This is a genomic window from Roseateles sp. YR242 (assembly GCF_900109745.1).
In the GTDB taxonomy this organism is placed as follows: domain Bacteria; phylum Pseudomonadota; class Gammaproteobacteria; order Burkholderiales; family Burkholderiaceae_C; genus Roseateles.
Map to the genome: position 1 here is coordinate 1 of NZ_FOAV01000002.1, position 57,671 is coordinate 57,671.

Consider the following 57,671-nt stretch of genomic DNA (forward strand, 5'->3'; position numbering starts at 1 on the left):
CAGAGGGCCGGCGCCGGGCCGCTCCCAAGGCGGCCCTTCTGCCCCCTCGGGGGGCGGGCTGGACGCGCCCGAGGCGCGGCCAGCGGGGGCCAACATCCTGGTGGCCCCACCAGGAATCGAACCTGGATCTGCCCCTTAGGAGGGGGCTGTGCTATCCATTGAACCATAGGGCCACGCGGGCGCCATTGTGCCTCAAGCGGCGTGCTTCTCAGGCCGATCTGATCAAGTACCTAAACCGGCCTGCCCAAGGCTCCGGCTCAGGGCGTCGCACCCAGCGCACTACTCAAGCCGGATGACGCAATACGATGGTCAGCAGGGCGGAGGCATCCTGCACCCCTGTCACGGCATGCACGATGCCGCCTTCCAGGTAGCAGAGCTGCCCGGCGCCGAGCCGCTGGCGTTCTTCGCCGCCGTCCCGCTGGACGCTCAATTCGATCTCACCTTCCAGCACCTGTACGGTGATCTCGCCGTCCACCTTGTGGGGCGGCAGTGACTTGCCGGCCGGCAGCACCAGCCGCATCACCTCCAGCCCATTGGACTTGAACAAAGCCGACGACGGGGTCTGGGCCAGTGCGGCGCCCAGGGGCGACACGTCGATCGGTTGTGCAGGTGCAGCATGCGGCAAGGCCATGAAAAAGCTCCTGGAGTTTGTCTCCCGCCCATCATGGCACGCAACGGGCGCCCACCGGTCGCACCCTCGTTGGGGCTCCAGGGAACCTCTACATAACTCCCGCCAGCCAAGGTGACCCTGATTCGGGATGGGACGCAAGGCGCAAACCGCAGCCATAGCGGCCGCTATGGCGAGGATTTGCAACGCCGCGGACCGCCCGAAGCGGGGTCACATCGGCCGCGAGGAGTGATGCAGCGGTGCCCTAGTCCCGAACACGGCAGAACAAGTGGCGAACAACCGAGGGGCCAACCGTAAATAGGGGGTAAAACGGCCCTTGACGCCAGGCCGGGATTTTGCCCCGGGCCTATACTGGCACAAGGCTGAAGTCCGCCTGAGCGAGGATTCGTTGACGCAATCGTGAACCCATCCGCCCAGGCCGCCCGGATTGCGCTATACCACTCGCATGAGCGCCGGGCAGGACGCTTGAACAGCCGAAGCTGTACACACAAGGATTTTTCGCATCATGGGCGCCAAACTGAAAGTTGCGGGCTGGGTCGCTTTGGGAGCGATGGCCGGCGTATTGACCACGATGCAGCTGCAGGCCAATGCGCGCAGCACGGCCGCTCCGCTGCCACTGGAAGAGTTGCAGCAACTGGCCGCGGTGTTCGGCATCGTCAAGTCCGACTATGTCGAACCGGTCGACGAGAAAAAGCTGATCAACGACGCCATCTCCGGCATGGTCTCCGGGCTGGACCCGCATTCCCAGTTCTTCGACAAGAAGAGCTTCAAGGAATTCCGCGAAAGCACCTCCGGCCGCTTCGTGGGGGTGGGCATCGAGATCGGCATGGAAGACGGCATGGTCAAGATCGTCTCGCCCATCGAAGGCTCCCCCGCCTTCCGGGCCGGCCTCAAGAGCGGTGACCTGATCAGCAAGATCGATGACACAGCCGTCAAGGGGCTGACCCTGGACCAGGCCGTCAAGCGCATGCGCGGCGAGCCCAATACCAAGGTCTCCCTGACCATCTTCCGCAAGTCGGAAAGCCGCTCCTTCCCCATCACCATCACCCGCGAGGAAATCCGCGTGCAGAGCGTGCGGGCGAAGATGGTGGAGCCGGGCTACGCCTGGCTGCGTGTGAGCCAGTTCCAGGACCGCACGGTCGATGACTTCACCCAGAAGCTGGCCGACCTGTACAAGCAGGACCCCAAGATCAAGGGCGTTGTGCTGGACCTGCGCAATGACCCGGGCGGCCTGCTGGAGGGCGCCGTCGCCATCTCGGCAGCCTTCCTGCCCAAGGATGTGGAAGTGGTGTCCACCAACGGCCAGATGGCCGAATCCAAGTTCAGCTACAAGGCCAACCCGGAGTTCTATTCCCGCCGTGGCAGCGGAGACCCGCTACGCAAGCTGCCGGACGCGCTGAAAAACGTGCCCCTGGTGGTGCTGGTGAATGAAGGCTCGGCCTCGGCCAGCGAAATCGTCGCGGGGGCGCTGCAGGACCACAAGCGCGCCACCATCATGGGCGCCCAGACCTTCGGCAAGGGCTCGGTCCAGACAGTGCGCCAGCTGGGCCCCGACACAGCCGTGAAGCTCACCACCGCCCGCTACTACACCCCCAGCGGTCGCTCCATCCAGGCCATGGGCATCGTGCCGGACGTGCCGGTGGATGAAACGGCCGAGGGCAATGTCTTCGCCGAGCTTCGCATGCGCGAAGCCGACCTGGAAAAGCACCTGTCCGGCACTGACGAAAAGGCTGACGACGCCCGCGTGAAAGAGCTGGAAAAGCTGCGCGAAGAGCGCCGCCAGAAGCTGGAAGCGGAATATGCCAAGCGTGGTGAACCGCTGAAGCCGCTGCCCGAGTTCGGCAGCACGGAAGACTTCCCGTTGCTGCAGGCGCTGAACCAGCTCAAGGGCAAGCCGGTGGCCATCTCCAAGACGGCGGTGGAACGCAAGGCGGAAGCCAAGACGTCCAAGGAATAAGTTCTGCGGAACGACACAAGGCCCTTCGGGGCCTTTTTTTTCGTCCGTCTGGCGGCGCTATGCTTGCCGCATGAATGACGAGCAACTGCTGCGCTATTCGCGTCACATCCTGCTGGACGACATCGGCATCGATGGCCAGCAGCGATGGCTGGATGCCCATGCGCTGGTGATTGGTGCCGGTGGCCTGGGTTCGCCGGTGGCCCTGTACCTGGGCACGGCCGGCGTCGGCCGCATCACGCTGATCGACCATGACCGGGTGGACCTGACCAACCTGCAGCGCCAGATCGTCCATAGCCTGGACCGGCTGGACCAGCCCAAGGCCGTCTCAGCCGCCGCCGGCATCGCCGCCATCAACCCGGAGCCCCGGGTACGGCCGCTGATCGCCCGGGCCGATGCAGCCCTGCTGGACGAACTGGTGCCCCAGGCCGATGTGGTGCTTGACTGCAGCGACAACTTTCAGACCCGTCACCTGGTCAATGCGGCCTGCGTGCGCCATGGCAAGCCGCTGGTCTCGGGCGCGGCGTTGGGCTTTGATGCCCAGCTCAGCGTCTATGACAGCCGGGGCGGCCGCTTCCCCTGCTACGCCTGCGTGTTCCCGGCGGACCAGCCGCCGCCGGAGCAGCGCTGCGCCGTCATGGGGGTGCTGGCCCCCCTGGTGGGCATCATCGGCAGCATGCAGGCCGCCGAAGCACTCAAGCTGCTGGCCGGCATGGGCAGCGCCCTGCCAGGACGCCTGCTGATGCTGGACGGCCGGCGCATGGAATGGACCGATCTGCAGGTGATGCGCGATCCGCACTGCGCCTGCTGTGGCGCACCCGTGCCTCTGCCCCCTTCCACGCCTGCTCCCACGCCCGCCTCCACACCCCCATCCCCGTCCACCGCGCAATAAAAGAACGGCACCAGCACCCGCTCCGCCTCAGGACGAACAGAAATTAAGTGCAGACGCCCGTAAGCTCTCGGGCCACCGGATCATGATCAAAACCGACAAGCTCACCGCCCGCAACTTCCCCACCGCCCAGGAGGAAGCCCAACAGGCCAATGCCTTCGACGACAACCCGCCGGACGCCTTCCGGCTGGCCTTCGCCGACACGGACTTCCTGGTTCGCCCGGAACTGCGCCCGGTGCGCATGCAGCTGGAGTTGCTCAAACCGGAGCTGATCCAGCAGGAGCTGGACATCCAGTCCACCGTGGTGATCTTCGGCAGCGCCCGCATCCCGGACCGCGCGTCCGCCCAGGCGGCCGTGGACGCCGCCCGTGGTGCCAACGACAACGTGGCCCTGCAACGCGCCGAACGGCGCCTGCTGATGAGCGGCTTCTATGAAGAAGCGCGGCGCTTCGCCTACCTCATCACCGAACACACCCGCGACCACGCCCACCCGCTGTATGTGGTGACCGGCGGCGGCCCCGGCATCATGGAAGCCGGTAACCGTGGTGCCCACGAGGCCGGTGGCCGCAGCATCGGCTTGAACATCGTGCTGCCGCACGAGCAGCGACCCAACCAGTACGTCACGCCGGAACTGTGCTTCCGCTTCCACTACTTCGCGCTGCGCAAGATGCATTTCCTGATGCGTTCGGTGGCGCTGGCGGCGTTCCCCGGCGGCTTCGGCACCCTGGACGAGCTGTTCGAGACACTCACCCTCATTCAGACCGGCAAGTGCCGTCGCCGCCCCATTCTGCTGTTCGGCAAGGATTTCTGGTCGCGCCTGATTGACTTCGACCTGTTGCTGGACACCGGCATGATCAGCCCCGGCGACGAACAACTCTTCCATTACGTTGAAACCGCCGATGAGGCATGGGCCTTGCTGAAGAAGGAATACGACATCGGCCAGCCCGCCACCACCGGCTCCCTCCAGGAGTGATCACTATGAGCAGCACCCACCAAGTCAGCCTGATCGGCGCCCCCACCGACGTCGGCGCCGGTGCCCGCGGCGCCAGCATGGGCCCGGAGGCCCTGCGTGTGGCCGGCCTGGCGCAGGCCCTGCGCAGCCACGGCGTGGAGGTGCTGGACCGTGGCAACCTGCAGGGCCCGTCCAATCCCTGGACCGACCCGGTGGACGGTTACCGCCACCTGGAGGAAGTGACCGCCTGGAATGAGGCCGTGCATGACGCGGTTCACGGCGAGCTCGCCGCCGGCCGCATGCCCATCCTGCTGGGTGGCGACCATTGCCTGGGCCTGGGCTCCATCTCGGCCGTGGCGCGCCACTGCCGAACCGCCGGCAAGAAGCTCCGCGTGCTGTGGCTGGATGCGCATGCCGACTTCAACACCAGCCTGCTGACCCCCAGCGGCAACATCCACGGCATGCCGGTGGCCTGCCTGTGCGGCTACGGCCCGAAGGAGCTGGTCGAGATCGGCGGGCATGTGCCGGCCATCGACCCCAAGTGGATCCGCCAGATCGGCATCCGCAGCGTGGACCCCGGCGAAAAGCGCTTTGTGCACGAGGTGGGCCTGGAAGTTTTCGACATGCGCTACATCGACGAGATGGGCATGCGCCACACGATGGAACTGGCCCTGGCCACGATGGATGCCAACACCCATCTGCATGTGAGCTTCGACGTAGACTTCCTGGACCCGGACGTGGCCCCCGGCGTGGGCACCACCATCCCGGGCGGCCCCACCTACCGCGAGGCGCAGCTCTGCATGGAAATGATCGCGGACACGGGGCGGCTGGGCTCGCTGGACGTGATGGAACTGAACCCGGCGCTGGATGTGCGCAACAAGACGGCGCTGGTGGCGGTGGACCTGATCGAATCGCTGTTCGGCAAGTCCACGCTGATGCGCAAGACTGGCGGCAAATAACCGGCGCTCGTCAGGCCCGCCAGGCCCGTCCGGCCCGTCCGGCCCGTCAGACGGTCCAGGCGCTTCAGGCGCTTCAGCACGGGTCGTTCACACGCTGGCTGCGGGCGACTGCATCAGCCGCACCAGCGCATGCATGACGCGGTTGGCTGGTGTGGCCACCCCCAGCTGCTGCCCACGCCGCACCAGGTAGCCGTTGAGGTGGTCGATCTCGGTCGGTTTGCCGCGCTTGAGATCCTGCGCCGTGGAGGACACCTGCCCCGGCATGGTCTCCGCGATCTTGCGCACGGCGGCGCGGACATCCCCCGCCACCTCCACGCCGTCGGCACGAGCCACCGCCAGCCCTTCAGCCACCAGGTCGTCCAGCACCTCCCACACGCCCTCCCCTTGCACGAGTTGCCCGTAGGACTGCTGGGTGACGGCGGACATGGCGTTGTAGGCGCAGTTGATCAGCAGCTTGGCCCACAATGCGCCCCGCGCGTTCTCCGAGACATCGGTGGGCACACCGGCATGGATGAAGGCCTGCGCCGTGCGCTCCGCCCCCTGGGCGGGCTCGATCACCAGCTCACCACGGCCATAGTGCTTCACATGGCCCGGGCCCACCATGCCGGTGGCCACGTAGACCACGGCGGCGGAGACGGGCTGCACCAGCAGCTCGCGCAGGCGGTCGGCGTTGTCCACGCCGTTTTGCATCGACAGCAGCAAGGTGTCCGCCGCCAGGTAGGGCTGCAACTGGCGGGCGGCGTCGGCGGTATCGGTGGACTTGACGCAGAACAGCACCAGGTCCGCCCCCTGAGCGGCCGAGGCCTCCGTGGCGGCCTCCACGCGCACCTGTTCATCAAAGGTGGCCGTCTCCATGCGCAGGCCGTCGCGCTGGATGGCCGCGACATGCTGGGGCCGGCCGATCAGCACGACCTCATGCCCCGCACGGGCCATCACGCCGCCGAAATAGCAACCCACGGCGCCCGCACCCATGACGGCGATGCGCAGGCGGCTGGCGGTGGGTGTGGTCGGGACAGGCGTGGCGGGCTTGGGAGCAGCGGGCGTGACGGGCGAAGCAGGCGAGGCGGCCATGGGGAGGTCTCCTTGTAGGCAGGCGGTCAGGACATACGACCCGCATGTTAGGTCGTCCCAAGGACGCCCGCCGCGGCCGCAACACCTGTCCCTGCTCAGATATCCGCAGCGCAGCGCACAGCAGCGCACAGCAGCGCGGAGCACCGCGCAACGTCGTGCGGCAGCCCTGACCGCTCAGGCTCAAGCGGCGCTGACGATCCAGCCTTCCAGCGGGTCCGCATCCTTGGGCATGCCGTAGTCCGGCTGGGTCGAGGCCCAGGCCGCCTGCATCAGGCACAGCACGGCATCCAGCTTGTCTCCGCTGGCGTCATCGGCCAGTTCGTCCCGCTGAGCATGGCTGAGCTTGAGCCGCAGGCCCAGGCGGCTGCGGCCCTGTTCCAGCGCGTCGATCATGTCCTTGCGAGCGATCAGACGCTCGGGTGTCTGGCGCGCCTTGTCGTCACTCTTGTAGCTGCGGTTGCCGATCAGCTCGCGCGCCAGCAGGCCGGGATAGGCCTCCAACGCCACCCGCGCCGGATCCCCCGCGTGCAGGCCCGGCAGGCTCACACCCGCCGCCACCAGAGGTGGCACACCGGCATGCATCATGTAGGCGACAGGCGGGTTCACCCACTTCATGCTGGGCGATGCGCCTGCCGGCCCGTCACAGGCGCGGTGAGCAAACTTGCTTCCCACCGGGCGCGCGGCGCAGAAGGCCGCGAAGGTCTCCCGGATCTCCGCACGGGTCAGCGAGGCGTAGTGCGCCATCAGCGGTGCCCAGGCTGTGGGCCAGCCCAGCGTCTCTACCAGCTCGCGCGAAAGGCTGAACGGCAGATCAAAACCGCCGAGCCAACCGCCACCGGGCACTACAGGCTCGCGCAGCCATTCTTCATAGGCCGCCAAGGATTCCAGCCCGCGTTGCGTTTCCAGGCGGACCACGGCGCCTTGCCGTTGGCCGAAGGCCAGGCGGATGGGTTTTCGGCGGGTGGGCGCGCTGGAGAAATCCACGCCCACGAGGGTCTTGATGACAGATGGCGAACTCATGTTTCCTTGAAAATCGGTGCCAGCGGGAGGTCCATGGTCACCACCGTGCCATGGGGCCGTGCCGCTGCCAGGGCCACGGTGCCACCGTGCAAGAGCACGATCTCACGCACGATGGCCAGGCCCAGCCCGGAGCCTTTGGCATCGGGCTGGGCCCGGTAGAAGCGCTCAAAGGCGCGCTCCCGGTCCGCCTCGGACATGCCTGGCCCATTGTCTTCCACCTGGATGCGCACCCACCCTTGCAGGCGCTGCACACGCAAGGTCACGGTGGCGCCAGCGCCCGCGTACTGGAAGGCGTTGTCCAGCAGGTTGAGCACCGCCTCACGCAGCAGCACGGGCCGGCCGAGGACCACGCCTTTGCTCTCGTTGTCATCGCCGCCCTCGATACCCAGGTCGATGTGGGCCGCCAGGGCCCGGGGCACCAGCTCCAGCGCCAGCGCCTTGCACAAGGCCGCCACCTGGACCTGTTCGAGCGGCAGCGTCGAGGCGCCTTCCGGCCCCGAGCGCGCCAGCGTCAGCAACTGGCTGACCAGATGGGCACTGTGCAGGGCACTCTGGTGAACCTTCTGCAGCCGCGCCACCACCTCTGGATCCTGCACCGCCTGCAGGGCCAGTTCGGTCTGGCTGCGCAGACCGGCCAACGGGGTGCGCAACTGGTGCGCGGCGTCGTCAATGAAACGCCGCTGCGTGTCCATGCTCTTGCGCACCTTCAGCAGCAGCGCATTCACCGCTTCCGCCAGGCCACGAACCTCCACCGGCGCGATGTCCAGCTCAATGGCGGCCAGGTCCTCCGGATCACGGCCATCCACCTCCTTGCGCAGGGTCGTGAGCGGCGCCAGCCCGGCCTTGATGCCCACGCGAACCACCAGGGTCAGCAAGGCGGCAAGCAGCGACAGGGGCAACACGGTGTCCAGCAAGATGCCGCGCGCCAGTTCTCCGCTGCTGGCGCGCGAGCGGGCCACCTGCACCAGCAGGGCCTGCTCCGGCCCGTTCAACCCGCCCCCCATGCGCACGTAGAGGGCGGCCTGGCGCACGGGGATGCGCTTGTCCCCATCCCGCATCTCGCCGTCGTGGAACTCGGCCACGCCCCATTGATGCGTGGTGGTGGATGGGATGGGCGGGAGGTGCTGGTTGCCCAGGACGAATTTGCCGGGTGGGGAACTCACCATGTACATGAGACGGTCGCTCGCATCCGACTCGAGGATGTCCTGAGCGGCCCGCGGGAAGTCGATCAGCAGGCCGGATTCCAGCGGCTGGATGCGACGCGACAGCGCACGCGTGGCGGTCGATAACGAGGCATCGATTTCGCGGTTGGCGTAGGACTGGGCAAGCTTGAAGGTGAAGATGCCTGCGGCGGCCCACAGCACGATCTGCGGAACGATGAGCCACAGGAACAGCTGGCGCTGCAGGGACAAGCCCCGCCGTCCGTGCTGCGTCTGCCCTTCGGACGCTCCCTTCATCGTGCGCCGGGCTCGGACCGCTCGGCCGAGCGGTCGGTTTCAAGCAGGTAGCCGAGCCCACGCAGGGTCCGGATGTTGAGGCCACTCTGGTTCAGCTTCTTGCGCAGGCGGTGGATATAGACCTCGATGGAGCCACTGCCGTCCGATTTTCCATCGGACTTGCCATCGGACTTGGCGTCGGCCCCGCCCTCCCCGCCGCCGCCCCAGGCCGTCGTGATCTCTTCCTTGGTCACCACGTTGTCGCGGCGTGTGATGAGCAGCTCCAGCAGGCACCACTCCCGCTGTGTCAGGTCCAGCACCTCGCTGTTGAGCAACGCGCGGCGATTCGGTCGGTCCAGCACCAGCCCGGCCGATTCCGCGGGCTCCTGCGAGGCGGACTGCCCACGGCGCAGCAGCGCGTTCACCCGTGCCAGCAGCTCGGGAAAGTCGAATGGCTTGACCAGATAGTCGTCAGCACCCGCATTGAGCCCGTTCACCCGGTCATCCACGCGATCGCGCGCGGTCAGGATCAGCACCGGAATCCGGGCGCCCGCCTGGCGAGCCTGGCGCAGGACGTCCATGCCATCCACATAGGGCAGGCCCAGGTCCAGGATGGCGACATCGAACGGCTGCTTCGTCAGCAGGTATTGCGCCACCGGACCATTCGGCGCGTGCTCGACCTCAAACCCCACGCCCTGGAACTGCGAGACAAGGGCGTCGGTCAGCATGGGATCGTCTTCAGCGATCAGGAGTCTGGGCATGGTTCGGTGCGTTGGCCGTAGGCGGAAAGCCTCGAAGCGTAACTGATCGGTTCCTGGCGGCGGGCGGTGGCAGCCGGCCTCACCCGCTTGACCATCATCCGGTTTCACGGCCCGCAAGGGAACGCGAAGGGGTGCGTCATGCCCGCAAGGCCTTAAGAATCAGGTCGCTGCCGGTTCTTTACTTTTTAAGACAACGTTAATTCTTTAAGAGATTTTTAGCTAAATCAGAGGTCGCCCGCCGGGCAAGACCGACCTTGTGGCAGGGCTTTTAGTAGTAACCCTAGGTAATCTGCATTCAGATTGTTTTAAAGTTTCGTTCAAGTTGAGAGGGATCCAGTCCCCACCGAGGAGCCAAAACCGAGCATCGCCTGATGGCCCTGCCATGGCTCCGACGCGCCACTGTCCCTTTCAGGACGTTCCACGCCGCTCTCACGACAGGCCCTCGGACATGAATGCTTCAACTCATCCTTCCCAGCAGCCACGCTTCGGCATGCCCCTGCTCACGGCTCTCTTCTTCGGCTGGGGTCTCATCACCTCGCTGAACGATGTGCTGATTCCCCACCTCAAGGCCGTGTTCTCGCTGAACTACGTGCAGGCCATGCTGGTGCAGTTCTGCTTCTTCGGTGCGTATTTCCTGGTGTCGCTGCCTGCGGGTGCGGCCGTGCGCCGCTGGGGTTACCAGCGCGGCATGGTGATCGGCCTGGTGATTGCGGCCATCGGTTGCGCGCTGTTCTACCCGGCCGCCACCTTCCAGACCTATGGCTGGTTCCTGGGAGCGCTGTTTGTCCTGGCCAGCGGTGTCACGCTGCTGCAAGTGGCCGCCAACCCGTATGTGACCCTGCTGGGGCCGGAGGAGGAAGCGTCCCGCCGGCTCACCTGGACACAGGCCTTCAACTCCCTGGGCACCACCGTGGGCCCGTTGTTCGGCGCCGCGCTGATCCTGACGGCCGCCGAATCGGTGGCCGCGGACGCCCAGGCGGTGCGGGTCCCCTACCTCGGCCTGGCGGCCGCGCTGCTCGCCATCGCTGTGGTGCTGATGGTGGTTCGCCTGCCCAAGGTCGGCGAGACCCAGCGCGCCCAGACGGTTGACACCGCACCGCCGGCATGGCGTTACCGGCACCTGGTGCTGGGTGTGGTGGCCATCTTTGTCTACGTGGGTGCGGAAGTGTCCATCGGCAGCTTCCTGGTGAGCGTGATGAGCTCGCCCGATGTGGCGGGCCTGTCCGGCAGCGATGCCGGCCACATGCTGGCCTTGTACTGGGGCGGCGCCATGGTGGGGCGCTTCCTGGGCGCCTGGGCCATGAAGCGCATCTCCGCCGCACGCCTCATGACCGGTTGCGCTGTGGGTGCAGTGGTGCTGCTGACCGTGGCCATGCTGGCTGGGGGCCACGTGACGATGTGGGCGCTGCTGGCCATCGGCCTGTGTAACGCCATCATGTTCCCCACGATCTTCTCCCTGGCGCTGGAGCGCCTGGGCTCGCGGACCGAACAAGGTTCCGGGCTGCTGTGCATGGCCATCGTGGGCGGTGCGCTGGTGCCGCTGGTGCAAGGTGCCCTGGCGGACTCACATGGCCTGATGCCCTCCTTCGTGGTGCCGCTGGTCTGCTACATCTACATCACCTATTACGCAGCCCGTGGCCACCGCGTCGCGGTGATCGAGCCCGCCACCCGGGCAACGGCGGCGGTCCGCACCTGATGTTCTTCGGGCCGCCGGGAGGCGGCCCGCCAGCGACGCCTGGTCGTCGTCGGCATCGTCGGCATCGTCGGCATCGTCGGCATCGTCGGCATCGTCGGCATCGTCGGCGTCACCACGGTCTTCTTTCGTCCGCCTCCACGCCTGGCTGCTGCGGACGCAAGACAGGCCAACAAGATTTCTGCACGTGCTCCCCGGATCAGGGTACGCCTGGGGTCATTTCGAGACATTTGCCCCGGCCGGACCTGTCGCATCCCTGCGCCATGGGGCCGGCGAGCATTGACGGCCTACGCTTCTGGCCCAATGCTTGGGGCACCTCTGCATAACCCCCGTGGCAGGCATCGCCGCTGGACGGACGAGGGTTATGCAGAGGGCCCCCATCGGGCCGCGTTAGGAGCGCGCCTTGTTCGACCGCGAACTGGCACAAGCACATCACCTGAGCCGTCACGGCGCCTATGGCGCGGCCACCCAGGCGCTGGAGCGCGCGCTTGCTGCTGCCGTGAACGACCCGCAGCGGGTGGTGGCGCTGACCGCACTGGCGCACATCCTGCCGCGCCACGGTGATTTGCAAGCCGCCCTGCGCCGCGCCAGCGAAGCCGTGGCGCTGGCACGCCAGACCCCCGGCGAGGGCTTCGACGCGAGGCTGGCCGAGGCGCTCACCGAACTCTGCTTCATCTATTCGCAGTTCCTCATGGGCCGCGACGCCTTGCAGACCGGCTGGCAGGCCCTGGCCGCCGCCCGTCTCGCCAGCGACCCGGTGCGGGAAGCATGGGCCCTGAACCGGCTGGCCGTCGCGTATGCCGTTATGGACCAGACCGATCAGGCCTGCCAGGACACGATGCAGGCCCTGGAAATCGCCCAGGCCCGACCCGACGACGACCCCGAGCTGCTGCTCTCCTGCCTCAACAACCTGGCCCACTTCTGGCTGCAGGCCCATGCGGAGGCCATCCGCAATGGCGACCGCCATGCCGCCACGGAAGCCCTGTCGCAGGCCGGGCCGTATGCCGACCGGGCCGCCACGCTGGTGCGGGAGGAGCCCAACACCTTCATCATCGTGGTGACCTTGTCCAATCAGGTGGAGCAACTGCTGGGCAGCGGCGCCACTGAACGGGCCCTGGCGCTGGTCAATGAATACGATGCCCTGGCCCGGCAGCATGGTTATGCCGGCATGGAACTGCAGGCCCGGGCCCAACGTGCACTGCTGGGGCTGCGCGGGGGGCCCACGCAGGTGGAGGCGGCGGTGGCGGACATCCAGGCGCTGCTGTCCGACGACGGCCCATCCCCGCTGGCGGCCCGGCTGCGCCGGCAACTCTCGCTCGCGCTGTACAAGGCCTGCAAGGCGCGCGGTGATTACGCACGTGCGCTGGCGGCGCATGAACAGCTCTCGGATCTGGAGCGGCAGTCCGCTCGCAATGCCATGGCGCTGCAAACCGAGGCCATGCTGATCCGCCAGGAGTTTGAACACGCACAGGCGCGCGCCGAACATGCGCTGCAGGACGCCCGCCGTGAGCGCCAGCGCGCAGAGCAGGCCGAGCAGGAGCAGCACAAGCTCAAGCGCCAGGCCGCCGAACTGGGCCGCATGGCTCATGAGGACGCGCTGACCGCGCTGAACAATCGCCGCCACGCCGAGTTCGCCTTGCCACTGCTCCTGGAGCGGGCTCGGCAGGAGCGCAAGCCCATCGCGTTGGGACTGCTGGATGTGGACCATTTCAAGCGCGTCAACGACACGCTGGGGCACGGCGTGGGGGATTTGGTGCTGCAGCAGGTGGCCGTGTGCCTGCGCAAGCAGCTGCGCAGCGCCGACCTGCTGGCGCGGGTGGGCGGCGAGGAATTCATGCTGGTGTTCGTGGGCGTGAAGCCCGCCAAGGCGCAGGAGATCTGCGAGCGGTTGCGCAATGCCATTGCCACCCATACGTGGAAGGAGCTGGCGCCAGGGCTCGCGGTGACGGTGAGCATCGGCCTGAGCGCGGGGGAGCCGCCAGAGCGGCCGCATCAGTTGGTGGAGGCGGCGGACCAGGCGCTGTATGCCGCCAAGCACGCGGGCCGCAACCGGGTGCATCTCATGGGTTACTGAGCCGGCCTCACGTCAGGCGGAAGACCGCGACGGACTGCGACAGCGCGTCCGCCTGATGCTGCAGGCTCTGCGCCGCCGCTGCGGACTCTTCCACCAGCGCAGCGTTCTGCTGCGTCATCTGGTCCAGCTGGGAGATGGCGGAGCCGATCTGGTGGATGCCGTTGCTCTGTTCCGTGGTGGCGTGGCTGATCTCAGCCACGATGCGTGAGACACGGCCGATGGAATCGGAGATCTCCCTCATCGTCCCGCCCGCACGCTCCACCAGTGCCGAACCGCTGGATACCGCCTCGCCGCTACCCTGGATCAATTGCTTGATCTCCTTGGCCGCCTCCGCGCTGCGCTTGGCCAGCATGCGCACCTCGGCGGCCACGACGGCAAAGCCGCGCCCCTGCTCACCCGCGCGCGCCGCTTCCACTGCCGCGTTGAGGGCCAGGATATTGGTCTGGAAGGCGATGCCGTCAATGGTGCCGATGATGTCGGCGATGCGGTTGGAAGAATCGCTGATGCGGCCCATGGTCTGCACCACGTCGCCCACCACGGCCACCCCGCGCTCGGCCACGCGTGCTGCCTCGGAGGCCAGCGCATTGGCCTGGCGCGCCGAGTCGGCGTTCTGCTGCACGCTGACGGTGAGTTCCTCCATGGCGGAGGCGGTCTCCTCCAGATTGGAGGCGGTCTGTTCGGTGCGGTTGCTGAGGTCCTGCGCGCCTGCGGCCACTTCGCGAGAGGCGGTGGCAATGCTGTCGGTGGCGCTGCGCACGCCGGTCACCACCTCGCGAATGGAAGACTGCATGCCCTGCACGCCGCGCATCATCGCGGCGGTCTCATCATCGCCCTGCACCACCAGGTGCTCGCTGAGGTCCTGCTTGGCGATGCGTTCGGTGGTGTGCACGGCCTGGGACAGCGGCGAGAGGATGGAGCTGATGTTGAAGAAGGTGAAAGCGCCGATGCCCAAGGCGCCCAGCAGCATGACGGCCATCAGTGCCAGCCGCACGCGGCGCTCTTCGGTGTTGATGCGCTCCACCTCTGCTGCACCGCGCTGCAGGATCGCCTGCGTCATCTTGGAGAGTTGCTCATCCATCTCCCGCACGGGCCCCTTGATGGGCTCGGCGGCGCGATTGGCTTCTGCAGAATCGGTGAAGTCGTCGTTGAGGATGCGCGCGACGACGCCTTCCAGCCCCGACTTGTAGCGGGCCAGGCTGTCCTTCATGGCCGGTGGCATCGACTTGATGCGGGGATCGATGTCGAGCGCGGCAATCCCGTCCAGGCCCTTGACGGTGCGGTCATAGGCGGAGAGCCATTCCTGCTGGTAACGCTTCACCGCCTGCTGCTCACCCATGTTGATGAGCATGTCCTTCTCATAGCGCCGCAGGTTGCCCACGCCGGCGCGGACATCGGAGAGCTCTGCGAGGGATTCCACGTCCTGGCTGACGTAGCGCTGAAAGTCTTTCTTGGTGCTGGCCATGGCCCATAGACCGTCGCCGCCAATCAACAGGAGTGTCAGCACCGACAACAGACCCAACGCCATCAGGCGTACCCGGATGGTGTAGCTACGCAAGGACCACATGGCTTCCCCAACGACTCGTTGACCGCTGGGTCAGCCTAGCAAACAGAGCGCCTGCGCGGAACCCTGGGGAGAGAGGGGGGGAGGGAAAAGTGGCGCTGTGGTCGGAAGCGGACTGTGTGCTAACCAAATTTTATATTTATGACAATGACTGGTCCGGAGGGAAAGTGCGGGCGGGAGTCAGCAGCCACCCATTGAATTCCAGATAGTTCATCTGGACACGCAGGAGATAGGGCGTCTCACCTTTACGGAACAAGCACATGCCCAATAACTGTGTAGTCATTGAGCAAATACAGAACATCCCCTGGCTCCAGCCGCCCCTTAATTGAAACTTTCACCCGCCGGCGGCATTCGCATCCGGATGCAGATTTCCCTGGCTCGCGACCCAAAACCAGGGTAGCTTTTTGGTCGAGGGTGATCGTAAGAAATGGCCTCGGCCGCTCTAGCCCACACTCAAGATCAGCAACAGCGACCACGCTGTAGCCGTCATCCGCCTTCTTGATTGCCAGGGTTTCGGTCGCTTCTGTGTTAGTACATGCCTCAGACTCAGTAACTACTAGTCCGGTTTCCAATGTGCTAGCTGGCTGATCGGTGCTGGCTTTGGAACATGCCGTCACAAGAATCACTGCCCACAACAAGAATAAAGATAACCTCATACTCAATATCCCGGTTGAAAGTTTGGCTGGGGGTAATTAATTGGTCCTTTGGGACCAAACTCACGCCAAGAACCTGGACTAAACACATTCGGAACCCTATTCAAAACTGAACTTTGATCAGAACTAAGTGGAGGCATAGGAATGGGGTTAGACATCCCGCCTTCACTCGTCCAAGTTCTGTCGTCCGGGGCGCGAACAACTCCTCGGCGTAGTTTGGCCAATTGCTCGGCAATCGAATTTTCACCTTCGCCCGTACGGCATGCATCGAGTACAACAGGTTGCTTAGGAGTGCAGCCTTGACGTGCAAGCTCCTTGTTCAGTTTTTTTGCATCCATACCTCTTACAACATTCGGGTTACCATGCGAAATAACGAGACATATAGTCGGATCATCAGGGGTATTTTGTGCTGCAGGATAGTTGGGGTCATCGAGTGGTAGCAATATAATCTTTTTGAGGCCTGTAGGATCAATAAATGCAAGTGGAGCGCTCGAGACGTATGTATATGTCGAAAAACTCCCGGCACTCAAACCTATGGGATCGCTTTGGACATATCGTCCAGTCGTTGCGTCGTAATCCCTGAAATAGTTGTAGTTCAGGCCAGTCTCTTTGTCGAAGTACTGCCCTGGGAAACGCAGGTTGTACTCCAGCGCCGCCAGGCCCGACGGCGCAGGGTCCGCTGCCGTGGACCCAAACGGCTCCGAAATCCAGCGCCAGCGCTCGGCGCCTGTGGTGTCGACCAGGATGCGCGGGGCGCCGAGGTGGTCGGCATACACGTAGAGGATCTGCGGCGCCAGTGCGGCCCCGTCCAGCACCGCCACGGGAATGTCCCCCAGCCACACAAACTCCTGAACGGGGGTGCCGTTGGCGTCGTACTCGCCCAGAAGATGACCTGACTGGTCGTAGGCGTACAGCCGTGAAGCTGCCGCGCTGGCAGCGGTCTTCCTGACCCGCTGTCCACCCGCATCGTAGGCATAGGTGGTGGTCGCACCGGCCGTCGTGATGGCCGTCAGGCGGTTGTCCGTCGCATACGTGGCCGTGGCGTAGAGCGAAGAATCGGCCGTCGTGTTGCCCGCCGCGTCATAGCCGAAGCTGCGCACCGGGTTGGTGATCTGCTCCAGCCGGTTGCTCGTGGCCGACACCGCATAACCGCGGCTTGAGCCGTTCACCGTCACATTGGTCCGGTTGCCATTGGCGTCATAGCTGATGGACCAGCTTTGCGACGCCGTGCTGACGGTGGTCAGGCGACCCAGCTCGTCGTACCCGAAGCTCTGGCCCAGCGCTTGGGTGGCCGCCGTTGCCAGCCCCGTGGCAGCATCGAGGTGGGAATAGCTGGTGATGCGGTTGGCCGCGTCATACGTCAGGTCCCGCACCACGGAGTTCAACGGGTACCGCACCAGCCGGCCGTACTGGTCAAACACCCGCTCGTAGGCCTGGGGCCCGTTGGCCATTTCCATTTGCCAACTACGTGCCGGGCCAAAGGCCTGCCACTGGATGTTGCTCAGCAGCGGCGCCGTGATGGGCGTCGAGGCCTGTGTGAGCCCGATGTACGTCAGTTGGCCACCCTGCCAGGTGAAGTCCAGTTTGCGGCCGGATGGATAGGTGAGGCTGGTGACGTGCCCAGCCCCGTCGTAGGTGTAGAGCGTCGTCAGGGCCACCGTGCCGACGGTCTGGACACTGGTGATCACCCGCCCATGAGCGTCATACCCGGACTGCGTGTTACCGGCAGGGAACGTCGCGGTAGTCAGGCGGCCGACGCCATACCCAAACTCGCCACCGGACTGGTCATAGGTCCAGCCGTAGCCCACGGTGGCTTGGCCCGCCTGGGTATAGCTAACCGACGATGGCCGATTGAGAACGTCATAGGTGTAGGTGGCCAACACACCTCGACTGTCCGTCCGAGTGAGCAAGTTGCCGGCAGCATCGTAGGTGCTGTTCGCAATGCCCGTATCCGGGCTGTTGAGCTGGGTGACATCACCGAGCCCCGTGCGCTGGTACTGAGTGACCAGGCTGCGCGGGTCCGTGACCTGATTGAGGTTGTCCTGCCCGTCGTACCCCAGCGAGGTCACGCCGTTCTTGGCGTTGGTGGAAGTCTTGAGACGGTCCAGGGGGTCATAGGCGTTCTGGGTGGTCAGACCAAACCCAGTCACGCCCTTGCCCTTGATCACCTTGGTGAGATTGCCCTTGGCGTCATATTCGTAGTCCGTCACCGGCACCGGAGAGACCGGCGGCGGAGGCAATGTTGCCGCATGGGCTGCGCCCGCCAGCGCTGTGATGGCCAGCGCTGCCGCCTGCAGCACACGCTCCCGCCGACGCGCCAAGCGCGCTTGTTGTGCTCTCATGAACTTCACTCCCCACCCGTCGTTTGTTGTGTCCGGCTCAGCGAATCAAAGGCCCGGGCCATGCCGCGTTGCAGCGTACCGGCAGGGTCTTGCACGGATTCGTTGATGCGATTGCCGCGCTGATCGAGCGTGTACTGGATGCGGTTGCCCAGGTTGTCGGCCACGGCCACCAGGCGGTGGGCATCGTCGTAGTCGTAGGCCACGGCGGTGCCATCCGGCTGAGTCACCTGCTTGACGAACCCGGTGGGCCAATACGTGTAGCCAGTAACTTCACCACCCTGTGTCACTGAAGTCACCCGGGAACGGGCGTCATAGGTGTAGACCGTATTGATACCGTTCGGGTCCACCACTTCCAGCACCTGTCCAAACGCGTTGTAGCGCAGGTAGTTGGTGACATGCCCCGCAGCATTGGTGCTGCTCTTGAGGTCACCCAGCCAATGGTCAGCCGTGGTGTCGGTGTAGTACTCGTTGGTGGTGACCTTGCCCAGCGGGTCAGTCTCCGTCAGCACATGGCCTTGGGCGTCATAGGTCCAACTGGTCGTGCGGGCGGCCACGCCTGCCTGCGCGACCGCATTGAAGCCCAGAGCGCCAGTCGCATCCGTGGTGGCCTGCTCCACACTCTTGCACAACACAACAATCAAGGTGTTGTCCGGCAGCTTGGCCGTCGAAGGCGCGCAACTCGCCACCGCATTGCCATTGGTAGGATCCGGCTGGCCGTTGTAGACCAGGGTGGTGATGCGATTGGGCTCGGCAGTGCGGACCTGCTTGCGCCAGACCGGGTGCCACAAGGAACTGACCTTGCGAGCACCTGCCGGCATCACCGCATTGGCGGCGAGAACCGTGCTGCATGTAGCGCCACTGGCGAGTCCTTCGACTCGGGAAGACTCAGCCTTGCGGCCACTCACAAAGGCGTGGCAGGACTGCAGACCGTTGGCATCCACGCGGCGGGTGATGTTGCCTTCCCCATCCCGGTCGTATTGCCACGTGGCCGGCGAAGAACCGGAACCCGACGGCTGCACACGGCTTGCCATGAAGGTCGCACCTTCCAGCTGGGCGCTGCTCAAGGTCTCTTCATACCCGTCAGGTCCATGAAGCTGAGCGACCGTCGGCTGGGTATACGACAAAGCTCGATAGAAACCGCTGCTGGTAAGGGTGTCTACCGCCGTCACAGCGGGGGGCTGCGTCCACTCCACGGACCACTGCTCGCCGTTGCTTCCGGTCCTGGTCGAGATCGCTCGCCCAGCACTGTCGTAGCCATAGCGACCGTAGGTCGCCCCGGACTCATCAATCAAGGCGCTGATCAGCCAGGGCTTGCCATCCACCTCGTACTTGTACTGGCGCGAGGTTTGATCCGGATACCAGCGGTCAATCACCCCAGCATTCCGCCATCACACCCGCATAGCGCCGCAGCCGGGCGTCATCTCGCAACGCTCGTGGCTGCCCTGCCACGAAGACAGCTTGCCAGGGCAGGCCCTGGCTGGCGAAGACCAGGCCGTCCAGTAGTGTGGCCGCCGGCATACCGGCCAGGCCACAGGCGTCCGGATCCAGCACAAGGAAGTCGGCGCGCGCGCCCGGGGTCAAACCCCAGCTGGACAAGCCCGCTGCGCCCGCGCTGCCCTGCAGGCAAGCCTCGAACAGCCGTGCCGCCGTACTCGGCTGGCGGCCCGGTGCCGCCGCCACATTGCGGCGCTGCTGTCCCAAGCGCTGGCCATACTCCAGCCAGCGCAGTTCCTCCACCCAGCCACGCGAGACCTGGCTGTCCGAACCCACCGTCATCGGCACACCCGCCGCCAACCAGCCTTCCAGATCGGCCAGGCCGTCGCCCAGATTCGCCTCGGTTCCCGGGCAGATCACCACGCCCGCGCCGCTGGCGGCCACTCGGTCGATTTCGCCCCGGGTGCTGTGGGTCGCATGAACCAGTTGCCAGCGGGCATCCAATCCGTAATCCGCCGTGACCGCCAAGGGCCGGTGGCCGGTGGCGGCCACACAGTCCCTCACCTCCTGCTGCTGTTCCGCCACATGGATGTGAATCGGGACCGCCGTGGCGCCGACCAGGCGCTGCAGTTCCTGGATGTCTTCCGGATGCGCCGCCCGCAGGGAGTGCAGGGCCACGCCGGCCGAGACCAGCGGCAGCCCTGCGGCGTTGATGCGCTGACAAGCGCGCCAGACCCAGCCGGCATCGGTGCGGAAACGGCGCTGCGTCTCCCGCAGCCCGGTTTCGCCAAAACCGGCATGGGCATACAGCACCGGCAGCAAGGTCAGGCCGATGCCCGCCTCACGCGCGGCATCCGCCAGCGCCCAGCACATGGCCAGTTCGTCGTCGTAGGCCTGGCCGTCTTCCCGATGCTGCAGGTAGTGGAATTCGCACACCTGCGTGTAGCCCCCCGCCAGCAGCTCCGTGTAGAGCTGCGCCGCGATGGCGCGCAGTTGGTCGGGCGTGATGCGAAGGGCCACACCGTACATGCGCTCGCGCCAGGACCAGAAGTCGTCACTGTCCCGGGCTCGCTGCTCCGCCAGGCCGGCAAAGGCGCGCTGGAAGGCATGGCTGTGCGCGTTGACCAGGCTGGGCAGCACCGGCCCGGGCAGGCGCTGCGCTGCGTCTGGCGCGGGCAAGCCGGCGCGGACATCCAGCCAGTGGCCATCGGGGCCCACGTGCAGCAGCACATCGGGCTGCCACCGGCCGTCCAGCCAGGCCAGAGGTGCATGGAACAAAGACCCTGCGCTCATGCCTGCGCCGTACCCGTGGACCGCGACGGATTGGCCAGCAAATAGGCCTGCAGCAGCATCGTCAGCACCGGGCGCACACGGGCCATGCAGGCGTCGTCCAGCGAGTAGCCGGTGTAGCCCAGGTCTCCTTCCACCATGTAGCAGCGGTAGCACATCTCCATCTGCACCACCTGCTGCCCCAGCGCCGGCCGCCCATACTGGCGCGTGATGTAGCCCCCCTTGAAGCGACCATCCACCACCCAGCTGAAGTCCTGCTGCGCGTTCAGAACGATCTCCATCGCCTCCCGGGTGACCTGCTTGCAGGATTGGCCCTCCACTGTGCCCAGGTTCAGGTCGGGCAACTGCCCCTCGAACAGCCACGGCAGTTGCGAGCGGATGCTGTGAGCCTCGAACAGCAGCGCCTGGCCATGGGTCTGCCGCAGCCGCTGCAGTTCGCCCTGCAGCGCCTGGTGATAAGGTGCCCAGTAGGTCTGGATGCGCCGCTGCTTCTCGTCGGCATCCGGCGCGCGGCCTTCCTTGTAGAGCGGCTCGCCCGTGAAGAAACGCGTGGGGCACAGCTCGGTGTTGGACGCGCCCGGGTACATCGGTGTGTCCTCCGGCGGGCGGTTGAGGTCGATCAGGTAGCGCGAATAACGCGGGATCAGCAGCCCGGCCCCCAATTGCTTGGCAATCGGCGCGTACAGGCCTTCCAGATGCCAGTCCGTGTCTTCGCTGCCCAGGGCGCGGTCCACATAACGTTCATGCTGGTCGGCCGGGATCTCGCGCCCCACATGCGGCATGCTGATCAACAGCGGCGTGCGGCCTGGCCGCAGTTCAAAAACGTCGTGCTTCATGGTGTCTCCTCTCACAGCGGCCCTGCCCACGTGGGCTAGCCGCGCTCGCGGCCGCCGATCACGGTGGTCCGCCTGGGGTTGCGTCCGAAGTAGTAAGCGAGTTCACGCGGGTGGGCGGCGTCCCAGACGCAGAAGTCGGCGCGCTGACCGGCCACCAGTTGCCCCCTGTCCCGCAAGCCCAGCGCCTGAGCAGCGTTCACCGTCAGGCCTCGCAGTGCTTCTTCCGGCGTCATGCGGAAGAAGGTGCAGGCCATGTTGAGCATCAACAGCAGCGAGAGGCCCGGGGCGCTGCCCGGGTTGTGGTCCGAGGCCAGCGCAATGGGCACGCCTGCGGCACGCAGGCCCTCGATGGGGGGCAGACGGGTTTCTCGCAGGAAATAGAAGGCGCCTGGCAGCAACATGGCCACCGTACCCGCCCGCGCCATCGCCTGGATGCCGCTCTCGCTGAGGTATTCGAGGTGATCGCAGGAAAGCGCCTGGAATTCGGCCGCCAGCGCCGCGCCGCCCTGGTCGCTGAGTTGCTCCGCATGCAGCTTCACGGGCAGGCCGAGCGCGCGCGCGGCCTCGAAGATCCGGCGTGTCTGCGCCGGGCTGAAGGCAATGCGTTCGCAGAAGGCGTCCACCGCATCCACCAGGCCCTCGCGCTGCAGCTGAGGCATCCAGGCGCACACGGCGTCCACGTAGTCATCGGCACGGCCATCGAATTCCGGTGGCAAGGCATGAGCGCCGAGGAAGGTGGTGCGCACCGTCAGTCCCAGATCGGACAGGCGGCGGGCCACGCGCAGGCATTTGGCCTCTTCGGCCAAAGCGAGCCCGTAGCCGGACTTGACCTCCAGCGTGGTGAGTCCTTCGGCCATCAAGGCACGCGCACGTGCCTCGGCGGCGCTGAGCAGATCGGCTTCGCTGGCCGCGCGCGTGGCCGCCACGGTGGAGCGGATACCACCGCCCGCCCGGGCGATGTCTTCGTAGCTGGCCCCCTGCAGGCGAAGTTCGAATTCCGCGGAACGCTCGCCGCCATACACCAGGTGGGTATGGGCATCGATGAGGCCTGGGGTGACCAGCGCGCCGCCCAGGTCATGTTCTTCGACCTGGCCATGGCGCAGGTCTGCCATCAGGTCCTCCGGCAGATCGGCCAGCGCGCCCACCCATAGCAGGGTCTCGCCGGCCGTGACCATGGCGCCGTCCGCCACCAGGCCCCACCCTTCACGGTCCTGGAATGTGACCAGCCGTCCACCCCGCCAAAGCCGGCGGGCCGCTGGACGGACCGTGAGCTCGGGTGCGCTCATTCCGCACTCCACAGCAGCCACCAGGCCGGCCCGTGGCTGTCGCCATCATCGAACACGCAGCTCTGGGCGGCGGGTGCCTCGCACCAGGCCAGCGTATGCGGGGCCACGGGCACGGCACGCGCCCCGTGAATCAGCAGGCCACCGCGCTCGGTGAACAGGCCGAGCCAATCCACCTCATGCGGAATGACGGGCCGTTCGGCGGGCTGGACGCGGAAGCGGCCAGCGCCGCGCCGGTGCATGGCGTTGAAATCCCGCGTCGGGCCCTTGATCAGCCGGCAATCCGGCGCGTCTTCACCCTTGAACCTCACCAGGCCGCCGCCGGGGCGGCGTTCCTCGCCCAGCAGGTGCACGCCAGCGCCGCTGAGCACACCAAACCAGCGGTCCACCGCCGGAAAGGCGGAGAACGGGCCGTCGCGATCGATGTCCGCCACGCTGACGCGGATTTTCCAGTCCGCCACATGCGGCCAGGCCAGCAACTCCCGGGTCTGGCCACCGCCATTGCGCCAGGGGGTCGGCGTCACGTCATCCGCGCAGATCCGCATCCAGCTCATGCCACCACTCCCGTCACGAGCATCGACTGCACGCCATTCATGCTTGAAAACTCCCTTGCAAAAACCAGCGGCTGCCTGGATGCACCAGCCGCACCGCCGTCACCACCTGCCCCACGCTCAGCGTGCAGCGCTTCACCACCAGGCAGGGTTCCCCGCGCGGCATGCCCAGCAGGCGGGCTTCCAGCAGGTTGGGCATCTCGGCTTCGATCGTATAGCGCGCCTCAGACAGCGGCGCCACTTCCAGCAGGTAATGCGTGGGTGTGACACGCTCGAAGTCCTGTGCCATGTACGCTGGCGCACAGGCCGGATTCACCAGCCGGTCCTCGCACTGGATGGCCACGCCATTCTCGCGGTGCACGATCACGCTGTGGAACAGACGCGCACCTGGTTTCAATTGAAACTGCAGCGCCTGCTCCGCCGTGGCCTTGACCGTCTCCAGCACATGCACCGAGGCTTCATGGCGGTGGCCCCGGGCGGCAATTTCGTCATGCACGTCCCGCACCGTCAGCGTGGAGGCGATCCGGTTCAGTTCCGCCACGAAGCTGCCCACCCCCTGCACCCGCACCACCATGCCCTCCTGGTGCAATTCCCGCAGGGCGCGGTTGACCGTCATGCGGCTGACGCCAAACGCCTGGGTCAGCTCGGATTCAGAGGGCAGCCGCTCGCCTGGCCGCCAACGCCCGCTGGCAATGCCTTCGCGCAGATGCGTCTTGACCTTGAGGTATTGCGGGGCGGGACCAGAGGGCGTAACCATGGGCGGGCATCCTACTGGAGCAAACTTGTATAGACAAGCTTGGACAGGCTCCACATAATCGCGCCCCAACAGCCCCCGAGGCCGCCTCAAAGCTGCCCGGGAGGCGCCCCGCCCCATGTTTCAGGAGACCCTCATGAGCGCCCAGCCCCGCACCGTTCGCGCCCCCACCGGCACGCAGCTGCACTGCAAGAACTGGTTGATCGAGGCGGCCTACCGCATGGTCCAGAACAACCTGGACCCGGCCGTGGCCGAGAACCCGGACCAACTGGTGGTGTACGGGGGCATTGGCAAGGCGGCGCGCAACTGGGACGCCTTCGAGGCCATCCTGCAGGCTCTGCGTGCGCTGAACGAGGACGAGACGCTGCTGATCCAGTCCGGCAAGCCGGTGGGCGTGTTCCGCACGCATGTGGACGCGCCGCGGGTCTTGCTGGCCAATTCCAACCTGGTGCCCGCCTGGGCCAACTGGAGCCACTTCAACGAGCTGGATCGCAAGGGGCTCATGATGTACGGCCAGATGACGGCTGGCTCCTGGATCTACATTGGCTCGCAGGGCATTGTGCAGGGCACCTACGAGACCTTCGCCGAGGCGGGCCGCCAGCATTTTGGCGGTGACCTGGTGGGCCGCTGGGTGCTGACGGCCGGCCTGGGCGGCATGGGCGGCGCGCAGCCGTTGGCGGCGACCTTCGCCGGGGCCAGTTCGCTGACGATTGAATGCCAGCAGTCCCGCATCGACTTCCGTCTCAAGACCCGCTATGTGGACGAGCAGGCCAGCGACCTGGACGACGCGCTGGCGCGCCTGGCGCGCTACACGGCCGAGAAGAAGGCCGTTTCCATCGCCTTGCTGGGCAACGCTGCCGAAGTGCTGCCGGTGCTGGCCGCGCGTGTGAAGGCAGGTACGGCACTGCGCCCGGACCTGGTGACCGACCAGACCTCGGCGCACGACCTGATCAATGGCTACCTGCCCCCGGGCTGGACCGTGCCAGAGTGGAAGGCGGCAGCGGCCGATCCCGCGCGCCACGATGAATTGCGTAACGCGGCGGCCCAGGGTTGTGCCGACCATGTCCAGGCCATGCTGGCCTTCCAGGCGCTGGGCATCCCCACGGTGGACTACGGCAACAACATTCGCCAGGTGGCGTTCGACCAGGGCGTCAAGAACGCCTTTGACTTCCCCGGTTTTGTGCCGGCCTATGTGCGGCCGCAGTTCTGCGAGGGGCGTGGCCCATTCCGCTGGGTGGCGCTCTCCGGCGACCCGGAGGACATCTACAAGACGGACGCCAAGATCAAGGAACTGTTCCCTCAGCACGCGGGTGTACACCGCTGGCTGGACATGGCGCGTGAGCGCATCAGCTTCCAGGGCCTGCCGGCCCGCATCTGCTGGCTGGGGCTGGGTGAGCGGCACCGGGCTGGCCTGGCGTTCAACGAGATGGTGCGCACGGGCGAGCTGAAGGCGCCCATCGTGATCGGGCGCGACCACCTGGATTCCGGCTCGGTCGCCAGCCCCAACCGCGAGACCGAACGCATGAAGGACGGCTCCGATGCCGTCTCCGACTGGCCGCTGCTCAATGCCCTGCTCAACACGGCGGGCGGCGCCACCTGGGTGTCGCTGCACCATGGGGGCGGCGTGGGAATGGGCTATTCGCAGCACAGCGGCGTGGTGATCGTGTGTGATGGCACGGATGCCGCCGCCAAGCGCATCGAGCGCGTGCTTTGGAACGACCCCGGCACGGGCGTGATGCGCCATGCCGATGCGGGCTACGAAAGCGCGCAGGATTGCGCCCGGGAGCGGGGCCTGAATCTGCCGATGCTTGACCGTTGACGGGCAAACCGTCACGCAGCCACAGACAAGCGCGCTCCCACCTGCGCGGCCCCCCCGAACATCCACAGAACGCCAACCACCACCGTCAACGGCTCACAGCCTCAGTGCCAAGGTGCAATAGCTGATCCCGGCTGTGGCCTGTTGATCTGCTGATTCACTGCCTCTCATCATGACCACCTCGCTCGAACTCATCCCCGGCCATCTCACGCTGGATCAGTTGCGCCAGATCCGCCAGGGCGGCGTGCGCCTGTCCCTGCATGCAGACGCCTCGGCCGCCATCCGCCGCAGTGCTGCCGTGGTGCAGGCCGCGGCTGCGGGCGACGCCCCCGTCTACGGCGTCAACACCGGCTTTGGCAAGCTGGCCTCCAAGCGCATCGGCAAGGACGAACTGGCGGCGCTGCAGCGCAACCTGATCCGTTCGCACTGCGTGGGCGTGGGCGCGCCGCTGGCGGCGCCGGTGGTGCGCCTGATGCTGGCCACCAAGGCGGCCTCGCTGGCGCGCGGCTACTCGGGTGTTCGGGAGTCGGTGGTGCAGGCGATCATTGACGCCTTCAATGCCGGCCTCGTCCCTTACGTGCCGGCGCAGGGGTCGGTGGGCGCCTCGGGCGATCTGGCGCCGCTCTCGCACATGACGCTGGCGCTGATGGGCGAGGGCGAGATGCTGGTGGACGGCCAGCGCCGCCCTGCCCTTGCGGAACTGGAACGTGCCGGGGTGAAGCCGCTGGTGCTGGAGGCCAAGGAAGGGCTGGCGCTGATCAACGGCACACAGACCTCCACCGCGCTGGCCTTGGAGGGCCTGCTGCGCTTCGAGACCGTGTTTGCCAGCGCCATCGTGACGGGCGCGCTCAGCCTGGACGCAGCACGCGGCAGCGATGGCCCGTTCGACCCACGCATCCATGAAGTGCGCGGCCAGCCGGGCCAGATCGAGGCGGCGGCGGCCTACCGGGCGTTGCTCAGTGGCAGCGCCATCCGCCAATCCCACCGGGATGGCGACGACCGGGTGCAGGACCCGTACTGCCTGCGCTGCCAGCCCCAGGTCATGGGTGCCTGCCTGGACCAGGCTCGCCATGTGCGGGACGTGCTGCTGCGCGAGGCCAATGCGGTGACGGACAACCCGCTGGTCTTTGCTGGCGACGCGGCTGATGGGAGCGCTGATGGTGGGGGGGCTGCGGAGGCGGCCATGATCAGCGGTGGCAACTTCCATGCGGAGCCAGTGGCGTTGGTCGCGGATGCACTGGCCTGTGCCATTGCGGAGGTGGGTGCCATCGCCGAGCGCCGGATTGCCATGCTGATCGACACGGGTGTGTCGCGCCTGCCGCCCTTCCTCACGGCCAATGCGGGGCTGAATTCCGGGTTCATGATTGCCCATGTCACGGCGGCGGCGCTGGCCAGCGAGAACAAGTCGCTGGCGCATCCCGCCAGCGTGGACAGCCTGCCCACCAGCGCCAACCAGGAGGACCACGTTTCCATGGCCACGTTTGGTGCGCGGCGGCTGGGGCCGATGCTGGACAACACGGCGCACATCGTGGCGATCGAATTGCTGGCGGCGGGCCAGGGCATCGAGTTTCTGCGCCCGCTGCGCAGCTCGGCGGTGTTGGAGTCTGTGCATGCGCTGCTGCGCCGCCATTGCCCGGCCATGGCGGAGGATCACTATCTCGCGCCTGACATTGAACGTGCTGCCTGCATCGTCAATGAGGGTGAACTGGCAACAATGCTGCACACGAGAACTGCTATGGTGGTGCTGGACTGATTCCCCACTGAGATCCATGCGCCTGAACGCCCATTTCCGCAGCCCTGTGCGTGCTGCTGCCACGGCCCTGGTGGCCACGCTTGTCCGCTTCATTGCGGGGCTGTTGCTGATTCTCGCGGGCACGCAGGCCATGGCGGCGACGCGGGTGAAGTTCGAGATTGACCTGCGCGAGGAAATCAGCGCGGGCCGTTTCGACCCTGCCAAGGACCGCCTGGGCATCCGTGGTGCGGCGCCGCTGAGCTGGGACACGCCGCTCTATGCCCACCCGGCACCTCCGGCCGCTGGGCGGCCTGACGCGGCGCGTGCGCACAGCGACGGTCTCTGGACGGCGGACCTGGTGGTGGACCGCGCGCCATTGAACGGCGCGTTGCTCTACAAGTTCCGCATCGAACGTGCGGGCCAGGGCAACGGGGATGGCTGGGAGCCGGGTCCGGACCGCAGCCTGGAGCTGGTGGCGGAGCAGGTGTTGGTGGCGCGCGCCTTTGGCGCGCCGGCCGCGCCCATCTCCATCAGCCGCGCGGGCCATATTGAGCAGTTGCCGGCGCTGGGCAGTGCCCAGGTCGGTCCCCGCAGCGTGCAGGTCTGGTTGCCGCCCGGTTATGAGCGGCAGCCTGACCAGCGTTACCCGGTGCTTTACCTGCATGACGGCCAGAACGTTTTTGATGCGGCGGCCGCGGGGGCTGAGTGGGGCATGGACGAGACGGCGCAGAGCCTGGTGGTCGAGGGTCGCATCCAGCCGCTGATCATCGTGGCGGTGGCCAGTGGCCCCAAGCGTGTGGACGACTACACGGCCACCCGCATTGATCGGGACGGTTTGCCGCAGGGTGGCAAGGCGGCGGACTATGCGCGTTTCCTGATCGGCACTGTCAAGCCGGAGATCGACAAGCGTTACCGCACCTTGCCGGATGCGGGCCACACGGCGGTGGGCGGGTCGGGGCTGGGCGGCAATATGAGCCTGTGGCTGGCGCTGCACCGTGACGACATCTTTGGTGGTGCGTTGGTGGTCTCGCCGGCGCTGTGGTGGGACAACGAATTCCCGCTGAGGGACCTGGTGAAAACGCCACTGGGCCTGACCCAGCCGCGCCCGAAGCTCTGGCTGGACATGGGCACGGGTGAGGGGGATGCGGCCATCAAGCAGTTGCGCAACCTGCGCGGCACTTTGCTGAACCGTGGCTGGAACCGCAACGACATCAACTATCTTGAAGCGAACGGCGGCACGCATGACGAAGCCAGCTGGGCCGCACGTGTGGCGCCGATGCTGATCTTCCTGGACCGTTCCGTCTGGCCTGGCAAGACGACGCCGAGGATGCCCCGGGGTTCGGACGACCCGTTCCCGCCCACCATTCCGCAGCGGATCCAACGCGACTGATTTCAGTAGCGCCACTCCCCCCCACGGCCGTAGTCCTCTCGGCCGACAGTCCTCATTCAGCAAAGTGGACCGGAAATGAGGAGTGACCAGTATTTGGCAAGAATCGCCTGCCTTACCGTGCGCCAATCTCGAGGCACTGCGCTTCGAGGCACTGCGCATCGAGGCAGGTCTCGGTTCAGGAAAGTGCCGGCCCGGGGGGTATTTGCGTAAGTATTAGGGGGAGCCCGCGAAGCGGGCGGAGGACATGGAGCAAATGCCCCCCGGGCCGGTGCTTTCCGGCGCGCAGTACCCACCACAGCAGCAACAGCCGCAGCCTCAATACCGCCCCGTCGCCCCCGCCACCCGCAGATAAACATACGCCACCCAAGCCACGAGCCCCCGGCGCAACACCCCCCGCAGCCCTCCGGCGTCCGGCTGCTCCACACGCCGAGACCGCGCGATCGCCGCATCGAACTCCCGCGCCACGTCCCCGGCGAAACCGGCGTCCTGCACCACCACATTCGCCTCCAGGTTCAACAGCAGCGACAGCGGATCGATATTGCTGCTTCCCACGGTCGCCCAGTCGTTGTCCACCACACAGACTTTGGCATGCAAAAACGCGGGCGTGTACTCAAAGATCTGCACCCCATGCGCCAGCAGCTCTTCATACAGCGCATGGGCGGCCAACGCCGCGATCCGGTAGTCCACCTTCCCCTGCAGCAGCAACCGCACCTGCACCCCTCGCCGGGCGGCTTCCTTCAGCGCGCGCCGGAACCGCTGCCCGGGATAGAAGTACGGCGTGATCAGATCCACCCGCGCCGTCGCGCCGCGGATTGCGTTCACATAGGCCCGCTCGATGGTCCGACGCTGCCGCAGGTTGTCCCGCAGCACAAACGCGGCTCGCACGGGCGCCAACTGCTTCGGGTCTCGCTGCCGATAGGCGGCCTTGGGCATTTTTACCCGCCTCAGCAGCCGCCTCGCACGCCGCCATGGTGACGCGCTACGCACCATCGCACGCAGCTCATCCCCGAAATCGTGCCCCAGCCAGGCGCGTGTCCACACCGCCCGCACGGCCTGCTCCACCGGCCGCACCACCACGCCCCGCAGCGACGCGGCGAAATCCAGGCGCGGAAACTCGGTGCGCCCGTGATGCAGGTCCACCCGGTCTTCGATGATGTTGATGCCGCCCACAAAGGCGATATCCCCATCCACCACGCACAGCTTCTGATGCAGCCGCCGCAGCTGCCCCGGATGCAGCCAGTTCCACCAACGGTCGATCGGCCGGAACACCGCCAGCGCCACCCCGGCATCCGCCAGTTGCCCACGCAGCCAGGCCAGGCTCGACTTGCTTCCGAACCCATCCACCACCACCCTCACCCGCACCCCACGCAAAGCCGCGCGCCGCAGTGCCGCCACCGTGGCGGCGCCTGCCGCGTCGTCATGAAAGATATAGGTGGCCAGCCAGACCTCGTGCTGCGAACCATCAATGGCAGCAATCTGCGCGGGAAACAGGGCATCCCCCCCGCACAGCAGCTCCACGGCATTACCGCCACTGAAGCTGGGCTGGGCGCTCAGGGTCCAGGGAAACTGGGCGTCCTGCGGCTTCACCAGCGGGTCAGGTGTCCAGCACCAGTTCGGCCAGCAGCGGCAGGTGGTCCGACATGCGCGCCCAGCTGGGCCCGCGCGGTACCTTCATGTCCACGCAGCGCAGGCCACGCAGATAGATGCGGTCCAGCGAAAACACCGGCACCCGCGAGGGGAAGGTCGGCAGGCGGCCACGCCCCGGCACCAGCGCCCGGCTCAGCCCGCCATCCTTCATGGGCGCATCCAGGCGCTCGCCCCAGTCATTGAAGTCACCCGCCACCACCAGCGGCGCGCCGTCCGGCACGTGGTCGGTGATGAACTTGGCCAGCCGCTGCACCTGACGCACCCGGCTGCCGTGGATCAGGCCCAGATGGGCCACCACCGCATGCACCTCGTGCCCCTGCCAGCGCACTGGCACATGCAGCAGGCCGCGTTGCTCGAAGCGGTGGTCCGACACATCGTGGTGGCCAATGTCCCCCATCGGGTAGCGGGACAACAGCGCATTGCCATGCTCGCCATGGCGCGTGATGGCGTTGGTGCGGTAGGCCACCTCGTAGCCATCCGGCGCCAGGAACTCCGCCTGGCCCTGCTCCGGCCAGCCGAACCAGGTGCGCTCGAACTGGCGCGCCTCGCGGTGATGGAACAGCCGCACTTCCTGCAGGAAGACCAGGTCGGCATCCAGGGCCTGCACCCCCATGCCCAGGTTGTGGATCTCCAGCCGTTTTCCCGGCCCCATGCCGCGAACACCCTTGTGGATGTTGTAGGTGGCCACCCGCAGGCGGTCGGCGCTCTGCGCCGGGGTGGTGTCGGTGGTGGCGGAATTGATGGCGGCCGCGTGGCGCGGCGTGGGGCGGGTCATGAGGACTCTCCGGTGCCGGCAGGGGCAGGGCTTTCCTCCGCAGCCAGGGCCGCAGGCTTGAAGTGGGCCGGCAACTGCAGGATGGCTTCCGCATTGGACGGTGAAAAGCACAGGTCCGCCGCCTCACGCCAGGGCAGCCAGCGGTATTGCAGATGCTCACGCGGCGCCAGTGTGACGGGTGTGCCGGCCGGCACGCACAGGCCGAAGACATGTTCGGTGTTGCGCGTCACCCCTGGCGCGTAGCGGTGGCGCCAGACCGGGTAGATCTCATACACATTGGCCAGCAACCAATCCACCAGCGCGCCAGGCGGCAGGGCGGCCACCGAAATACCGGTTTCCTCCCCCACTTCCCGACGGGCGGTCTCCAGCAGGGGCTCGTCCAGGTGGTCCTTGGAGCCCGTGACTGATTGCCAGAAACCGGGGCGGTCCGCCCGCTCCAGCATCAGGACCTCCAGGCCGGTGGTGTGGATCACCACCAGCACGGATTCGGGAATCTTGTAGGGGTGCGGCGACATGAGGACGGCTTCGCTCATGGTCGAAAGCATATCCCAGCGCCGCAGACCGCCGCCCAAGCCCGCCTTCGAGGCCTCGGCGGCGTCATGTGTCAGTTTTTGCATCATGTTTGTCTCTGGCGAATGACATGCCAGGACACATTGGGGCGCATTTCGCCGCCCGACACATGCGGCGCCCTCTGCAGCAATGTTTGTTTACGCCCAACAAATGTTGGTGAGTGCAAATTTCTGTTTGGACGGAAGCAACGCTTTCTGAACCGAAAGGATGACCCGGTATTCATTGGATGCCCCAAAACCCGAATCCGCAGAATTCAATCCATCGCAAACGGCACCACAGGAGGTGGCCATGACCTCGATCCCCAACAATTCCCTGGTGGCCTCACGGCAACTCACCAGCCGCCCCAGCGGCAGCTATGAGATCAACGCCCGCGAATACGGAACGGTGGCCGCCTCGGCCATCGGCCTCACCCAGGCGGTTTACCAAGGTGGCGAAAACGCCGTCAGCGCCATCGTCTCGCTCAGCGAGGAAGGCCTGCAGGCGCTGGAAAGCGGCGCCACCACGGCCGGCCATGCCATCAGCGAAGGCGCCTCCGCCGTCGGTGAAGCCATCAGCGACAGCGCCTCGGCGCTGGGCGACGCCGCCACCGCCGTGGGAAGCGCCATCAGCGACGGTGCTTCCGCCCTGGGCCACGCCATCACTTCCGGCGCCACCACCGTCAAGAACGCAGTCGTCAGCGGTGCGGAAAGCCTCGCCAGCGGCGTGGGCACCGTCGTGGATGAAGTCGAAGACATCGGCAGCACCGTGGCGGGTTATGTATCCGCTGGCGCCGTCGCCGGCCGCGCGCTGATCGACGAGATCCTGTGATGACACGCGCGCTGTCCCCACGCGGCATGGCCGTGGCCGCCGTCCTGGTCGGGACTGGCGCGCTTTCGGGCTGCTCGCTCTTCAGCCCCCTGCCCACCATCGAGTTGATCAAGGCCAGCGCCAGCGCGGCCACGGTCGCCATCGGACAAGGCCCGAACAAGGCCAGCCAGACCGTCTTCCAGGGCGCCGCCGTGCCCAAGCGCGTATGCATCGAATACAACCGCTCGCTGCAGATGCCGGACTTCGTGCCGGCATTGATGGCGGAGCTGAAGGACCACCAGGTGGCGTCGCGTGTGTTCGACGTGGGCGTGCGCCCCGGCGACGAAGAGTGCCCTGCCTGGCTGCACTATGCGGGCCTGCAGCAGTGGGACAAACCACCGCTGTCAGACCAGATGCGGCCCTACCTCGCCAACGCGACCCTGAGCCTGCATGACGCGGGCGGCCGGCTGATGTCGGCCAGCACCTATCAAAGCGAAGAGGCCGTCATGGGGCTGGGCAAGTGGGGTAGCACGCGCAACAAGCTCGCTCCCGTGGTGAAGGCCCTGCTGACCGGCTTCGAAGGCTGATCACCCGCACATTCCACCGACCGGCCCGGCCCTGGCCGGATCCTGACCGTCACATCGACCATCGAGGGACATCATGTCAAAGACCACCGCCGCCGTTCTGCTGATCGGAACCGTCCTGACCACCGCCTGCGCCTCGCACGACCCCATCCTCGTGCAGGATCCCATCCACGTGATGCCGGCCCCGGAGGCCGCCTATGTGGAGCGCACCAACAACGGCGCCATCTACCAGCCCGGCATGTCGGCCGCGTCACTCTTCACCACCGAGCGCCGGGCCCGCCAGGTCGGGGATTCGCTCAAGGTGGTGATCAGCGAGACCATGAGTGCCAATCAGAAGACCAAGACCGACACCAGCCGCGAAAACGCGCTGGCGGTCAAAGGCCCCGGCGGCTCCAGCAATGTCGGCCTGATCGACAAGCTGCTCAAGGCCGATGCCTCCGCTTCCGGCAGCGACTCCTACAAGGGCGACGGCACCACCGAGAACAGCAGCAGCTTCAGTGGCCAGATGGCTGTCTCCGTGATCAACGTCCTGCCCAACGGCCACCTGGTGGTGGCCGGCGAACGCAGTGTGGCCATGAACGGTGGGATGAATACGCTGCGCTTCTCCGGCATCGTGAATCCGCAGGACGTGCGCAGCGGCAACCAGGTCGCCTCCGCCGACATCGTCAACGCCCGCATGGAACTGGTGGGCCGTGGCGAAGTGGCCGATGCCTCCCATCGCAGCTGGCTCCAGCGGGTGTTGGCGAGCAGTCTGTCGATCTGGTGAGCAGACATGACTCATGAACGTCGATTGACCTGCAAATAATTGCTATCAACAGCCTGCAATTCAGCAAATTTGAGGAGGCTCGAAGGCGAACAGTTTTGAAGAGACTTCAGATGCCAGCCACATCTGTGAGTCATCATGAACACGCACACTGCCAAGCCCGAGTCAAGGAAGGCTCCATCCGCCCCATCTCAATCCCCTGGTTCGATCACCTCGGCCGCCGCCCCGTCGGCGGTGCCTATCGAACGGTCGGAAGCCCCGCATGCTGCGTCCGGACCGGCGTCCGGCTCCGCAGTGCATGGAGCCGGGGCCAGGGGCGCCCGTCACGGTTGGCCAGGAGAGCCGGACGAGCGGGATGGCGAGATGTCCGACAACCCGCCCGCTGAAGAATCAGGCCGCGACGAGCCCCACGACGAGTCCCACGACGATCCGCAGGCCGATGTCCGCGGCGCCGACCCGCAAGCGGTCCCTGACGCAGCGCCCGAAGCGGCTCCAATGGCCACCGAGGACGATGCGAACTGGCGGGCCGGCGTCTTGCCAGCAGCACAAACGGGCGGCCCCAGTACCAACACGGCCTTGCTTATGGCGGGCGCTGGCGCCCTGCTCATCGGGGCGGGCATCGGCAGTGGCTCGGGCGGCAAGACACCCACCCCTGTCGTTCCCGAACACCCTGGCATCGCCGAATCCCTGGTCGCGGTCAGCGGCAGCGTCACGCCAGCGTCTACCTCCCAGCCCCAGCACCTGGTCATCGTGGCCCACAAGGCCGACGGCACGCCGCTGGCCGGCCCGGTCGATGTCGCGCAGGACGGGAGCTTCTTGCTGAATGTCCCAGCTGGCAGCGGCCCGGTACGCCTGCTGGTCACCCCGGTGGGCAGTACGGACATGCAGGGCACAGGCAGGCTCAGTGCGGTAACGGTGCTTGGCGGCGACGCACACCAGACGGTCGCCATCACACCGCTCACGACCCTGGCGAGCCTGACGCTGGGCAACGAAGCTCTGACCTCGGCGTCCGTCACGCAGGCCAACGAGGCCGTGGCACGCTGGTTCGGCCTCTCCGACATCCTCCAGGCGCCGCACCCGGTGACGGATGCCGGCGGTGCGCCGGCCGATGGTCCGGACCTCTACGGCCGAGTTCTGGCCGTACTGACCTCCGCCGGCCAGGTGGCCGGCATGGGCATGGCGGCGCTACTGTCCACACTCGCCGCGGCCCTGCCCCATGGCGCTCAGGCCATTCCGCCCAGCGCAGAAGCCGCTCACCGCGCCGCCACCCTCCTCCTAGACGGCCTGGAAGAAGCAGCCGCCAGCGATGCCTTGGACGGCCCGAGCGCTCAGACCCTGGTCCAGCTCTGGACACAGATGCCGGTGCACCTGGGGTCCATGCGGCAGGCCACCGTCAACGGCCTGGAAAGCCTCACGCTCACCCTCACGGGCGACTTCAAGGCGGGCGACCATGTGGTCATCCATCAGGACGGCGCCCAGCGTGCCGATCTCGACATCATCGTCGCGGCCGATGGCGCCAGCCTGCGCGTGCCCGTGACCGGCGCCAGCCTGGGCCATGGCGACGGCCTGCGGCAGTTCTCCGCCGAGGTCTGGCGGCAGGACGGGCAGGTCGACGGGGCCAACGCCCTGGGCATCCTGTATGACGGTCCGCCCGACGCTCCCACCCTGAGCCTGGACCGCAACCACATGACCGCCGCTGGCATTGAACCCGGTGGCCATCTGGAATATTCCATCGATGGCGGGCTGCACTGGCTCAAGATGAACAACGACGGCTGCCATCTGGCCGACGGGCGTTATGAGGCCGGCCAGGTGATGGTCCGCCAGATCGACGCGATCGGGCAGGTCGGGCCTGCAGCCGTCCTGCCGGGCGCCTTTGACGTGGACACCTTCGTCGCGGTCCCGACCGTGGGCCTGGTCAACGACACCGGCCTGTCAGGCCTGGACGGCATCACCCGGGACGCCACGGTCCGCGTCGGCGATCTCGAAGCCGGCGGCACCTGGTCCTACAGCCTCGACGGCGGCCAGCACTGGACGCAGGGGCAGGGCACCCAGATCGACAGCACGGCGTTTCCGCAGAATGGCCAGGTGTCGGTGATCGTTCGGCAGACCGATGCTGCAGGCAACACCGCGCAGTCAGCACCCTTTGCGTTCGTTGTGGACAACGCCGTGGCCACGCCGACGCTGAGACTGGCCAAGGACACCGGCGTGTCCGCCACCGACCACCTCACCGCGGATGGCCGCATAGTCGTCACTGACCTGGAGCCCGGCGCCAGCTGGCGCTATAGCGTGGACGGGGGCCTGCATTGGGTGCACGGCAAGGGCGATGAAATTCCCGCATCCGCGTTCACTGGCGACGGCTATCGCCTGGTGCTGGTGCAGCAGACCGACCTGGCGGGCAATATCAGCAGGCTCGGCGTCATTGACGTCGAGATCGTCACGTCAGTGGCCGCGCCCACCTTGTGGCTGGTCGACGACACGGGCACCAGCAAGACGGACTTCATCACGCGCGACGCCACTGTCGGCGTGGGCGATCTCGCGAACCAGGCGCACTGGGAATTCAGCACCGACGGCGGCCAGACCTGGCTGGCGGGTCATGCCAACACCCTGCACCCGGACGACCTGCCTCCCGGCACCGCAGGCCCCAAGGGCGAAGTGCACCTGCTTGTGCGTCAGACCGATGCGGCCGGCAACCTGTCCACGCCGGCCTCGCTGGATTTCATCTGGGATACGCAGACGAATGCCCCGTCTCTTACCCTACCCAACGACACGGGTATCTCCGCCACCGACCGCAACACCCGGGACGCAACCCTCGTCGTGGGCGACCTCGAGCCTGGTGCCTCCTGGGACTACCGTATCGGGCCGAATGGCCCGTGGGTGGCGGGCACAGGCGACACCATCCCCGACAGCGCCGTGACGACACAAGGTGATGTGCGGATCACCGTGCGGCAGACCGACCCGGCCGGCAATACCGCCGAGCACACCGAAACCATCACGGTGGACCGCATGGTCGCGCCACCGGTCCTGAGCTTGCAAACCGACTCGGGCGTCGCCGGCGACGGCCTCACGCAGGACGCCACCATCAAGGTCGACGACCTGGAGGATGGTGCGCGCTGGGAGTACCAGATCAATGGCGGCGCCTGGCTTCAGGGCTCCGGCCAACTGATCTCCGCCGCCGCCTTCTCGCAGGACGGCGACCAGACCGTGCTCGTGCGGCAAACCGATACCGCCGGCAACCAGGCGGACTCCACGCCCTTCACCTTCGTGCTGGAGCGCAGCGCCCCCGCGCCGACGTTGATACTGACCACAGATACCGGCCTGCTCGGCGACAAGGTCACCAGCGACGCCAGTCTCGACGTCACCGGCCTGAAGACCGGTGCCTCATGGCGCTACAGCCTGGATGGCCAAACCTGGCACACCGGCACCGGTACCCACATCCCCGGCAGCGTATTCCAGTCCGATGGCGCCTATGACGTTCTGGTTCAGCAGGAAGATGCGGCCGGCAACATCAGCCCTACCGGCCAACTCCGCGTCGTGCTGGATACGCAGGCCGCAGCACCGACCTTGTCCCTGGTGAATGACACCGGGACCTCCGACAATGACCTCCTGACCAATGACGGTGCGCTCCGGATCGAAAATCTGGAGGCGAACGCGACATGGGAGTACCGCATTGATGGCGGCACCTGGACAGCCGGCCTCGGCAACGGCATCGGCTCGGCCGTGCTGACCCACGGCGTCCACCATGTGGAGGCGCGCCAGACCGATATCGCGGGCAACGTCAGCACCGCGGGTGCCCTGTCCATCAGCGTCGACCAGCAGGTGGACACCCCGACCCTCTCCTTGAAGAACGATACCGGCAGCTCGTCCAATGACGGCGTGACCAGCGACGCCACGGTGACCATCGACCATCTGGAAGCAGACGCCACCTGGTCATACCGCATCAATGGCGGTACCTGGGAAACAGGCACCGGCACGGAGATCCCGGCCGACGCCTTCACCACTCAGGGGCTTCAGAACGTCGAAGTGGTGCAGACCGACGCGGCCGGCAACCAAAGCGTCGCGGGGGTCTTCAACTTCGAATTGCTCACGGTGGCCAACACCACCTCCCCAGTGAAGGTGGAGCTGAAAAATGACTCCGGCAGTTACCCGCGCGACCGCTACACCAACGACGCCACCCTCACGTTGACGGGGCTGGACCCGGACTGCACCTGGTCCTACAGCCTGGACAACGGCCAGACCTGGCACGCCGGCACCGGCGACGAGATCTCCACCAGCGTCTTTCCCAGCGATGGCACCTATCGTGTGATCATCCGCGAGACCGATCGTGCCGGCAACGAAACGGATACCCTGCCCTTCTTCCTGTGGCTGGACACCACCGTCGCCACGCCCACGCTGGAGCTGAAGCACGACACCGGCACGAGGCTGGATGACCTGCACACCAGCAACGGAACGGTCAACATCCAAGGGATTGAGGCTGGTGCCAGCTGGGAATACCGCATCAATGGCGGTGCCTGGACGCCCGGTTCGGGTCGTGAGTTGCCCGGTGGCGCTCTGGGCGACGACGGGCCCGTGCATGTCGAGGTGAGACAAACTGATGCAGCAGGCAACGTCAGCGACCTGGCCGATCTGAATCTCGTGTTGGACACACTGGCCGAGGCGCCCACGCTCGGGCTGCTCAACGACACCGGCTCCAACGACAAGGATCTGATCACCCGCGATGGCACGGTGACGGTGTCCGACCTGGAGCCGGGAGCGACCTGGCAGTACCGCGTCAACGGCGGAGCCTGGACGGACGGCACCGGCACTGAAATCCCGGATGACCAGCTCACCGACGGTCAGTTGCTCGTCGAGGTGAAGCAAACGGACGTTGCCGGCAACGAAAGCCCTGTGCAGTCCCTGCAGTTCCAACGCATCACCCAGGTGGCCACCCCCACCCTGGAACTGCTGAACGACACCGGCGCCGACACCAACGACCAGACCACCAACGACGCCACCGTGACGGTGGGCAGCCTGGTACCCGGGGCAACCTGGCAATACACCACCGACTCGGACCTCGACCACGCCGTGTGGATTGACGGCGTCGGCGACCGTATTCCATCCAGCGCTTTCAGTGTGGACGGCAACGTGCACGTCACCGTGCGTCAGACGGATGAAGCGGGCAATACGGCAAACTCCCAGACCTTCGAGTTCCAGCTGGACCGGGAGATCCTGGATCCCACGCTGGAACTCAAGAACGACACCGGGGTGTCGGGCAACGATCGCATCACCAGCGACGGTACCGTGAAGATCGGTCAACTCGAGACCGGCGCGCACTGGCAGTACTCGCTCGACGGCGTGGACTGGCTGGACGGCACGGGCAACGAGTTGCCCACCTCGGCGCTCGGCGACGACGGGGTCAAGCAAGTGCTCGTGCGCCAAACCGACACCGCCGGCAACGTGAGCGGCAACGCCTTGATCGAACTCACGCTCACCACGTCCGCGCCATCGCTCACGCCGAGCCTGGCCCAGGATACCGGATCGCTGTCTGACGATCTCATCACCCACAACGCCGAGATCACCATCGATGACCTGGTCGAAGGGGCCTCCTGGGAGTTCAGCCTCGATGGCCAGACCTGGGTCCAGGGTAGCGGCACCTCCCTGCCCGCTTCCACCTTCACCACCGACGGCTCGCACACCGTGCAGATCCGTCAAACCGACAGCGCCGGCAACGTGAGCCCGGCCGCCTCGCTGACCTTCACGCTGGACACGAGCGCCCAGGCCGTCACCCTGAACCTGGCCGATGACAGCGGCCCCTTTACCGACGACCTCATCACCAACCATGGACAGGTCAACGTGACTGATCTGGAGGATGGCGCGACCTGGCGCTACTCCACCGATGGCGGCCAGACCTGGCAGGACGGCACCGGCACAACTTTGGACGATGCGCTGTTCGCCGCGCTTGTACCCGACGGGGGCGAGGTCAGCGTCCAGGTCGTCCAGACCGACAAGGCGGGCAATGAGAGCGCCGCGACCAGCCTGGGCTTCACCTTGCTGCCCCAGGGCCCGGCCATCGACCTGCAGGCCGCGGACGGCCTGCAGACAACGCAGGACAGCGTGGTGGGGATCACCGGCCTGCACCTGGGCCAGGCCCTGACCAACACGACCGCCGCCCTGAGCAGCGTTGGCCTGCAGACGCTGCATGTGCGTCTGGACAGCGGCTTCGCCGCGGACGACCAACTGGTCCTGGACCATCAAGTGCTGGCCGATCAGGACGTCCAGGTCACCGGCATCACCATCGCGGGTATCGCCGATCTTTCCTACCAATACGACAGCCACTCGCGCGTGCTGAGCATCAGCAAGACGGATGGCACCGCGCTCACAGGGCTGGAGGCCACCCGGCTCACCAATGCCTTGCAGCTCGCCAACCTCGCAGACCATCCGGCAGACGGTGATCGCCAGTTCTCGATCTACGGCAGGGACATGGCCGGCAACCTGGGCGCAGCCTCCGTCGTGACCATCACCGTGGACACCCGCCAGCCGAGCCTGGACCTCAACGGCACCGCCGCCGGCGTGGACGAACGGAGCTTCGTCACCTCCATGCTGACACCCGTGCGCCTGTTCTCGCCCGACATGGCAGTGGGCCACGAGAATCCGCAGGCGGGCTTCACCAGGATTGTCATCACCGAGACCGGTGGCGGCTTCAGCACCGATGACCAACTGATCAGTTCGCCGGTGTCAGGCACCGAGACCGTCGTCGCCGCCGGCAGCACGCTGACGGTCAACGGTTCGACCTGGAGCGTGGCCAAGATCTCCAACGTGGTGACCCTGACCCGTCAGGACGGCCAGCCGGCCAGCGCAAGCGAGGTCTCCGATCTGTTGGGGTCCCTGCACCTGCGCAATACCGCCGCCCAGCCGGGCCAGGGCGAGAAGATCTTCACCGTGAGGCTGACCGATGAACTCGGGCACACCGCCTTGGCGTCCGGCACCGTGTGGCTGGACCAGACGCCCCCTCAGGCCGACCTCAACGGCAGCGCCGCCGGCCAGGACTATGCCACCGCCGTGGCAGTTGGCATGCCATGGTCCATGCCGGTGACCAACCCCGCCACCGCCTTTGTGGACGAGGCCACCTTCGTGACTCAAATCACCGTGGAGCTCTCTTCGTCCGTCACGGGCGTGTTCAGTACCACCCCTGGGCAGCAGGAACGGCTGGGCCTGTCGGACGGAACGGACCACGACGGCAGCACCGACCTTCTGGTGCTCGGACAGGGTGGCACCCTGACCAACACCACCCTTTTGCCTGGCGTCACATTGACGCTGCAACTGAGCAGCGATGCTGTGCATCCGCTGCTGGTCATCAATGCCGACACCGCACTCTCGCCGTCACAGGCCTCCGCCTTGCTGCGAGGTTTGCGTTACGAATCCGACGCCGGCGCGCCCACCGGGGACCGTGTCCTGACCGTGCTCGCCACCGACATCGCCGGTAACACCGCCACATCGGGCACCAGCTCGACGCTCACTGTGCTGCCCGCCGGAACACCCATGGTGTTTTTGGACGAGGCCTCGGACACCGGCACCTACCGCAATGACAATGTGACACGGCTGGATGGCTCGGCGGCCCAGCCGTTGACGCTCATCGGCGTCGGGCGGCCGGGCGCCACCCTCACGGTGTATCGCGACGCCAACAACGACGGACAGGCCGATGCCAGCGAATCCATTGGCACTGCGATCTGTGATGCCAAGGGAGTTTGGCATCTCTCGTTGGCCGGCACGGCGATGGCCGACGGCAACCACGCCTTCCTGGCGGTCGATGCTGGTGCGCAACTGCGCTCACCGGCCCTGACCATCACTGTGGATACGCGCCCGCCCGCCAGCAGCTTTGGCATGGGTGACTCGGTGTCTCTCCAGCCTCGCTTGGCCGGCGTGTCCGATCCCAATGAGCGCGTGGTCGTGGAACTGGACACAGACAACAACCTCGCCAACGGTTACGAGCTGCGCTACGAGACCACCTCGGACGCCGCCGGCCACTGGCTCGTGGACACTCGCACAGCACCATCTGTCTCCGGCGTCGTCCCGAACTTCTCCAACGGCGACCAGGTGAACGCCCGCGTCACCAGCTATGACTTGGCTGGCAACGAGACCGTTCGCGAGGACAGCAGCACCGCTACAGCCTCGGTTTTCAGCATCTCCGATTCGCAGGTGGTGGAAGGCACCAGCGGCCAGCGGGAAATGGTCTTCCTGATCACGCGCGATGGCGATGTGTCCGGCGCCGGGAGCGTGGCATGGAAGGTCAACCTCGGGGAGAGTTCGGCCCGCGCGAACTCCAATGGCCTGGCCTCCGAGCAGGACTACGACGGGGCGTCTTCCGGCACGGTGTCCTTCGCTGCCGGCGAGACGCAGAAGCTGATCACTTTCAATATCACTGGGGATAACTACCGCGAGGTCAATGAACGCCTTGTCGTCAATCTCGAACAACCCACGGGTGGCCTGGTCGGTGACGGGTTCGGTGTCGGCAACATCAATGAGGTCGATATCAGCCTCCTTCAGGCGGCCTACAGCCTGCGCGACGTCAACGCCAACCTGAACACCGCCGCCATCCGGGTACGGAGGTCCTCCGACAACCAAGAGGCCGATATCGGCTTCGATGCCAACGGCAATCTGGACACCAAGACCCTCCGCGCCTTCGTCGGCACCTCCGCCAGCGATCGCGGCTTCGTGACGATCTGGTATGACCAGTCGGGCAACGGCCGGGACATGGTCCAGCCGCTGGGAGACAAACAGGGGCTGATTGTGGATGGCGGGCAGATCGTCACGAGATCGGATGGATCGGCAGGCATCAGTTTCAACACCCGAAATGGCGCCCGAGATGACTACATGTACAGCACAGGAATCGCCGCAAACGACTGGCGCAGTACGGTCATCTACTCCAAGGTGCAGTCGGAGGGTAGTGCGAATGGCTCGCTGTTCAATCTTGGCGAAAGCGGCAATGCCCGCCTTAATGCGTGCTATCCCGAAGCCGCCGGGAACAACGGCTACGTGTTTGATGTGACCACCTCGGTTCGCTTGGCTCGACCGGTGACCAACGGGAATAGTGCCTTGATAGGAAATGCCAACGATGTAGTGTTCGAGGCGCACTCGGGCAACACCACGGCTGGCAGCGCCGCCGCCAATTTCACCGACAGCGCAATGGCCATTTTCGAGAACGGGATCAATGTCGCCGCGACCAACTCCATGGTCGGCACCTTCTCGACCAGTTCCACATGGCAGTTGGCACGACACGCGGCTGATTCCCTGGATTATTACCAGCAGGTGATGCTCAACGAATTCATGGTCTATCTGGCTAAGGACAACAGCGTCCCCAACATGCAGTCACTGGAAGGAAGCGCTGCCAGCGACGTGCTGACCTACGCGGGCGAGACCGGCATCCAACGAATCGACGGCTTGGCTGGCCACGACACGCTCTATCTTTCGGGGTCGGTCAACCTGGATTTCGCCCAGATGCCCGGTGGTGTGCATGGTATCGAGCAGGTGTGGATGGACAACGGCCAGGCCAATACCCTGACCCTGAGCCGGGACACGCTGGCTGCCAATGGCAGCACGCCGCTCACCATCGTCATGGGCGCCGGCGACAGCCTGATATTGGACGGGGTTCGCATGGACTACGACGCCCAGCATCGGCAGGCGGTGATCGTCGGCCAGGACGGCAACGACGTGATCGTGAGCACCATCCTCAACGATGCCATGCGGGGTGGTGGCGGTGCGGACACTTTCACCTGGCTGGCCAACCATGGGGGGAAGGACACCGTCCTGGACTTCAATGCCGCCCAGGGCGACAAGCTCGACCTGACAGCGCTGCTTCAGCAGATGGCCGTCGGTGGTGAATCGCTGTTCCTGCAGAAACAGGTGGATGCCACAGGCCAGGTGTCGGTGCTGGTCGATTGGGACGGCCACGGAAACTTCCATCAGGCGGATCTGGTCATCTCGCTGCCCAATACGCTTGCCTCCGATCCCATCACCATCCAGACAGGCCAGGGAACCACCGTGTTGTGAGGCGGTCAGGAGGACGGTCGGGGAGACAAGCGCCGCGCCAATTGCGCGGCCTTGTCGGACAGGCGGCGCAGTTCCCGCCGCAGGTCCGCAGAGGAGGCTCCCCCGCCCGCCAGTCCGGCCAAGGCCTCGCCCAGCGCTGCCGCCTCACGTGCAGCCAGCGCGAGGTCACTTGGCGCCAGTACGGCTGCCACCGGGCTCGCCTGGCTGGCGGGGTGGTTGTCAAAGCGTGCCAGTTGTTCCAGTCGCGCGGGCAACGCGGACTGAACGAGCACGGCCTCCAGCCGCTGCCGCTGCTGCTGGTGATGCCAGCTCGGGCCGAGCGAACCTCGTTCAGCCATCAGTTGGCTGAGCCGCCCGTGGGCTGCGGCCTGCACGGCGCGTGACTGCAAGGCCTCACCCAGCAAGAGCGCGTCTTCGGCGGCGGCCTGCGCGGCCTCGCCTTGCTGCAGGTCGCTGAGCAGCAGCAGGCACTGCGCCTGCAGCCAGCGGTAGTCACAACGGCGGGCCGTTGCCAGCGCCTCGGTGACAAGTGTCATGGCCTGTACCGGGGCACCGCTGTCGCGCGCGCAGCGAGCGCGGTGCCACAGGGCCTCCGCTTCGTAGTCGCGGTGTCCGGCCTGGCGTGCCGCCGCCTGGGCTTCGTCCAGCAAGGGCTGCGCCGCCTGCGGGCCCAGCGTGGCACGGGAAGAGACGGCGCGGTTGAGCGCAATCTTGGCGCGCAGGTAGGCATCCCCCGCCAGCCCGGGATAGTGCGCCTCGGCCTGGTCCAGCACCCGGCCGCCACGCGCCCAGTCGCCGAGCGCAAAGCACAGGTGCGCCAAGCCGATGCGGGCCAGGCAGGCCCAGCGGGTGTCTGCGGGGGTCAGCTCCAGCGTCTGGCTCCAGGCGCCGCAGGCCTGGACATAGTCGCCACGCTGATAGTGCAGCCGGCCGAGCGCTTCGCTCAACTCCGCCGCATCCTCGCCGTCCTGCCCGTCCGCCGCCTGCCCGCGTCCCTGCACCTGCAGGGCACGGGCCAGCGCAGCCTCCAGCGCCTGTTGCAGCTCCGGCCCCCGCCCCCAGCGTTCGAGGATGAAAAACAGGCCCAGCAGGGCCTGTACAGGAGGCGTCGGTGAACCCGTGACCCAGCGTTGCAGCAGCGGGTGCGCCAGCGCGGGCCGGCGCATCAGCACGCGTTCCCATCGAAGCGGCGAACGCACCACGGCGCGCGCTGGCGCCCCTGAAGCGCCCTGCCGCGGCAGCGGGAAGATGCCGGACATGCCGACGTTCGCCGCCGCGGCTTACTCGGCCGCCGCCGCCGCGTTGCGCAGGCGGATGTGCAATTCGCGCAGTTGCTTCTCGTCCACGAACGACGGCGCACCGGTCAGCAGGCACTGGGCGCGCTGAGTCTTGGGGAAGGCAATGACGTCGCGGATGGATTCCGCCTTGGTCATCAGCGTCACCAGACGGTCCAGGCCGAAGGCCAGACCACCGTGCGGGGGCGCGCCATACTGCAGCGCGTCCAGCAGGAAGCCGAACTTCACACGCTGTTCTTCCGGGCTGATGTTCAGGGCCTCGAACACCTTGGACTGCACATCGGCACGATGGATACGCACCGAGCCGCCGCCCAGTTCCCAGCCGTTGAGCACCATGTCGTAGGCCTTGGCCACGCAAGCGCCCGGGTCGGTGACCATCAGGTCCTCATGGCCGTCCTTCGGTGCGGTGAACGGGTGGTGCACCGCTGCCCAGCGGTTGTTTTCCTCGTCCTGCTCGAACATCGGGAAGTCCACCACCCACAGCGGCGCCCAGCGGTCCTCGAACAGGCCGTGGGCCTTGCCGAACTCGCTATGGCCGACCTTCAGGCGCAGCGCGCCGATGGCGTCATTAACGACCTTGGCCTTGTCCGCACCGAAGAAGATCAGGTCGCCATCCTGCGCGCCGGTGCGGGCCAGGATGTCGGCCACGGCCTTGTCATGCAGGTTCTTGACGATGGGCGACTGCAGGCCTTCGCGGCCCTTGGCCACTTCATTGACCTTGATCCAGGCCAGGCCCTTGGCACCGTAGATCTTGACGAACTCGGTGTAGCTGTCGATCTCGCCACGGCTCAGCTGGGCACCGCCCGGCACCCGCAGGGCCACGACACGGCCACCCGGGGTGGTGGCGGGGGTGGAGAAGACCTTGAAGTCCACATCACCCATGATGTCGGTCAGCTCGGTGAACTCGAGCTTGATGCGCAGGTCCGGCTTGTCCGAACCGAAGCGGAACATCGCGTCCGAGTACTTCATGATCGGGTAGTCGCCCAGCTCGACGTTCAGCGCCTTGCGGAAGACATGACGGATCATGCCTTCGAACATCGCGCGAATTTCTTCCTCGTTCAGGAAGCTGGTCTCGATATCGATCTGCGTGAACTCGGGCTGGCGGTCGGCGCGCAGGTCTTCGTCACGGAAGCACTTGGTGATCTGGTAGTAGCGGTCGAAGCCGGCGACCATCAGCAGCTGCTTGAACAGCTGGGGCGACTGCGGCAGCGCGAAGAACATGCCGTCATGCACCCGCGACGGGACCAGGTAGTCCCGCGCACCTTCGGGCGTGCTCTTGGTGAGCATCGGGGTTTCGATGTCCACGAAACCATGCTCGTCCAGGAACTTGCGCGCTTCCATCGCCACGCGGTAGCGCAGCATCAGGTTGTTCTGCATGTACGGGCGGCGCAGGTCCAGCACGCGATGCGTCAGGCGCGTGGTCTCGGAGATGTTCTCGTCGTCCAGCGGGAACGGGGGCGTCACCGACGGGTTCAGTACTTCCAGCTCGTGGCAGAGCACCTCCACCTTGCCGCTCACCAGGTTGCCGTTCTCCGTGCCGGCCGGGCGCAGGCGCACCTTGCCCACCAGCTTCAGGCAGAACTCGTTGCGCACACCCTCGGCCACCTTGAACATGTCGGCGCGGTCAGGGTCGCAGACGATCTGCACCAGGCCTTCGCGGTCGCGCAGGTCGATGAAGATCACACCGCCGTGGTCACGGCGACGATGGGCCCAGCCCATCAGGGTCACGGTTTGGTCCAGCAGCTTCTCGCTGACTTGGCCGGCATAGCAGGTACGCATGGAATCTCTCCGGAAATCGGGTGTCGGTGGGCGCGCGTGGCTTTTGGACGCGCACCCGCATGAATGGGATGCTGAACGGAACGCAAACGGGGCACTGGCGGGGTCCCGCGGACCCTCAGGGTTGAGCGCTTGCCGGGGCGCTCAACCCGATCAATTTCGGCCGCTCTCCTGGGCTGCGGCCAACGCCTCGGTCGGCGGCGCCACCACGCCCATCGAAATGATGTATTTGAGCGCTTCATCCACGCTCATGGCCAATGGCCGCAACTGCGCCCGGGGCATCATCAGGAAGAAGCCGGATGTCGGGTTGGGTGTCGTGGGCACATACAGGCTCACATGCTCCTCGGCCGCAACGCCGCTGAGCCCGGACAACTGCTCCGCCACCTCACCGGCAGGCTTGCCGGTGACAAAGGCAATGGTCCAGGAATGTGGATGCGGGTAAGGGACCAGAACGGCTTCCCGGAAGGCATTGCCGCTGGAGGAGAACAGCGTGTCCGAGACCTGCTTGACCGAGCTGTAGATGCTCTTGACGATGGGGATCTTGAACAGCAGGCGGTCCCACTGGCGAAACCACCACTGCCCAAACATGTTGGCCACGAACATGCCGGTGAGCATCAGCGCACCCACCAGCACCAGCACCCCCAGCCCGGGGATGTTGTGCAGCTCGCGGATGGAGGCCCGGGCGGAATCCGGCAGCACCGCCTGGACGGCGGACAGCAGCCAGATGAACACACCGTCGATGATGCCCAGCACCCACAGCAGCACCCACACGGTGATGGCCAGCGGCAGCCAGACCAGCAGGCCGGTGATGATGTACTTTCTCATGCCAGGGTCCGGCCTCTTGGTTCAGTAGTCGTTCAGTGGCAGGCGCAGCCGCCGCCACAGGAGGTGCCGGAGCCGGAGCCCGAGGAGCTGGACGGACTTCCGGACGATGAATCGCCGGAGCCGCTGGCGGATGTGCCGCCGCCCGTCGTGCCACCACCGGACCCACCACTGGGCGTGCTTCCCCCGCCATCACTCGACGAGCTGCCGGAAGCTGCAGGTGCACTGGTGCCGCCGGAGCCGCCACGGAAGTCCGTGACATACCAGCCGGAACCTTTGAGCTGAAAGCCCGCAGCGGTCACCTGTTTGGTAAAGGCTTGCGCGCCGCAGGCCGGGCAGGTGCTCAGCGGAGCATCGGACAGCTTCTGCAGCACGTCCTTGGCGTGACCGCATGCACCGCAACGGTAAGCGTAGATCGGCATCGTGTTCGCCTGGGGTCAAAAACCGGAAATTATATAGAGGCGCAGCGGCTCGCCCCGCGCGGGGCCGTGCATCAGCCGCCGCAGCACACCGAGCGTCGGGTTTGCGTCACTTTGGCTTCGGTAGCTTCGGTATAGCTTCGGTTTGGGGCCAGTTCTGGCCGGGCGGCAATCGCCCAACGTCTGACTTCTTAGTGCGACATCCCGGCCATCCGGTGATGCGACCCCTGCACATCCTTGATGGCCTGGGGGCCCAGCGAGCCCAGCAGCATGCCCACGATGCCGGCCAGGAAGCCCGCCAACTGGGCCGGGAACAGCTCGCCGGCCGGCGTGAGCAGGAACAGCAGCCAGGCCACCACGCCCAGCGCGATGGCGAAGATGGCGCCCTGGGTGGTGGCACGCTTCCAGTACAGGCCAAACACCAGCGGCACAAAGGCGCCCACCAGGGTGACCTGATAGGCCCCCGACACCATTTCATAGATGGACGTGCCCTGCAGCGCCACCGCATAGCCACAGACGCAGATCGAGAAGATCAGCACGGCGATACGCATGGTGCGCAGCTCCTGCTTGTCCGACACCCGCGGGAAGAATTGGCGCCAGATGTTCTCGACAAAGGTGACCGACGGTGCCAGCAGCGTGGCGGAGGCGGTGGACTTCAAGGCCGACAGCAGCGCACCAAAGAAGATCACCTGCATCACAAAGGGCATGCGTTCCATCACCAGCGTGGGGATGACCTTCTGCGGGTCTTCGGCGATCAGTTGCTTGGCCTCCTCCGGCATGATGATCAGCGCGCTCACCACGATGAACATCGGCACGAAGGCGAACAGGATGTAGCAGATGCCACCGATCACCGGGCCGCGCGTCGCGGCATGTTCGTCCTTGGCGGACATCACACGCTGGAACACGTCCTGCTGGGGAATCGAACCCAGCATCATGGTGATGGCTGCCCCCACGAAGAAGACCACGTCGTGGAAACTGGGCTCCGGCAGGAACTTGAACATGTCCTGGCTGGTGGCCAGGGCGATCACCTTGTCGGCGCCACCGGCTTTGTCCGCCGCAAACCAGGCAATGATGGACAGGCCCACCACCAGGATGATCATCTGGATGAAATCCGTCACCGCCACCGACCACATGCCGCCGAACAAGGTGTAGGCCAGGATGGACGCCGTGCCGATGACCATGCCCACCGGGATGGAGATGGCGCCAGCCGACAGCAGGTTGAACACCAGGCCCAGCGCGGTCACCTGGGCGGACACCCAGCCCAGGTAGGACAGGATGATGATGAAGCTGCACACCACCTCCACCACCCGGCCATAACGCTCGCGGTAGTAGTCGCTAATGGTCAGCAGCGTCATGCGGTAGAGCTTGGCGGCGAAGAACAGACCCACCAGGATCAGGCAGAAGCCGGCGCCAAACGGATCCTCCACCACGCCGTTCAGTCCGGTTTGGACAAATTTTGCGGGGATTCCCAGCACGGTTTCGGAGCCGAACCAGGTCGCGAAGGTGGTCGTGATGATCATCACCAGGGGCAGGTGTCGCCCCGCAATCGCGAAATCGGCGGTGTTCTTCACCCGTTTGGCGGCCCAAAGGCCGATCGCGATGGTGACAAGCAGGTAAAGGATGACCAGGGTCAAAAGCATGGCGTCGGCCTTGGGAACTGACTGGGTAGGAAAAAGCGCGCGCGATTATCCCCGCAGAACGGCCGAACCTCACCCGGGTCTCCCCCGATCCATCGAACTTGTCACGCTGGTGCCCCGACTGATGGGCAGCAGGGCGCGCGGCTTCTGCGCTTAAGAACAACCTCTCTATTCACATATTTCAAGGAGTCTCTCATGGGATCTTCTATTGGCAACGCCACCGGCGGCATGAGTTCGGTGGCAACAGCCATCCAGCAACAGGAATTGGACATGACCTCGGCCGAAACGACCATGGCCAACACCCAGATTCAGAAGGACAAGATGAGGCAACAGGTCCAGAACAACAGGACGAACTTCCTGGTGGAACAAAGCCAATACAACGCCAAGGTCGGCGACAAGATCAATCTGAGCCACTGATAGTTCGATGGGACCCTTTAGGGGAGTTGTGCAGAGCTTCCTCAGGTCCCGCTCTCTTTCCCTACTTCATTTCAAACGGAGATTTTTTATGTCTTCAGGTATCAATCCATCGGTTGCGGCTCATCGCGAACAAGATGCTTATCGTCAAGGCGTCCAGGACGGCCGCATGGGCGGCATGCAAGGCCTCATGGGCCTGATGCGCATGTTCGGCGGCATGAGCGGCATGGGCGGCGCCATGGCCTTCGGCATGATGAGCAACATGATGAGCTCCCAAGGCTGCGGCTTTGGCCACCGCCGCTGGTAAACCCCGCAAGCGGGAGCCCGGTGTCCCCGGTCTGCTCCCGCTCCAAATTCCCAACTCCCTGAGGGAATCAGCATGAACACGACTGAACTCCAGCATGAACTGGCTTCCACCGAAGACGACCCAGGCTCATCCTCGAACGATCCCAACCATCCGGACGCGCTGAAACGCCAGTGCATCGCCGGGTTCATGGATCGCCATCCGGAAGCGTTTCCCCCTCCAGAGGCTGCCGTCACCTGGCTCGAATTCGTCGAGCAGCGCTGTGTACCCCAGGGACGTGACCAGCTCACCCTGGACATGGCCATCGGCCGCCTGATCCAGGTCATGCGCTCCGCGCAGGACGGCATCCCGGACCGCGCGGACCTGTCCGAATTCCTGCGCAAGGCCGAAGAGCAGGGCGGCGAGCGCTTCGAGCCTGACGCCGCCGTGCAGCGCCTCGCCTCCCCCGATGCGGCCGAGGAAGATGTGCAGGTCATGGCGCGGGCCATGTCGATGTACAAGACCTGCCTGGCCGAAGGCGTGGCCCAGGGCGACGAGATCACGAACGCCATCCATGCCGGCTTCGACCATGTGCCGGCCACCAGCCCCTTCATGCGCAGTCTGATCGAGACCGCCAAGGAGGTCACCCTGATCGACGTGCGCTACGCGTTGGGATTGGCATCATGAACCCGCTCGACCTGCCTGCCCGCGTGGTCCTTCCGGCCAGCGCCTCCGCCACCAGTCGGCCGGCTTCGTCGCAAGGCCGGGCATTCACCGATGCGCTGAAAGATGTGGCCGGCATTGCGCGAGACATTGCGACCGAACGCGTAGGCCTGGCCAGCCAGATGCGCCGCATCGTTGCAAGCGGAGACAACCGCCAGATGCCGCAGGTCTACAGCCGCATCCTGGACGCCAATGCGCGGCAGGATGTGCTGGCCACCGTTCTCACCAAGACGACGACCGGCATCGACCAGATCGTCAAGATGCAGTGAGCTTGCCGTGAAACCCCTGATCAACCGATGGCTGGCGGTGGCTGCGGCAACCGTGGTGCTGACCGCCTGCGACGCTCGTGTCGAGCTCTATGGCGGCCTGCCCGAACGCGATGCCAACGACATCACCGCCGCGCTGACGGACCAGGGGATCGACGCCCAGAAAGAGTCTCTGGGCAAGCAGCTCTTCGCCGTGCGGGTGCCCAAGAGCGATTTCAGCCGCTCGGTGGCGCTGCTGCAGGCGGAAGGGCTGCCCCGTCACTCGTTCACCCGTATGGGCGACATCTTCAAGAAAGACGGGATGATCTCCACGCCCACCGAGGAGCGCGCCCGCTTCCTGCATGCCTTGTCCCAGGAGCTGGAGAGCACGCTCTCGGGCATCGACGGCGTGGTCCAGGCGCGTGTGCACCCGGTGTTGCCCGAGCGTGTGGTGCCCGGTGAGCCCGTGCTGCCAAGCTCCTGCTCCGTGCTGATCAAGCACGTGCCGGGTTGGGATACCGCCGCTTACGAACCACGGATCCGCAAGCTGGTGCTGGCCAGCATCCCCGGCCTCGCAGAAGCGCCGGAGAAGGTGGCAGTGGTGTTTGTGCCGTCCGAGGGACTCGCCGTGCGCGACCAGGCCCTGGCCTATCGCGCTCACTCCGCTGCCAATGGCAAGCCCCCCCCTGCGGCACTGGGTCCGACGGCCCTCGCTGCAGCCCCTGGGGCTGTCACACCAGCTACCAGCGGTGCCTGGCAGGCGTGGGTGATCGGCATTACGGCCATGCTCATCGGTATCGGCGGCCCTTCTGCCTGGTTATGGTGGCACAAACGCAGGGCGCCGGCGGCGCCTCCGCCCCGCCGGGAGCGCTGACATGCCCGCCCTGCCACGCGCCACGGATGATGCTGGCCCAGCCGCCTGGTGGTCGCTGTGGCATGAGCCCTGGCTCGAGGCGCATCCGGGCTGGTGGCGGGGCTCCGACGGTCTGTCCCACACGCTGCTGGCACGTTTCCAGCACCCAGGGCCCGGCTGCCGCCTGGCCTACCGCACGTTCTGCCAATACTTTGGCATCGACACCGGCCTGGCTTCGCCGCGCCCGTTTCCGCTGGCGGCGGTCAACGACTTGCCGGCCCTGCCGCTGAGCCGCCAGGAACTGGTGGCGGCGGCCACGGCGCTGGGCCGCGTCGGTTACGCCAGCCATTGCCTGACCTCCTCCCGCCACGGGTTGGCGCGGCTGTTCTCGCAGGGCCATCAGGATGCCGGTGACGCGGATGCCTGGCGGGACGCGCTGCGTCAGGCCCGTGCCCGGCCCTTGGCGATGACCACCGGCCACGAGCCCCCGCCCGACGCCAGTGCCGCACAGTTGCAGCGCTGGGCACTGCCCTTGATGGCCCGCCTGATCGAGGACGCCGTGCCGGGTGCCTGGGCGCGCCTGCGGCTGCGTTTCGACCCCCAATGTTTTGCGCTGGAGCCCTTGGCGCCAGCCCCCTACCCCGTGGCGCTGCAGCGCCAGGCATGGCGCATCTGGCGCGCTGCCGCTCTCAACGACCTGTCGGACTACTCCCATGAAATCCCTCCTTCCGCCTCTTGACTGGCGCCCGGCCCGCTCAGAAGACCTGCCGGCCATGACCCGCATCTACAACGAATCGGTACAGGGTGGGGGCCACAGCCCGATGCTGGGCGACGCCACCCCCTATGGCCTGAGCCTGCAACTCAAGGAGGGCCGCGAGAACGGCTGGCCGATGTGGGTGCTGGCCTCGGGTTCCGACATCATCGGCTGGGCCTACTTGCGTCGTATCGTCTGGGGTGGCGCCGCCTGCAATGCGGTGGCCGACCTGTGGATCTACGTCGCCCGCGCCTGGCATGGCAGCGGCGTGGCCATGCTGATGGCGCGTCACGTTCATCCGCAGATCCTGCGGCATGGCTTCGACACCCTGACCTGCTGGATCCTCGGCGGCAACCGCCGCAGCCTCTCCCTGGTGCGGGGCTGCCGGCTCAAACGCTGGGCCGTTCTCCCCGACGTCGTCCGGTATGGCGATCGGACCAATGACCTCGAGATCTGGGGCGTCCGGGCGGACGACCCTCAGTGGCAGGACTACATGATACGAATGGACGCCCGATACCGGCGGCTCGAGCAACGGGCCCGGCTGGCGGGCGCGCCGGTCTTTGAACCGTCCAGGACCATCCCCGACGATGAGCGGGTGGACCTTGCCCACACACTGGCAGACGACTCCGCGGATGCTGTTGGCGCGTCGGCCGACGCCACTGCCGCCCCGGCCGACGCCGTCGCCGAGGCCCTGCAGACGGCCTGACCCCGTCCTGGTGACCACCATGCTGCAAATGCCCGACGCCTTGCTGATGCTTCAAGCCATCATCCTCGGCATGGGCCGCACGCTGGGCATGGTGCTGTTCCTCCCCTTCCTCTCCCGCCAGAACACCAGCATCATGATCCGCGGCGCGGTGTCGCTGGGGCTGAGCCTGCCGGTGGCCTTCGGCCTGTGGCCCCTCCTGGTCAAGGCGCCGCTCTCGATGCCGATGGTCATGATGCTGGCCATGAAAGAGGTCATGCTGGGCGCTCTACTGGGCATGCTGGCCGCACTGCCCTTCTGGGCCATTCGCGGCATGGGTACCCTGATCGACAACCAGCGGGGCGCCAACGCCGCCCAGCAGGTGAATCCGTCGTTGCAGGCCGACGCCACACTGATCGGTGAACTGGCCGAACGCGGCCTGGTGGCGCTGCTGGTGCAATGGGGCATGCTGCAGACCGTGTTCATGGTGCTCACGGAAAGCCTGGACCCCTGGCCGGTGCTCGCGCTGCTGCCTGACCTTTCCACCCACCGACACGAGATCCTGAGCGCGCTCGCGAACCTGGTCACCCAGGCCCTGGTGCTGGCCGGGCCGGTGCTGCTGGCACTGCTGCTGGTGGAATTGGGGCTCGCCATTGCAAGCACCGCCGTACAGGGCTTTGACGTGTATGCCTCCGGCCTGGCGGTCAAGACCTTGCTGGCCCTTTTTGTCCTGCTGCTGGTCAGTCCGGCGGTGCTTGAACACCAGGGTGAAACCGCGATTCGGTGGTGGCGCGAAGGCCTGCCGGCGGTGCTGGGGTTGAGACCCACGTGAGCAGGCACCGTGAGCGAAAAGACCCTCCCACCCACCCCCAGCCGCCTGAAGCAAGCGGCGGAGGAAGGCAACCTCGGTGTCAGCCAGGACGCGGTGCGCATCGTCAAGCTGCTGGTGATGGCCGAGTTCGCATTCGCGATCGAACCCTACTGGCGTCGCATGCTCGCCGAGATGGTGGACGTCGCATTGCGGTCGATCTCCCAGCAAGGGTCGGTCCCCCTCACCGGCATGAAGGAGACCACGCTGCCGGTGCTGCTCAGCGTGCTGCTGCTGGTGGTGACGCCCATGCTGCTGGCCTTCATGGCCACGCTGGCGCAGACCAAGTTCAACATCGCGCCCAAGGCACTGTCCAAAGGGGTCGATAAGCTGAACCCCGGCAACAACATGAAGCAACTGGTGTCGCCGCAAAAGCTGCTGATGCCGTTGCTGGGGCCCATCAAAGGCGGGCTGCTGCTGTGGGTGATCTACCTCGAAATACGTGATCGACTTCCGCTCGTGGGGCAGGCCTACCGCGTCACGCCGATGCAGGGGTGGATGCTGACCATGGAACTGCTGCACAGCCTGATGCGACAGTGCGTGGTGGTGCTCCTCATACTGCTGATCACCGACATCCTGCTGCAGCGCTACCTGGTCTGGCGCCAGTTGCGCATGGATATCAGCGAAGTGAAGCGGGACTACAAGCAAAACGAAGGCGACCCCATGCTCAAGGGCACCCGCAAGCAGGTGTCCAAGGAAATGGTCATGGGGGACGGGCCGGCGATGTCCGGCAAACAAAAACCCAGCGCGGTGGTGGTCAACCCCGAGCACATCGCGGTGGCCCTGCTCTACGAACCGGACGGCATGGACATGCCCATCATGCTGGCAGCCGAAAGCGACGAAGAGGCCATGGCCCTGCGGCGGTTTGCGCGTGAGCAGGGCGTGCCCGTCATCAAATATGTCCCGCTGGCCCGCCATCTTCTGGCCAGTGGCAAGCCGGGCGAAGCCGTGCCCGATCACACCATCCGTGCCGTGGCGCTGCTGTTCAAGGTGATAGAAGAATACGAACGCCTGGCGCCGGACCTGCTGCACCCCGAGCTGGGCTCACTGGCCGACGACATGGACATGGAACTCGCAGAGGTGGATGAGGAACTGGGCGAGGCGATGTTCGAGACGCCCACTTGAGACCTTTCGGACCGCGCCACACAACTTCCTGACGCTTCAAGCCTCTTCCTGGATCTGCTCGATCATCATGTCGAATTTCTCATGCCGCCTGGCGAGGCGCCGTTGCTCGAGTTGCGCACGCTCGAGCAACTGCTCTGCCGACGCCAGTGCACGCTGGCTGGCCACCACCGCCTTCCGGCGAGGAGGAATGCTGTCGAGCAGCTGCTGGTCGGCCTCGCGCCAGCGTCTCAAGGCCGCCCCCCCTTCCGTCGAGGCTTGGCGTTCCTGCAACAGACGTTGCCGTTCATCGGCCACAAAGGCCACCTGATCGTCGAGCGCCTGGCGGGCGTCGTCCAAGGCCCGCGCCGCGACGGACCAGGCATGGCGGGCTCGCGCCAGTGCGGCCTCGGCCAGGCGTGCCTTGCGCGCGGACAGTGTTTCCAGGGAGCGCAGGGGTGGCAGCCGACCGTCAGGCACGGGATCCGGGACGATCTCATGTGGCCAGCGCGAGGGGCGCTCGCCCATAGGCGGCGCCCCATCTTCGCCTGCCATGCTGCCGAAGCCGGTCATGAGGCACTCACGCGGCAATGCCCGCCAGGGCCATCATGCGAGCAATGCTCTCGTCCATCGGTGCGGGGGTTCGGGTGTCCTGACGGAGGAAGTCGACCACCTTGGGGTAGTCCGCCACGATGCGATCAGTCTCCGGGTCCTGCCCGGCCCTGTACTCGCCCAGCCGGACCATCAGTTCCATGTCCCGATAGCCGGACAGCACCTGGCGCAGACGCGTGGCGGCCCGGCTGTGCTCGCGTGGCACGATGTTGCTCATCACGCGGCTCAGGCTGGCCAGCACATCCACGGCCGGGTATTGGCCCTGTTCCGCCAGCTTGCGGGACAGGACAATATGGCCGTCCAGCAGCGACACCGCCTCTTCGGAGATTGGATCGGACCGCAGCTCGCCTTCCAGCAGCACGGTGTAGAGGGCGGTGATCGAGCCGCCGGCAGCATTGCCGGCCCGTTCAATGAGACGGGGCAGCATCGCGTAGACCGAGGGCGGGTAACCCGCCCGGGCCGGCGCTTCGCCGGCAGACAGGCCGATCTCCCGCTGCGCACGCGCCAGCCGGGTGAGCGAGTCGATCATCAGCAACACGTTGAAGCCCTGGTCCCGCAGGCCTTCCGCGATCGCGGTGGCAGTGAACGCTGCACGCACCCGCTCGATGGAGGTGCGGTCCGAGGTGGCACAGACCATGACCGTACGGGCCATCAAGTCGGGCGGAAATTCGTGTTCGGTGAATTCGCGGACCTCGCGCCCCCGTTCGCCGATCAGCCCCACCACCACGATGTCGGCCGGGCTGCCCCGGCCCACGGCGGCCATCAGCGTGGTCTTCCCACAACCCGGGCCGGCGAACAGGCCGACCCGTTGGCCCTGGCCCATGGTGGCGAGGGCGTCCAGGCTGCGCACGCCTGTCGGGAAGCGGTCCTTGATGCGCCAGCGTTCCACTGGAGGCGGCGCGTCGGCATTGACCTTGCGCAGCGTCACCCCGTCCTGGCCGGGCAGGAGCGCCGGTTTAC

Annotated in this window: 45 protein-coding genes and 1 tRNA gene (1 of these 46 running past the window's edge); 22 read left to right on the forward strand and 24 right to left on the reverse strand. The window is 66.2% G+C overall.

Annotated elements, in window-relative coordinates:
* Positions 1-98: 98 nt before the first annotated feature.
* A tRNA-Arg gene (locus tag BMY53_RS03715) sits at positions 99-173 on the reverse strand.
* 110 nt (positions 174-283) lie between these two features.
* Complete coding sequence (locus BMY53_RS03720) at positions 284-631, reverse strand: cupin domain-containing protein (protein ID WP_092943824.1); 348 nt, start codon at positions 629-631, stop codon at positions 284-286.
* A 502-nt stretch (positions 632-1,133) separates the two neighbouring features.
* Here BMY53_RS03720 and BMY53_RS03725 point away from each other — a divergent pair.
* The 4 genes from BMY53_RS03725 to rocF all read left to right on the forward strand — a co-directional run bounded on the left by BMY53_RS03725 (position 1,134) and on the right by rocF (position 5,382).
* Positions 1,134-2,585 (forward strand): S41 family peptidase, encoded by a 1,452-nt coding sequence (locus BMY53_RS03725; RefSeq protein ID WP_092943826.1) that lies wholly within the window; start codon positions 1,134-1,136, stop codon positions 2,583-2,585.
* 70 nt (positions 2,586-2,655) lie between these two features.
* Positions 2,656-3,474, forward strand: coding sequence for a HesA/MoeB/ThiF family protein (locus tag BMY53_RS03730; protein WP_092943828.1), 819 nt, complete (start codon positions 2,656-2,658; stop codon positions 3,472-3,474).
* A gap of 82 nt (positions 3,475-3,556) precedes the next feature.
* The gene (locus tag BMY53_RS03735) at positions 3,557-4,444 is read left to right on the forward strand and encodes an LOG family protein (RefSeq protein ID WP_092943830.1); all 888 of its coding nucleotides are present in this window, start codon (positions 3,557-3,559) and stop codon (positions 4,442-4,444) included.
* Positions 4,445-4,449: 5 nt separating this feature from the next.
* Positions 4,450-5,382 carry an arginase gene (rocF, locus tag BMY53_RS03740; protein ID WP_092943832.1) on the forward strand — a complete coding sequence of 311 codons (933 nt, stop codon included), beginning with the start codon at positions 4,450-4,452 and terminating at the stop codon, positions 5,380-5,382.
* Between the two features lie 87 nt (positions 5,383-5,469).
* On the opposite strand, the gene BMY53_RS03745 is transcribed toward rocF, so the two are convergent.
* The 4 genes from BMY53_RS03745 to BMY53_RS03760 all read right to left on the reverse strand — a co-directional run bounded on the left by BMY53_RS03745 (position 5,470) and on the right by BMY53_RS03760 (position 9,670).
* Positions 5,470-6,369 carry a ketopantoate reductase family protein gene (locus BMY53_RS03745; RefSeq protein WP_255370065.1) on the reverse strand — a complete coding sequence of 300 codons (900 nt, stop codon included), beginning with the start codon at positions 6,367-6,369 and terminating at the stop codon, positions 5,470-5,472.
* A 264-nt stretch (positions 6,370-6,633) separates the two neighbouring features.
* On the reverse strand, positions 6,634-7,473 hold the full coding sequence (locus BMY53_RS03750) for a DUF429 domain-containing protein (protein ID WP_092943836.1): 840 nt from the start codon (positions 7,471-7,473) through the stop codon (positions 6,634-6,636).
* Positions 7,470-8,930, reverse strand: coding sequence for a sensor histidine kinase (locus tag BMY53_RS03755; RefSeq protein WP_092943838.1), 1,461 nt, complete (start codon positions 8,928-8,930; stop codon positions 7,470-7,472). The genes BMY53_RS03750 and BMY53_RS03755 overlap by 4 nt, the downstream gene beginning before the upstream one ends.
* The gene (locus BMY53_RS03760) at positions 8,927-9,670 is read right to left on the reverse strand and encodes a response regulator transcription factor (protein ID WP_092943840.1); all 744 of its coding nucleotides are present in this window, start codon (positions 9,668-9,670) and stop codon (positions 8,927-8,929) included. Before BMY53_RS03760 ends, BMY53_RS03755 begins: the two co-directional genes overlap by 4 nt.
* Before the next feature lie 448 nt (positions 9,671-10,118).
* Between BMY53_RS03760 and BMY53_RS03765 the strand changes: the two genes are divergently transcribed.
* Complete coding sequence (locus tag BMY53_RS03765; RefSeq protein ID WP_092943842.1) at positions 10,119-11,366, forward strand: sugar MFS transporter; 1,248 nt, start codon at positions 10,119-10,121, stop codon at positions 11,364-11,366.
* A gap of 400 nt (positions 11,367-11,766) precedes the next feature.
* Positions 11,767-13,437: a GGDEF domain-containing protein gene (locus BMY53_RS03770; RefSeq protein WP_092943844.1), complete on the forward strand. Its 1,671-nt coding sequence runs from the start codon at positions 11,767-11,769 to the stop codon at positions 13,435-13,437.
* Between the two features lie 7 nt (positions 13,438-13,444).
* On the opposite strand, the gene BMY53_RS26665 is transcribed toward BMY53_RS03770, so the two are convergent.
* From BMY53_RS26665 to hutC, 8 genes are all read right to left on the reverse strand, one after another.
* Complete coding sequence (locus tag BMY53_RS26665) at positions 13,445-15,001, reverse strand: methyl-accepting chemotaxis protein (RefSeq protein WP_092943846.1); 1,557 nt, start codon at positions 14,999-15,001, stop codon at positions 13,445-13,447.
* Positions 15,002-15,656: 655 nt separating this feature from the next.
* The gene (locus BMY53_RS03780) at positions 15,657-17,993 is read right to left on the reverse strand and encodes an RHS repeat domain-containing protein (RefSeq protein WP_143073909.1); all 2,337 of its coding nucleotides are present in this window, start codon (positions 17,991-17,993) and stop codon (positions 15,657-15,659) included.
* Positions 17,994-17,998: 5 nt separating this feature from the next.
* Positions 17,999-19,366, reverse strand: a complete 1,368-nt coding sequence (locus BMY53_RS03785) for an RHS repeat domain-containing protein (RefSeq protein ID WP_092943850.1) — start codon at positions 19,364-19,366, stop codon at positions 17,999-18,001.
* Entirely contained in the window at positions 19,359-20,720 is a 1,362-nt protein-coding gene (gene hutF / locus BMY53_RS03790; protein ID WP_092943852.1) for a formimidoylglutamate deiminase, read from the reverse strand. The genes BMY53_RS03785 and hutF overlap by 8 nt, the downstream gene beginning before the upstream one ends.
* Positions 20,717-21,553, reverse strand: a complete 837-nt coding sequence (hutG, locus tag BMY53_RS03795; protein WP_092943854.1) for an N-formylglutamate deformylase — start codon at positions 21,551-21,553, stop codon at positions 20,717-20,719. Before hutG ends, hutF begins: the two co-directional genes overlap by 4 nt.
* A gap of 35 nt (positions 21,554-21,588) precedes the next feature.
* The gene (gene hutI / locus BMY53_RS03800; protein WP_092943856.1) at positions 21,589-22,839 is read right to left on the reverse strand and encodes an imidazolonepropionase; all 1,251 of its coding nucleotides are present in this window, start codon (positions 22,837-22,839) and stop codon (positions 21,589-21,591) included.
* A complete protein-coding gene (locus BMY53_RS03805) occupies positions 22,836-23,390 on the reverse strand; it encodes a HutD/Ves family protein (protein WP_092943858.1) in 555 nt (184 codons plus the stop codon). Before BMY53_RS03805 ends, hutI begins: the two co-directional genes overlap by 4 nt.
* A gap of 37 nt (positions 23,391-23,427) precedes the next feature.
* Positions 23,428-24,144, reverse strand: coding sequence for a histidine utilization repressor (gene hutC, locus BMY53_RS03810; RefSeq protein ID WP_092943860.1), 717 nt, complete (start codon positions 24,142-24,144; stop codon positions 23,428-23,430).
* A gap of 133 nt (positions 24,145-24,277) precedes the next feature.
* On the opposite strand from hutC, the gene hutU reads away from it, so the two are divergent.
* The 3 genes from hutU (at position 24,278) to BMY53_RS03825 (ending at position 29,079) form a co-directional block, all read left to right on the forward strand.
* Entirely contained in the window at positions 24,278-25,960 is a 1,683-nt protein-coding gene (gene hutU / locus BMY53_RS03815; RefSeq protein ID WP_255370020.1) for a urocanate hydratase, read from the forward strand.
* A gap of 169 nt (positions 25,961-26,129) precedes the next feature.
* Positions 26,130-27,710, forward strand: coding sequence for a histidine ammonia-lyase (hutH, locus tag BMY53_RS03820; RefSeq protein WP_092943863.1), 1,581 nt, complete (start codon positions 26,130-26,132; stop codon positions 27,708-27,710).
* Positions 27,711-27,726: 16 nt separating this feature from the next.
* On the forward strand, positions 27,727-29,079 hold the full coding sequence (locus BMY53_RS03825) for an alpha/beta hydrolase (protein WP_177200701.1): 1,353 nt from the start codon (positions 27,727-27,729) through the stop codon (positions 29,077-29,079).
* A 315-nt stretch (positions 29,080-29,394) separates the two neighbouring features.
* Here the strand turns inward: BMY53_RS03825 and clsB are convergent, their stop codons facing one another.
* Genes clsB through nudB form a run of 3 tightly spaced genes read right to left on the reverse strand, consistent with a single transcriptional unit; the run spans position 29,395 to position 32,034 of the window.
* Positions 29,395-30,666, reverse strand: a complete 1,272-nt coding sequence (gene clsB, locus BMY53_RS03830; protein ID WP_255370021.1) for a cardiolipin synthase ClsB — start codon at positions 30,664-30,666, stop codon at positions 29,395-29,397.
* 7 nt (positions 30,667-30,673) lie between these two features.
* Positions 30,674-31,501: an endonuclease/exonuclease/phosphatase family protein gene (locus tag BMY53_RS03835; RefSeq protein ID WP_092943869.1), complete on the reverse strand. Its 828-nt coding sequence runs from the start codon at positions 31,499-31,501 to the stop codon at positions 30,674-30,676.
* The gene (nudB, locus tag BMY53_RS03840) at positions 31,498-32,034 is read right to left on the reverse strand and encodes a dihydroneopterin triphosphate diphosphatase (protein ID WP_255370022.1); all 537 of its coding nucleotides are present in this window, start codon (positions 32,032-32,034) and stop codon (positions 31,498-31,500) included. The genes BMY53_RS03835 and nudB overlap by 4 nt, the downstream gene beginning before the upstream one ends.
* A 325-nt stretch (positions 32,035-32,359) precedes the next feature.
* Here nudB and BMY53_RS03845 point away from each other — a divergent pair, with 325 nt between their 5' ends.
* The 4 genes from BMY53_RS03845 to BMY53_RS03860 all read left to right on the forward strand — a co-directional run bounded on the left by BMY53_RS03845 (position 32,360) and on the right by BMY53_RS03860 (position 44,227).
* Positions 32,360-32,878, forward strand: a complete 519-nt coding sequence (locus BMY53_RS03845) for a hypothetical protein (RefSeq protein ID WP_092943871.1) — start codon at positions 32,360-32,362, stop codon at positions 32,876-32,878.
* The gene (locus tag BMY53_RS03850; RefSeq protein ID WP_092943873.1) at positions 32,878-33,444 is read left to right on the forward strand and encodes a hypothetical protein; all 567 of its coding nucleotides are present in this window, start codon (positions 32,878-32,880) and stop codon (positions 33,442-33,444) included. The genes BMY53_RS03845 and BMY53_RS03850 overlap by 1 nt, the downstream gene beginning before the upstream one ends.
* Before the next feature lie 73 nt (positions 33,445-33,517).
* Positions 33,518-34,207, forward strand: a complete 690-nt coding sequence (locus BMY53_RS03855) for a flagellar basal body L-ring protein FlgH (RefSeq protein WP_092943875.1) — start codon at positions 33,518-33,520, stop codon at positions 34,205-34,207.
* Between the two features lie 360 nt (positions 34,208-34,567).
* Positions 34,568-44,227: an Ig-like domain-containing protein gene (locus BMY53_RS03860; RefSeq protein WP_092943877.1), complete on the forward strand. Its 9,660-nt coding sequence runs from the start codon at positions 34,568-34,570 to the stop codon at positions 44,225-44,227.
* A 5-nt stretch (positions 44,228-44,232) separates the two neighbouring features.
* Here the strand turns inward: BMY53_RS03860 and BMY53_RS03865 are convergent, their stop codons facing one another.
* The 5 genes from BMY53_RS03865 to BMY53_RS03885 all read right to left on the reverse strand — a co-directional run bounded on the left by BMY53_RS03865 (position 44,233) and on the right by BMY53_RS03885 (position 50,179).
* Positions 44,233-45,486: a tetratricopeptide repeat protein gene (locus BMY53_RS03865; protein ID WP_092943879.1), complete on the reverse strand. Its 1,254-nt coding sequence runs from the start codon at positions 45,484-45,486 to the stop codon at positions 44,233-44,235.
* Between the two features lie 21 nt (positions 45,487-45,507).
* Positions 45,508-47,301 carry an aspartate--tRNA ligase gene (gene aspS / locus BMY53_RS03870; RefSeq protein WP_092943881.1) on the reverse strand — a complete coding sequence of 598 codons (1,794 nt, stop codon included), beginning with the start codon at positions 47,299-47,301 and terminating at the stop codon, positions 45,508-45,510.
* Between the two features lie 150 nt (positions 47,302-47,451).
* Complete coding sequence (locus tag BMY53_RS03875; RefSeq protein ID WP_092943883.1) at positions 47,452-48,123, reverse strand: DUF502 domain-containing protein; 672 nt, start codon at positions 48,121-48,123, stop codon at positions 47,452-47,454.
* 32 nt (positions 48,124-48,155) lie between these two features.
* Complete coding sequence (locus BMY53_RS03880) at positions 48,156-48,542, reverse strand: FmdB family zinc ribbon protein (protein ID WP_092943885.1); 387 nt, start codon at positions 48,540-48,542, stop codon at positions 48,156-48,158.
* Positions 48,543-48,730: 188 nt separating this feature from the next.
* The gene (locus tag BMY53_RS03885) at positions 48,731-50,179 is read right to left on the reverse strand and encodes a high affinity choline transporter 1 (protein ID WP_092943887.1); all 1,449 of its coding nucleotides are present in this window, start codon (positions 50,177-50,179) and stop codon (positions 48,731-48,733) included.
* Between the two features lie 192 nt (positions 50,180-50,371).
* Here BMY53_RS03885 and BMY53_RS03890 point away from each other — a divergent pair, with 192 nt between their 5' ends.
* From BMY53_RS03890 to BMY53_RS03925, 9 genes are all read left to right on the forward strand, one after another.
* Positions 50,372-50,593 carry a hypothetical protein gene (locus BMY53_RS03890; RefSeq protein ID WP_092943889.1) on the forward strand — a complete coding sequence of 74 codons (222 nt, stop codon included), beginning with the start codon at positions 50,372-50,374 and terminating at the stop codon, positions 50,591-50,593.
* Between the two features lie 88 nt (positions 50,594-50,681).
* The gene (locus tag BMY53_RS03895) at positions 50,682-50,897 is read left to right on the forward strand and encodes a hypothetical protein (protein ID WP_092943891.1); all 216 of its coding nucleotides are present in this window, start codon (positions 50,682-50,684) and stop codon (positions 50,895-50,897) included.
* Between the two features lie 72 nt (positions 50,898-50,969).
* Positions 50,970-51,560: a hypothetical protein gene (locus tag BMY53_RS03900; RefSeq protein ID WP_092943893.1), complete on the forward strand. Its 591-nt coding sequence runs from the start codon at positions 50,970-50,972 to the stop codon at positions 51,558-51,560.
* The gene (locus tag BMY53_RS03905; RefSeq protein ID WP_092943895.1) at positions 51,557-51,865 is read left to right on the forward strand and encodes a hypothetical protein; all 309 of its coding nucleotides are present in this window, start codon (positions 51,557-51,559) and stop codon (positions 51,863-51,865) included. Before BMY53_RS03900 ends, BMY53_RS03905 begins: the two co-directional genes overlap by 4 nt.
* Positions 51,866-51,872: 7 nt before the next feature.
* Positions 51,873-52,715, forward strand: a complete 843-nt coding sequence (gene sctJ / locus BMY53_RS03910; protein ID WP_177200702.1) for a type III secretion system inner membrane ring lipoprotein SctJ — start codon at positions 51,873-51,875, stop codon at positions 52,713-52,715.
* 1 nt (position 52,716) lies between these two features.
* On the forward strand, positions 52,717-53,433 hold the full coding sequence (locus BMY53_RS03915) for a hypothetical protein (protein ID WP_092943899.1): 717 nt from the start codon (positions 52,717-52,719) through the stop codon (positions 53,431-53,433).
* The gene (locus tag BMY53_RS25335) at positions 53,408-54,154 is read left to right on the forward strand and encodes a GNAT family N-acetyltransferase (RefSeq protein ID WP_143073910.1); all 747 of its coding nucleotides are present in this window, start codon (positions 53,408-53,410) and stop codon (positions 54,152-54,154) included. The genes BMY53_RS03915 and BMY53_RS25335 overlap by 26 nt, the downstream gene beginning before the upstream one ends.
* A 19-nt stretch (positions 54,155-54,173) precedes the next feature.
* The gene (gene sctT / locus BMY53_RS03920; protein WP_177200703.1) at positions 54,174-54,962 is read left to right on the forward strand and encodes a type III secretion system export apparatus subunit SctT; all 789 of its coding nucleotides are present in this window, start codon (positions 54,174-54,176) and stop codon (positions 54,960-54,962) included.
* Between the two features lie 9 nt (positions 54,963-54,971).
* A complete protein-coding gene (locus BMY53_RS03925) occupies positions 54,972-56,123 on the forward strand; it encodes an EscU/YscU/HrcU family type III secretion system export apparatus switch protein (RefSeq protein ID WP_092943903.1) in 1,152 nt (383 codons plus the stop codon).
* A gap of 36 nt (positions 56,124-56,159) precedes the next feature.
* On the opposite strand, the gene BMY53_RS03930 is transcribed toward BMY53_RS03925, so the two are convergent.
* On the reverse strand, positions 56,160-56,672 hold the full coding sequence (locus BMY53_RS03930; protein ID WP_092943905.1) for a hypothetical protein: 513 nt from the start codon (positions 56,670-56,672) through the stop codon (positions 56,160-56,162).
* A gap of 7 nt (positions 56,673-56,679) precedes the next feature.
* On the reverse strand, positions 56,680-57,671 hold the 3' portion of the coding sequence (locus BMY53_RS03935) for a FliI/YscN family ATPase (protein ID WP_092943907.1). Its footprint extends 364 nt past the window's final position; 992 of the gene's 1,356 nt are visible here — the last part of the coding sequence; its start codon lies off the right edge, out of view — the gene reads right to left on this strand; its stop codon occupies positions 56,680-56,682.

Bases quoted from the DNA above. Each gene is read 5' to 3' on its own strand.
- BMY53_RS03720 (WP_092943824.1), bottom strand. From the start codon at position 631: ATGGCCTTGCCGCATGCTGCACCTGCACAACCGATCGACGTGTCGCCC.
- BMY53_RS03725 (WP_092943826.1), top strand. From the start codon at position 1,134: ATGGGCGCCAAACTGAAAGTTGCGGGCTGGGTCGCTTTGGGAGCGATG.
- BMY53_RS03730 (WP_092943828.1), top strand. From the start codon at position 2,656: ATGAATGACGAGCAACTGCTGCGCTATTCGCGTCACATCCTGCTGGAC.
- BMY53_RS03735 (WP_092943830.1), top strand. From the start codon at position 3,557: ATGATCAAAACCGACAAGCTCACCGCCCGCAACTTCCCCACCGCCCAG.
- rocF (WP_092943832.1), top strand. From the start codon at position 4,450: ATGAGCAGCACCCACCAAGTCAGCCTGATCGGCGCCCCCACCGACGTC.
- BMY53_RS03750 (WP_092943836.1), bottom strand. From the start codon at position 7,473: ATGAGTTCGCCATCTGTCATCAAGACCCTCGTGGGCGTGGATTTCTCC.
- BMY53_RS03755 (WP_092943838.1), bottom strand. From the start codon at position 8,930: ATGAAGGGAGCGTCCGAAGGGCAGACGCAGCACGGACGGCGGGGCTTG.
- BMY53_RS03760 (WP_092943840.1), bottom strand. From the start codon at position 9,670: ATGCCCAGACTCCTGATCGCTGAAGACGATCCCATGCTGACCGACGCC.
- BMY53_RS03765 (WP_092943842.1), top strand. From the start codon at position 10,119: ATGAATGCTTCAACTCATCCTTCCCAGCAGCCACGCTTCGGCATGCCC.
- BMY53_RS26665 (WP_092943846.1), bottom strand. From the start codon at position 15,001: ATGTGGTCCTTGCGTAGCTACACCATCCGGGTACGCCTGATGGCGTTG.
- BMY53_RS03780 (WP_143073909.1), bottom strand. From the start codon at position 17,993: ATGAGAGCACAACAAGCGCGCTTGGCGCGTCGGCGGGAGCGTGTGCTG.
- hutF (WP_092943852.1), bottom strand. From the start codon at position 20,720: ATGAGCGCAGGGTCTTTGTTCCATGCACCTCTGGCCTGGCTGGACGGC.
- hutG (WP_092943854.1), bottom strand. From the start codon at position 21,553: ATGAAGCACGACGTTTTTGAACTGCGGCCAGGCCGCACGCCGCTGTTG.
- hutI (WP_092943856.1), bottom strand. From the start codon at position 22,839: ATGAGCGCACCCGAGCTCACGGTCCGTCCAGCGGCCCGCCGGCTTTGG.
- BMY53_RS03805 (WP_092943858.1), bottom strand. From the start codon at position 23,390: ATGAGCTGGATGCGGATCTGCGCGGATGACGTGACGCCGACCCCCTGG.
- hutC (WP_092943860.1), bottom strand. From the start codon at position 24,144: ATGGTTACGCCCTCTGGTCCCGCCCCGCAATACCTCAAGGTCAAGACG.
- hutU (WP_255370020.1), top strand. From the start codon at position 24,278: ATGAGCGCCCAGCCCCGCACCGTTCGCGCCCCCACCGGCACGCAGCTG.
- hutH (WP_092943863.1), top strand. From the start codon at position 26,130: ATGACCACCTCGCTCGAACTCATCCCCGGCCATCTCACGCTGGATCAG.
- BMY53_RS03825 (WP_177200701.1), top strand. From the start codon at position 27,727: ATGCGCCTGAACGCCCATTTCCGCAGCCCTGTGCGTGCTGCTGCCACG.
- BMY53_RS03835 (WP_092943869.1), bottom strand. From the start codon at position 31,501: ATGACCCGCCCCACGCCGCGCCACGCGGCCGCCATCAATTCCGCCACC.
- nudB (WP_255370022.1), bottom strand. From the start codon at position 32,034: ATGAGCGAAGCCGTCCTCATGTCGCCGCACCCCTACAAGATTCCCGAA.
- BMY53_RS03845 (WP_092943871.1), top strand. From the start codon at position 32,360: ATGACCTCGATCCCCAACAATTCCCTGGTGGCCTCACGGCAACTCACC.
- BMY53_RS03850 (WP_092943873.1), top strand. From the start codon at position 32,878: ATGACACGCGCGCTGTCCCCACGCGGCATGGCCGTGGCCGCCGTCCTG.
- BMY53_RS03855 (WP_092943875.1), top strand. From the start codon at position 33,518: ATGTCAAAGACCACCGCCGCCGTTCTGCTGATCGGAACCGTCCTGACC.
- BMY53_RS03860 (WP_092943877.1), top strand. From the start codon at position 34,568: ATGTCCGACAACCCGCCCGCTGAAGAATCAGGCCGCGACGAGCCCCAC.
- BMY53_RS03865 (WP_092943879.1), bottom strand. From the start codon at position 45,486: ATGTCCGGCATCTTCCCGCTGCCGCGGCAGGGCGCTTCAGGGGCGCCA.
- aspS (WP_092943881.1), bottom strand. From the start codon at position 47,301: ATGCGTACCTGCTATGCCGGCCAAGTCAGCGAGAAGCTGCTGGACCAA.
- BMY53_RS03875 (WP_092943883.1), bottom strand. From the start codon at position 48,123: ATGAGAAAGTACATCATCACCGGCCTGCTGGTCTGGCTGCCGCTGGCC.
- BMY53_RS03880 (WP_092943885.1), bottom strand. From the start codon at position 48,542: ATGCCGATCTACGCTTACCGTTGCGGTGCATGCGGTCACGCCAAGGAC.
- BMY53_RS03885 (WP_092943887.1), bottom strand. From the start codon at position 50,179: ATGCTTTTGACCCTGGTCATCCTTTACCTGCTTGTCACCATCGCGATC.
- BMY53_RS03890 (WP_092943889.1), top strand. From the start codon at position 50,372: ATGGGATCTTCTATTGGCAACGCCACCGGCGGCATGAGTTCGGTGGCA.
- BMY53_RS03895 (WP_092943891.1), top strand. From the start codon at position 50,682: ATGTCTTCAGGTATCAATCCATCGGTTGCGGCTCATCGCGAACAAGAT.
- BMY53_RS03900 (WP_092943893.1), top strand. From the start codon at position 50,970: ATGAACACGACTGAACTCCAGCATGAACTGGCTTCCACCGAAGACGAC.
- BMY53_RS03905 (WP_092943895.1), top strand. From the start codon at position 51,557: ATGAACCCGCTCGACCTGCCTGCCCGCGTGGTCCTTCCGGCCAGCGCC.
- BMY53_RS03915 (WP_092943899.1), top strand. From the start codon at position 52,717: ATGCCCGCCCTGCCACGCGCCACGGATGATGCTGGCCCAGCCGCCTGG.
- BMY53_RS25335 (WP_143073910.1), top strand. From the start codon at position 53,408: ATGAAATCCCTCCTTCCGCCTCTTGACTGGCGCCCGGCCCGCTCAGAA.
- sctT (WP_177200703.1), top strand. From the start codon at position 54,174: ATGCTGCAAATGCCCGACGCCTTGCTGATGCTTCAAGCCATCATCCTC.
- BMY53_RS03930 (WP_092943905.1), bottom strand. From the start codon at position 56,672: ATGACCGGCTTCGGCAGCATGGCAGGCGAAGATGGGGCGCCGCCTATG.